The 57,671-nt window shown below is 42.9% G+C and carries 47 protein-coding genes (1 of these 47 running past the window's edge); 28 read left to right on the top strand and 19 right to left on the bottom strand.

What is annotated here, in order from left to right:
* On the bottom strand, positions 1-913 hold the 5' portion of the coding sequence (locus IM473_RS06375; protein WP_287659934.1) for a DNA methyltransferase. 356 nt of this gene lie to the left of the window's left edge; the window shows 913 of its 1,269 coding nt (coding positions 1-913); the start codon lies at positions 911-913; its stop codon lies off the left edge, out of view.
* 189 nt (positions 914-1,102) lie between these two features.
* On the opposite strand from IM473_RS06375, the gene IM473_RS06370 reads away from it, so the two are divergent.
* Positions 1,103-2,374: a dihydroorotase gene (locus IM473_RS06370; protein ID WP_287659935.1), complete on the top strand. Its 1,272-nt coding sequence runs from the start codon at positions 1,103-1,105 to the stop codon at positions 2,372-2,374.
* A gap of 84 nt (positions 2,375-2,458) precedes the next feature.
* Positions 2,459-3,610: a DNA-methyltransferase gene (locus tag IM473_RS06365; protein WP_287659936.1), complete on the top strand. Its 1,152-nt coding sequence runs from the start codon at positions 2,459-2,461 to the stop codon at positions 3,608-3,610.
* Between the two features lie 470 nt (positions 3,611-4,080).
* Here the strand turns inward: IM473_RS06365 and IM473_RS06360 are convergent, their stop codons facing one another.
* Positions 4,081-6,252 carry an EF-hand domain-containing protein gene (locus IM473_RS06360; protein ID WP_287659937.1) on the bottom strand — a complete coding sequence of 724 codons (2,172 nt, stop codon included), beginning with the start codon at positions 6,250-6,252 and terminating at the stop codon, positions 4,081-4,083.
* 294 nt (positions 6,253-6,546) lie between these two features.
* Between IM473_RS06360 and lepB the strand changes: the two genes are divergently transcribed.
* Positions 6,547-7,149 carry a signal peptidase I gene (gene lepB, locus IM473_RS06355; protein WP_287659938.1) on the top strand — a complete coding sequence of 201 codons (603 nt, stop codon included), beginning with the start codon at positions 6,547-6,549 and terminating at the stop codon, positions 7,147-7,149.
* Positions 7,150-7,202: 53 nt separating this feature from the next.
* On the opposite strand, the gene IM473_RS06350 is transcribed toward lepB, so the two are convergent.
* From IM473_RS06350 to IM473_RS06340, 3 genes are all read right to left on the bottom strand, one after another.
* Complete coding sequence (locus tag IM473_RS06350) at positions 7,203-8,174, bottom strand: ribose-phosphate pyrophosphokinase (protein ID WP_172456653.1); 972 nt, start codon at positions 8,172-8,174, stop codon at positions 7,203-7,205.
* A gap of 204 nt (positions 8,175-8,378) precedes the next feature.
* The gene (gene typA / locus IM473_RS06345) at positions 8,379-10,172 is read right to left on the bottom strand and encodes a translational GTPase TypA (protein WP_002796752.1); all 1,794 of its coding nucleotides are present in this window, start codon (positions 10,170-10,172) and stop codon (positions 8,379-8,381) included.
* A 152-nt stretch (positions 10,173-10,324) separates the two neighbouring features.
* On the bottom strand, positions 10,325-11,029 hold the full coding sequence (locus IM473_RS06340; RefSeq protein ID WP_287659939.1) for a DUF1997 domain-containing protein: 705 nt from the start codon (positions 11,027-11,029) through the stop codon (positions 10,325-10,327).
* A gap of 124 nt (positions 11,030-11,153) precedes the next feature.
* On the opposite strand from IM473_RS06340, the gene IM473_RS06335 reads away from it, so the two are divergent.
* Positions 11,154-11,813 (top strand): SDR family oxidoreductase, encoded by a 660-nt coding sequence (locus tag IM473_RS06335; protein ID WP_272076243.1) that lies wholly within the window; start codon positions 11,154-11,156, stop codon positions 11,811-11,813.
* 315 nt (positions 11,814-12,128) lie between these two features.
* Here the strand turns inward: IM473_RS06335 and IM473_RS06330 are convergent, their stop codons facing one another.
* Positions 12,129-12,692, bottom strand: a complete 564-nt coding sequence (locus IM473_RS06330; protein ID WP_287659940.1) for a Uma2 family endonuclease — start codon at positions 12,690-12,692, stop codon at positions 12,129-12,131.
* Between the two features lie 21 nt (positions 12,693-12,713).
* Here IM473_RS06330 and IM473_RS06325 point away from each other — a divergent pair, with 21 nt between their 5' ends.
* Both IM473_RS06325 and IM473_RS06320 read left to right on the top strand, forming a co-directional pair.
* On the top strand, positions 12,714-12,914 hold the full coding sequence (locus IM473_RS06325; protein ID WP_287659941.1) for an ATP-binding protein: 201 nt from the start codon (positions 12,714-12,716) through the stop codon (positions 12,912-12,914).
* A 162-nt stretch (positions 12,915-13,076) separates the two neighbouring features.
* The gene (locus IM473_RS06320) at positions 13,077-13,499 is read left to right on the top strand and encodes a L,D-transpeptidase (RefSeq protein ID WP_287685692.1); all 423 of its coding nucleotides are present in this window, start codon (positions 13,077-13,079) and stop codon (positions 13,497-13,499) included.
* A gap of 5 nt (positions 13,500-13,504) precedes the next feature.
* Here the strand turns inward: IM473_RS06320 and IM473_RS06315 are convergent, their stop codons facing one another.
* The 4 genes from IM473_RS06315 to IM473_RS06300 form a co-directional block, all read right to left on the bottom strand.
* Positions 13,505-14,170, bottom strand: coding sequence for a hypothetical protein (locus IM473_RS06315; protein ID WP_287659942.1), 666 nt, complete (start codon positions 14,168-14,170; stop codon positions 13,505-13,507).
* Positions 14,171-14,213: 43 nt separating this feature from the next.
* Complete coding sequence (locus tag IM473_RS06310) at positions 14,214-15,743, bottom strand: pentapeptide repeat-containing protein (protein ID WP_287659943.1); 1,530 nt, start codon at positions 15,741-15,743, stop codon at positions 14,214-14,216.
* Positions 15,744-16,185: 442 nt separating this feature from the next.
* A complete protein-coding gene (locus tag IM473_RS06305) occupies positions 16,186-16,488 on the bottom strand; it encodes a hypothetical protein (protein WP_002792231.1) in 303 nt (100 codons plus the stop codon).
* 171 nt (positions 16,489-16,659) lie between these two features.
* On the bottom strand, positions 16,660-17,352 hold the full coding sequence (locus tag IM473_RS06300) for a response regulator transcription factor (protein ID WP_287659944.1): 693 nt from the start codon (positions 17,350-17,352) through the stop codon (positions 16,660-16,662).
* Between the two features lie 45 nt (positions 17,353-17,397).
* On the opposite strand from IM473_RS06300, the gene IM473_RS06295 reads away from it, so the two are divergent.
* The 3 genes from IM473_RS06295 (at position 17,398) to IM473_RS06285 (ending at position 22,233) form a co-directional block, all read left to right on the top strand.
* Positions 17,398-18,762 carry a sensor histidine kinase gene (locus IM473_RS06295; protein ID WP_287659945.1) on the top strand — a complete coding sequence of 455 codons (1,365 nt, stop codon included), beginning with the start codon at positions 17,398-17,400 and terminating at the stop codon, positions 18,760-18,762.
* A 361-nt stretch (positions 18,763-19,123) separates the two neighbouring features.
* Positions 19,124-19,525 carry a photosystem II protein Psb27 gene (psb27, locus tag IM473_RS06290; protein ID WP_012265509.1) on the top strand — a complete coding sequence of 134 codons (402 nt, stop codon included), beginning with the start codon at positions 19,124-19,126 and terminating at the stop codon, positions 19,523-19,525.
* Between the two features lie 338 nt (positions 19,526-19,863).
* Positions 19,864-22,233, top strand: a complete 2,370-nt coding sequence (locus tag IM473_RS06285) for an endonuclease MutS2 (protein WP_287659946.1) — start codon at positions 19,864-19,866, stop codon at positions 22,231-22,233.
* 880 nt (positions 22,234-23,113) lie between these two features.
* Here the strand turns inward: IM473_RS06285 and IM473_RS06280 are convergent.
* Together IM473_RS06280 and IM473_RS06275 are read right to left on the bottom strand one after the other, a co-directional pair.
* The gene (locus IM473_RS06280) at positions 23,114-26,218 is read right to left on the bottom strand and encodes an efflux RND transporter permease subunit (RefSeq protein WP_287659947.1); all 3,105 of its coding nucleotides are present in this window, start codon (positions 26,216-26,218) and stop codon (positions 23,114-23,116) included.
* A 165-nt stretch (positions 26,219-26,383) separates the two neighbouring features.
* Entirely contained in the window at positions 26,384-27,061 is a 678-nt protein-coding gene (locus IM473_RS06275; RefSeq protein WP_287659948.1) for a C40 family peptidase, read from the bottom strand.
* 562 nt (positions 27,062-27,623) lie between these two features.
* On the opposite strand from IM473_RS06275, the gene IM473_RS06270 reads away from it, so the two are divergent.
* The 7 genes from IM473_RS06270 (at position 27,624) to trpE (ending at position 35,067) form a co-directional block, all read left to right on the top strand.
* Complete coding sequence (locus IM473_RS06270) at positions 27,624-29,012, top strand: LCP family protein (protein WP_287659949.1); 1,389 nt, start codon at positions 27,624-27,626, stop codon at positions 29,010-29,012.
* Between the two features lie 2 nt (positions 29,013-29,014).
* Complete coding sequence (locus tag IM473_RS06265) at positions 29,015-29,515, top strand: pentapeptide repeat-containing protein (RefSeq protein ID WP_287659950.1); 501 nt, start codon at positions 29,015-29,017, stop codon at positions 29,513-29,515.
* A gap of 127 nt (positions 29,516-29,642) precedes the next feature.
* Entirely contained in the window at positions 29,643-30,230 is a 588-nt protein-coding gene (locus IM473_RS06260) for an anthranilate synthase component II (RefSeq protein ID WP_287659951.1), read from the top strand.
* Between the two features lie 61 nt (positions 30,231-30,291).
* Complete coding sequence (locus IM473_RS06255; RefSeq protein WP_287659952.1) at positions 30,292-31,101, top strand: MBL fold metallo-hydrolase; 810 nt, start codon at positions 30,292-30,294, stop codon at positions 31,099-31,101.
* Positions 31,102-31,180: 79 nt separating this feature from the next.
* Positions 31,181-32,818: an ABC transporter permease gene (locus IM473_RS06250; RefSeq protein WP_287659953.1), complete on the top strand. Its 1,638-nt coding sequence runs from the start codon at positions 31,181-31,183 to the stop codon at positions 32,816-32,818.
* A gap of 168 nt (positions 32,819-32,986) precedes the next feature.
* On the top strand, positions 32,987-33,412 hold the full coding sequence (locus IM473_RS06245) for a photosystem I reaction center subunit II PsaD (protein ID WP_002740397.1): 426 nt from the start codon (positions 32,987-32,989) through the stop codon (positions 33,410-33,412).
* A gap of 134 nt (positions 33,413-33,546) precedes the next feature.
* On the top strand, positions 33,547-35,067 hold the full coding sequence (trpE, locus tag IM473_RS06240; RefSeq protein ID WP_287659954.1) for an anthranilate synthase component I: 1,521 nt from the start codon (positions 33,547-33,549) through the stop codon (positions 35,065-35,067).
* Between the two features lie 106 nt (positions 35,068-35,173).
* Here the strand turns inward: trpE and IM473_RS06235 are convergent, their stop codons facing one another.
* Positions 35,174-36,313, bottom strand: a complete 1,140-nt coding sequence (locus IM473_RS06235; protein ID WP_287659969.1) for a PulJ/GspJ family protein — start codon at positions 36,311-36,313, stop codon at positions 35,174-35,176.
* A 422-nt stretch (positions 36,314-36,735) separates the two neighbouring features.
* Here IM473_RS06235 and gloA point away from each other — a divergent pair, with 422 nt between their 5' ends.
* Positions 36,736-37,146 carry a lactoylglutathione lyase gene (gloA, locus tag IM473_RS06230; protein ID WP_287659955.1) on the top strand — a complete coding sequence of 137 codons (411 nt, stop codon included), beginning with the start codon at positions 36,736-36,738 and terminating at the stop codon, positions 37,144-37,146.
* A 21-nt stretch (positions 37,147-37,167) separates the two neighbouring features.
* Positions 37,168-37,641, top strand: a complete 474-nt coding sequence (locus IM473_RS06225) for a CYTH domain-containing protein (protein ID WP_287659956.1) — start codon at positions 37,168-37,170, stop codon at positions 37,639-37,641.
* 18 nt (positions 37,642-37,659) lie between these two features.
* Here IM473_RS06225 and nusB read toward each other — a convergent pair whose 3' ends face one another.
* From nusB to IM473_RS06200, 5 genes are all read right to left on the bottom strand, one after another.
* A complete protein-coding gene (gene nusB, locus IM473_RS06220) occupies positions 37,660-38,313 on the bottom strand; it encodes a transcription antitermination factor NusB (RefSeq protein WP_002768645.1) in 654 nt (217 codons plus the stop codon).
* A 137-nt stretch (positions 38,314-38,450) separates the two neighbouring features.
* On the bottom strand, positions 38,451-39,914 hold the full coding sequence (locus IM473_RS06215; protein ID WP_287659957.1) for a DNA phosphorothioation system restriction enzyme: 1,464 nt from the start codon (positions 39,912-39,914) through the stop codon (positions 38,451-38,453).
* A 239-nt stretch (positions 39,915-40,153) separates the two neighbouring features.
* Positions 40,154-40,741 carry a protoporphyrinogen oxidase HemJ gene (hemJ, locus tag IM473_RS06210; protein WP_046660950.1) on the bottom strand — a complete coding sequence of 196 codons (588 nt, stop codon included), beginning with the start codon at positions 40,739-40,741 and terminating at the stop codon, positions 40,154-40,156.
* Between the two features lie 665 nt (positions 40,742-41,406).
* Positions 41,407-42,357, bottom strand: coding sequence for a hypothetical protein (locus IM473_RS06205; protein ID WP_287659958.1), 951 nt, complete (start codon positions 42,355-42,357; stop codon positions 41,407-41,409).
* 7 nt (positions 42,358-42,364) lie between these two features.
* On the bottom strand, positions 42,365-43,729 hold the full coding sequence (locus IM473_RS06200) for a UDP-N-acetylmuramoyl-tripeptide--D-alanyl-D-alanine ligase (protein ID WP_287659959.1): 1,365 nt from the start codon (positions 43,727-43,729) through the stop codon (positions 42,365-42,367).
* Between the two features lie 449 nt (positions 43,730-44,178).
* Here IM473_RS06200 and purD point away from each other — a divergent pair, with 449 nt between their 5' ends.
* From purD to IM473_RS06180, 4 genes are all read left to right on the top strand, one after another.
* Positions 44,179-45,444: a phosphoribosylamine--glycine ligase gene (gene purD / locus IM473_RS06195; RefSeq protein WP_287659960.1), complete on the top strand. Its 1,266-nt coding sequence runs from the start codon at positions 44,179-44,181 to the stop codon at positions 45,442-45,444.
* A 210-nt stretch (positions 45,445-45,654) separates the two neighbouring features.
* Positions 45,655-46,881, top strand: coding sequence for a glycosyltransferase family 4 protein (locus tag IM473_RS06190; RefSeq protein WP_287659961.1), 1,227 nt, complete (start codon positions 45,655-45,657; stop codon positions 46,879-46,881).
* A 178-nt stretch (positions 46,882-47,059) separates the two neighbouring features.
* Positions 47,060-48,616, top strand: coding sequence for a type II CAAX endopeptidase family protein (locus IM473_RS06185; protein ID WP_287659962.1), 1,557 nt, complete (start codon positions 47,060-47,062; stop codon positions 48,614-48,616).
* Between the two features lie 85 nt (positions 48,617-48,701).
* Entirely contained in the window at positions 48,702-49,454 is a 753-nt protein-coding gene (locus tag IM473_RS06180; RefSeq protein WP_287659964.1) for a Uma2 family endonuclease, read from the top strand.
* A 10-nt stretch (positions 49,455-49,464) separates the two neighbouring features.
* On the opposite strand, the gene sufR is transcribed toward IM473_RS06180, so the two are convergent.
* Complete coding sequence (gene sufR / locus IM473_RS06175; protein ID WP_002804342.1) at positions 49,465-50,103, bottom strand: iron-sulfur cluster biosynthesis transcriptional regulator SufR; 639 nt, start codon at positions 50,101-50,103, stop codon at positions 49,465-49,467.
* Between the two features lie 223 nt (positions 50,104-50,326).
* Between sufR and sufB the strand changes: the two genes are divergently transcribed.
* From sufB to rpsU, 6 genes are all read left to right on the top strand, one after another.
* Positions 50,327-51,769 (top strand): Fe-S cluster assembly protein SufB, encoded by a 1,443-nt coding sequence (gene sufB / locus IM473_RS06170; protein ID WP_104396676.1) that lies wholly within the window; start codon positions 50,327-50,329, stop codon positions 51,767-51,769.
* Between the two features lie 95 nt (positions 51,770-51,864).
* Complete coding sequence (gene sufC / locus IM473_RS06165; protein ID WP_002778368.1) at positions 51,865-52,635, top strand: Fe-S cluster assembly ATPase SufC; 771 nt, start codon at positions 51,865-51,867, stop codon at positions 52,633-52,635.
* A 138-nt stretch (positions 52,636-52,773) separates the two neighbouring features.
* Positions 52,774-54,099 (top strand): Fe-S cluster assembly protein SufD, encoded by a 1,326-nt coding sequence (gene sufD, locus IM473_RS06160; RefSeq protein WP_287659965.1) that lies wholly within the window; start codon positions 52,774-52,776, stop codon positions 54,097-54,099.
* Positions 54,100-54,154: 55 nt separating this feature from the next.
* Complete coding sequence (locus IM473_RS06155) at positions 54,155-55,417, top strand: SufS family cysteine desulfurase (RefSeq protein ID WP_287659967.1); 1,263 nt, start codon at positions 54,155-54,157, stop codon at positions 55,415-55,417.
* 34 nt (positions 55,418-55,451) lie between these two features.
* Positions 55,452-56,957 (top strand): RluA family pseudouridine synthase, encoded by a 1,506-nt coding sequence (locus IM473_RS06150; RefSeq protein WP_287659968.1) that lies wholly within the window; start codon positions 55,452-55,454, stop codon positions 56,955-56,957.
* A gap of 172 nt (positions 56,958-57,129) precedes the next feature.
* Positions 57,130-57,312, top strand: a complete 183-nt coding sequence (rpsU, locus tag IM473_RS06145) for a 30S ribosomal protein S21 (protein WP_002738938.1) — start codon at positions 57,130-57,132, stop codon at positions 57,310-57,312.
* Positions 57,313-57,671: the final 359 nt, after the last annotated feature.

The following is a 57,671-nucleotide window of genomic DNA, read 5'->3' as shown; positions in this document are numbered from 1 at the left end:
GTCGGTAGGGAATTTCTAGCTTAGATATTTTTTGTACTTCTTTTTCTGTATATCCTAACCAATATAAATCTAGTTTTGCTGTTCTGATATATTCCTGTGCTTGCAGATAGGGGGGTGAACTAATTAAACAATCTAACTCTAGATTTTGCTCGATCTCAAAAGTGGCACTATCTACTCCTCCATAAAAAAGCACTTGATTACAATTATGCCAAGTTACGGTAATATATTGATTGACGCTGGTTAAAGTTTCAAAACTCATATCTTTAATCGTTCGTTTTAATTCCTCTTGCCAATCTCTTTGTAATAGTTCTTGTATATCTGATTTTTTGTATTTCGATTGAAATAATTTTGGTTTCGTATGTTCTGCATAGGAAAACTGTTTACTAACTTTCACTAAAACCGCTTGAATGATCTGGGAATACAAATCAGGTTCTAGATTTTTTTGACCTGCCCAAAGTTTCTGCAAAACTGCTAAAATATCCTCTGGATACCAATAGTTTAAATTTGACCACTGAGGGATAAATTTATCCTTGCTGGCAAAAACTTCTAAGATTTTTTTATCTAACTCTGAGTAACTCAATGGTTCTTGGTGTTCTGTAATCTTAATCGGTATAATATGGTTTAAAAGATAATTCAGGTCAGTTAAAACTGCATTTCTTTGACAAAGTTTAGCCTCTAAACCCACCGTACCTGAACCCGCAAAAGGATCGATAATCCAATCATCCTTTTTACTGTAATTATCAAGGCAAAATCTCACCACTTGGGGAATAAATTTGGCAGGATAATAATAGATGCTGTGGGTTAGATAACTGGTGCTGGTGATTTCTGGTACTAAATCTCGAAAGGAAACTAATCGCGGTGTCCCCCGATTAAATTCTTCTAAATTATTAAAATCGAAAAGTTCTAACTGCATGATTCGGCTATCAATTCTTCTTAGGGTAGGTCAGCCAATTAAAATAAAGATTAAAACCGTAGCTGATCAATATTCTAACTTATCCTCCCTTAACCTAACCGAGAACTCAACTTTTTTACTTTTTACTTTTTACTTTTTACTTAACGTGATATACTGCCAGAGGAAAAAATGACGTTTTAATTAGTCTGCGTGAATAGCCAATCCTCGACAATTATAGAACAGGTTAGAGTCCTTGACCCCCTGACAGAAACCGATCGCATTGCCGATGTCTGGATTGAGGAGGGGGTAATTAAAGCGATCGAATCTCAGCTTCCCCCAAGAGAAAATAGTAACTATATTTCCGGTCAAAACTGTATTTTTGCCCCCGGATTAGTCGATCTCTACAGTCATTCCGGGGAACCCGGCCACGAGGACAGAGAAACCCTCGCATCTTTGCTCAAAGCGGCCACGGCCGGAGGCTGCACCCGGGTGGCAATTCTCCCCAATACTCTCCCACCCCTCGATCACCCCGCACTCATTAGCACATTACAGCAAAAAAGTCAAGGGTTTTTTGACTCAAAATCGGCCCGTCTGCATTTTTGGGCAAGTCTCACCCTAGGAAGACAAGGGCAAAAAATGACGGAATTAGCTGATTTAATGCCTGTAGCGGTGGGTTTTACCGATAATCGCAGTTTGGAAGATTTGGGACTGTTGCGGCGCTTATTGGAATACCTAAAACCCTTCGGTAAAAATATCGCCCTTTCCCCGGTAAATCAGCAATTAAAGGGTAATGGAGTCATGCGTGAGGGAGAAACCTCGATTCGCTTAGGTTTACCCGGAGATCCTGCTATTTCCGAAACCACTGCTTTAGCCACAATTTTAGAAATCGTCGGCGAAATTAATACACCTGTTCACCTAATGCGAATTTCTACCCGTCGAGGAGTGGAATTAATTCGCGAGGCAAAAATGCGGGGATTGCCGATAACCGCTAGTGTGACGTGGTTGCATCTCCTCTTAAATACAGGATCGATCGCCAGCTATCATCCCAGTTTACACCTCGCTCCACCCTTGGGCAACGAAAGCGATCGCAAGGCGTTAATTGCGGCAATTAAGGAGGGAATTATCGATGCAATCGCGATCGATCATCGTCCCTATACCTACGAAGAAAAAACCGTCTCTTTTGCAGAAGCACCCCCCGGCGCGATCGGGTTAGAATTAGCTTTACCGCTACTCTGGGAAAAATTAGTAATAACCGGGCAATTATCAGCTTTACAATTATGGCAAGCGCTTAGTCTCAATCCCTGTCATTGTTTACAACAAAAACCGGCATCTCTCAACCCCGGCAATCGCGCAGAAGCAATTCTTTTTCATCCCCAAGCAAGCTGGAAAGTAACGGCAAATAATCTTCACTCCCTCAGTCATAATACTTTCTGGTTAAATCAAACAATTACGGGAAAAGTGTTAGAAATGTGGAATTTTTAAAGGGTGGTCAATTTCTATCTTGAGACTCTCCTAGTTTTTTGGATAATGATCAGCTAGAATTCTAGAGAGAACTAGAGTAATGCCATGGAAAAAGAACTGGTATCAGAAAAGCGCGGTTATCTGCTTCGCACGGTGGCAGAAGCTAAAGAAATTGTCCTTAATTGGTTGCGGGAAATAAATTTAGTTAATGCGATTAAATTAGGTTTACCAGAAGTGGATGACAGATATCATATTTGGCGAATTCCTTTATGTAATGAACAGAAAAAAACCGTTGGGGAAGTGGTGATCGATGCCTACACCACCGAAATTTTACTAGATAAAACAACTCGCACTGAAATTATTATCGCTCGTCTGTTAAAACAGGATGAATCTAAATTAGAAACCCGCAAGAAACCCAAAAAAGAATATAAGCTTTCCTCTCTGAGAAATACCATCGGATTTGGTGATTGTGGCGAACTTTTGGAGGAAATGCCCGCAGAAAGTGTTGATTTAATCTTTACTTCACCACCCTATTTTAATGCTCGTCCGGAATATTCAGAATTTGAAGAATACGAAAGCTATCTATTGAAGCTGCGACAGGTAATCAGAAAATGTCATCGAGTTTTGAGTGAAGGACGTTTTTTTGTCATTAATATTTCTCCCGTGCTGTTGCGTCGTGCTTCGCGTAATCAAGCTTCTAAACGTATTGCTGTCCCCTTTGATTTGCATCGAATTTTTGTTGAGGAAGGTTACGATTTTATTGATGATATTATTTGGCTAAAACCAGAGGGAGCAGGGTGGGCAACTGGTAGAGGGCGCAGATTTGCCGCCGATCGCAATCCTCTCCAATACAAAACTGTGCCGGTGACTGAATACGTTTTAGTCTATCGTAAACACACGGATTTACTCATCGATTGGCATATTCGTAATCATCCCGATCAAGAAGTAGTAAAAGCCTCAAAAATTGCCGATGGTTATGAACGCACTAATGTCTGGAAAATTAACCCAGTCACTAACTCAAAACATCCCGCCGCTTTTCCCGTAGAATTGGCAGAAAAAGTGATTAATTATTACTCTTTTAAAGGTGATGTGGTTTTAGACCCCTTTGCTGGTTCAGGAACCGTGGGACTAGCGGCCGCTTCTTTAGATAGACGTTTTGTTTTATTCGAGAGTAATTTTAATTATATTGAACTGATACGAAAGCTACTTACTGAAGGCAATCAGATTGATTTAGATTCAATTATTTGGCTTAAGTAGGTAGGCGTTAAAAATTATCAGATGCCCCCCTTATTAAGGGGGATCCCCCCGCCTATCGGCACCCCCCTTATCAAGGGGGGCAGGGGGGATCGGCACCCCCCTTATCAAGGGGGGACTCAGGGGGGATCGAACCTAAAATCCATTTTTAATTTAATTATAACCAGCTACTTAATCTTTCAGCCCAACTAATTAACCGTAACCTTTTAGGGGGGAACAGAAGCACTGTATTGGCTAAAAAAAGAAAAAGCTCCCACCATCAAGGTGACAGCTAACTTGATTCTCTATTTGCACTGAATACAATTTAATACCATTTCTCTAAATGAAAACTACACATCGAATTTAAGTCACCCTTTTTAAGGGGGATTTAGGGGGATTAAACTTCTGTAGTCAGACTTTGGAGAATTGGTATAATTTGCTATCAGAATCCTAATGTCTTGGAATTCATGACCGACGCAATAGTTGAAGACAGTTTATTTATGGAATTGGTGGAGTAGATCGCGAAATTCCGGAAAACTAATCTGATTATCGCGACTTGTATCGGCCTGTTGTAACATAGCTTCGATTTCCTTGTCTGTCACCCCCGGTTCGATCGCCTGAAGACAAGCTTTTAACTCCTCAAGACTAATTTGTCCCGAACCATCGCTATCGAATAGCTGGAATCTTTCCAATAAAATTTTTTCCTGTTGATCACGATCGCTCTCACTACTAAAAGATAGACGATCGAAGACCTGAAAAGCGCGGGCGATATTTTGCCATAATTGATGGGCCAGAGGACGATGGAGAATCGTTTCCTCTTCCTGACCAGTAACTCCGTACTGGCGACGCAAAGACTCGACAGTTTCCGTTTCTGCGGCCGGCAATTCCGTCAATAAATGCTCGATCGCCTCCCTGGAACTCTTACCAGTTAACACTTCCAGCAATTCCGATCCCACCCGGCGATCAGGGTCTTTTTTCCAAGTCACCAACAAACTTTCTAACAAAGCATCGCGATAACTCTGCAAACGTAACCAATCCTCGCGACTATACTGCTTGTCCGGATCGAGAAGTTCGGCCGATTCCACACCCAACTCCGTTAGAATTGCCTGATGTTCTGCCTCGGTAATCGTCAACTCTAAGCGCATTTGTTGCAGGATTTCGAGGCTGTGGCCGAAGTCAGTATATCCCTCCTCCAAAGCTTCTTTTAACACAGCCTTATAGGCTTTTAAACGCTTCTGGTGGGTGAAATCCGGCAGTATCTTGGCCAACACATACACCTCATCCGCGTCCAAAGCTTCCAGCGATCGCCCATCGAGATATTTAGCCGTATCGAGGTCTAGTTTACCCAACTGTTTACGCAATCTTCCCGCTAGTCCTTCCCGTTGGTAACGACTGGGATCCCTTGTCCAAGTGCGATATAGCCATAAACTACTCAAAACTGCCAGTAAAATACTAGCGAAATAATGCCAAAATTTTGGCAAAAGATTAATAAAAGGACGACCACCGAAAATAAAGAAGAAATTGAAAATCAGAAAAGTTCCGAAAGTAAAGACGCGGTGACGGATAATTTCTGCCGGTAAGGGCGACTTTTGGCGGATTCTATAGACTTTATAGACATTTTCAACTTTTTTACCGAGAAAGTAACCCAAAAAAGTGCAGATTGCCAAAGTTAAGGGGACAGCTACCAACTTCGGAATCGGAATCTGATTACCCGCAAGATAAAAACCCGGTCTAAAGAGGGATTCTAGCTGATTTTCGTCGTGCGCCCAAGCTCCAGAGAAATAATAGTCCCAATTGCCAGCATAAAGGTAATAATAGATAAAATAGCCAAAAACTAAGCCAAAATAACCGTAATAAAGCAACTGGCGATCGCTCTTAGTAATCCCATCCCAATAAGATCTTTCCGCATCGATATCGATACAGGGACTTTGACAGGCAACACAGGCACTTTGTTCACTACCATCTTCATGGACAATACGACACATAGATTGAGTAATCCCACCGCGACTGTCTTCGTGAGCGGTACTATTCAGTAAACCCCTTGGTTCACCGTAAATCCTTTGAACCGGACTCATGGGACAGAAATAATTACACCAAGATTTGCCCCCATACCAATAACCCACAAAGATCGCCGCTAGAATAGTAAACATTAAAAAGCTGCCTAAGACTAAGCGATCGGAATTATAAAAGAGAATCCGTCCGCATAAACCCAAAAATAACAGACTGAATTGTAGATAGAGATAATTCCGAGCTAACCAAGAGTTTTTCGGCACTTTATAGATTTCATAGCGGACTTTTCCCGATTTATCGGTCTGTTTTTTCTGTCTTTGTTTACCCAAAGCGCGTGGTATTTGAGAAAGAAAGGATAAAGGACAAATACGCCGCCAGAGTTCGTGACCGAATACTAATAAGATAAAAATGCCACTAGGAACCACTATTCCCCAAAAAATCGGCGCACCTAACTGATAGGAGGATTGGGGTAGGCAAACTCCCTGGACTTTAATGCACACATCGGGATCAACTCTCAGGGGACTAGCAAAATTCTTAGGATCGGTTAATTTTGCCGAAATAGGGTCAAAAAACAGAGAAAATATCAGAATTAACCAAGCGATGGTAACAACCCATCGCAGATAGTGCATTGATCGTTCGGGAATTTGTGCAAACATAGGTCTAAGTAGTGACGGAGAAGAGACTTTTAAGGGAGATAGGTGTCTAATTGTTGAATTCTAACGCTTTTCCTTTAATAGCGGCGAAAAACTGTCCTTTTTGATAGACTAATCTTACCGTTCTCCACCCCCGAGGAAATTCCCCTTTAGGTGGCATAATGATGCCTTGAAAAAGTAACAGTGATCCGGTAGATGTAGGGAGATTGTCTTAAAATATTATCTACGGTGTTAATATCACTAAACTAGAAAATTAAAGAGCGTATTAGCTTAATCCTTCTCAAAAGTTAAAATTCTATGGCTGAAAGCTTGAACCATAAATCCGAAAAACCTTCTCCCCCTCCCGTACCCCAAGAAAATCCTTGGCTAGAAGCAGTTAAAACCATTGTCACGGCTGGAATTTTGGCCTTTGGCATCCGCACTTTTGTGGCTGAGGCCCGTTATATTCCCTCTTCTTCCATGGAACCCACTCTCCAGATTAATGATCGCCTAATTATCGAGAAAGTTAGCTATCATTTTCAGAAGCCAGAACGGGGTGATATAGTGGTTTTTAGTCCGACAGCCGCTCTGAAAGCTCAAAATTTTCGGGATGCTTTTATTAAACGGGTGATTGGACTGCCGGGGGATAAGGTGGAAGTCAAAAACGGTCTAGTTCACGTCAACGGTAAAGTTTTAGCGGAAAAGTATATCGCCGAAGAACCTAATTATACTTACGGACCGGTGACAGTTCCCCCCGATCAATATCTGGTTTTGGGTGATAATCGCAATAATAGTTATGATTCCCACGCTTGGGGCTTTGTTCCCCGGGAAAACTTAATCGGTCGCGCCGTGGTGCGTTTTTGGCCCTTCAATCGTCTGGGAGGACTTGACAACCCCGACGCTGCCACAAATCAGAATTAATGTCAAGAAAATAAATATAAAAATTCCCCCTAGTTTTAGGGGGATTCGGCCGTCTATTTGAACATATTACTCACGGAATTGTCCTCATGGATGCGCCATATGGCCTCACCCAGAATCGGGGCAACTGGCAAGACTTTCAGTTGCGGGAAAAAATGTTCTTGGGGGACGGGAATCGTGTTAGTAACGATCACTTCCTCGACTATGCCACTGGATAAACGCTCGATCGCAGGACCAGAAAAAACCGGATGGGTGGCACAAGCATAAACCTGTCGCGCCCCCTTGGCTTTCAGTAACTGCGCCCCTTGAGCGATCGTACCAGCCGTATCGATCATATCATCGACTAAAACCGCCGTTTTATCCTTAACATCGCCGATCAAGTTCATCACTTCCGCCACATTATGGGTTTGCCGGCGTTTATCAATAATTGCTAGGGGAGCATCACTGAGTTTTTTGGCAAAAGCCCGCGCCCTGGCCACCCCACCTACATCGGGAGAGACGACGACGATATCGGGTAATTGTTTACTGAGAAGATAGTCCACCACCACTGGGGAACCGTAAACGTGATCGAAGGGAATATCGAAATAACCTTGAATTTGGGACGAATGCAAATCCATGGCCAACACGCGACTTGCCCCCGCTTCCGTGATCAGATTAGCCACCAGTTTAGCAGCGATCGATTCCCGGCCGGCGGTTTTGCGATCGGCGCGAGCATAACCATAATAGGGAATTACGGCGGTAATTTGTCGGGCAGAAGCACGACGACAGGCATCAATCATGATCAACAATTCCATCAAATGATCGTTGACGGGATTGCAACAGGGTTGAATTAAATAGACATCACAGCCGCGGATCGATTCCTGAATCTGGATGTACAATTCACCATCGGCGAAACGTTTACGAATCATCGGACCCACATCCATGCCCAGATAACGGGCCACCTCTTGGGCAAGAGATACATTAGCGGATCCCGAAAAGAGACGAAGACGATTGCTGTCCGACGCGGCGGGAAACATCGGATGTCGCATCAAAGTAGCAGAATAGCTCACAGCAGATTCTTTACCCTCAAACTCAAGGCACTTTTTTCTATCATCTCAGTTTTGTTGAAAATCTGAGTGGATTTCTTTGTTAGATCTCAATCATAACCAATTACCGATCATCTTCGAGCCATTGCTGCCCCTTTTAGCGGCAATGGCCATGGCCAAATTGCCGCTGGATTTTGTCAAAACCGATTAACGTTTGGCTAACTTTTTCACCGGTAATTTACGCAGACGGATCGATTTCGGGGTAATTTCCACCAACTCATCCGGTCCAATGTATTCGAGGGCGCGTTCGAGACTCATATCCACGGGGGATTGTAACTGAACCAATTCATCCCCAGTGGCGGAACGATGGTTAGTTAACTGTTTAGTTTTGCAGATATTGATCTCCACGTCCTGGGGCCGGTTGCTTTCGCCGATAATCATGTTTTTATACACTTTTGTCCCAGGAGTAATAAAGAATACCCCCCGGTCCTCGGCGTTTTTGAGGGCGTAGAAAGTGGCGACTCCTTCCTCAAAGGCAGTAATCACGCCATTGTAACGGGTGGCTAATTCCCCGGAGAAAGGACGATATTCGAGAAAACTATGGTTCATAATCCCCTCACCGCGACTGAGACGGATAAATTCGCCCCGGAAACCGATTAAACCCCGGGCCGGAATCACGAATTCCAATTGAGTGCGGCCATTGCTGCCCGTCTGCATATCCTGCATTTCCCCTTTCCGTTGGCCGAGACGTTCGATACTGGAACCCACCGCTTCTTCGGGTACATCTAAAACGAGGTATTCGTAGGGTTCACAGGGTTGACCGTTTATTTCTCGATAGATAACCTGCGGCTGCGATACTTGGAATTCGTAGCCTTCCCGACGCATAGTTTCGATGAGAATACCTAAATGCAGTTCTCCCCGTCCCGAAACTAGGAATTTTTCGGCAGAATCACTTTCTTCTACCCGCAGGGCGACGTTAGTTTCTAATTCTCGCATCAGACGATCGCGAATTTGCCGCGAGGTGACAAAAGTGCCTTCCTGACCGGCAAAGGGAGAATCGTTCACCGAGAAGGTCATTTGTAGGGTCGGTTCATCGACTTTAATTAGGGGTAAAGCTTGCGGGTCATCGGCTAAAGTTACCGTTTCCCCGATGTTAGCGTCGGCAAAACCGGCCACAGCAACGATATTACCGGCGCTGGCCTCGTTTAGTTCCACCCGTTTGAGGCCTTCAAAACCAAGAAGTTTTGTTATTTTACCCTTGACAACCGCGCCCGTATCCTTTACTAAAGCAGCCTGTTGACCGGCTTTAATTACGCCGTTATGGATGCGGCCGATAACGATGCGTCCTAAGTATTCCGAGTAATCGAGGGTGGTTACTTGCAGCTGTAGGGGTTTGTTAACGTCCCCGGCCGGCGGTGGAACGTGGTGTAAAATCGCCTCAAACAGGGGCTGCATATCTTTGTCTTCATCTTCGAGGCTTTCTTTGGCGAATCCTTGCATCCCGGAAGCGAACAGAGTAGTAAAATCACACTGGTCGTCATCAGCACCCAGTTCCACAAACAGATCGAAAACTTTGTCCACGGCTAGGTTAGGATCGACGTTAGGGCGATCGATTTTATTGACCACGACAATCGGTCTTAATCCCTTTTCTAGGGCTTTTTTCAGCACAAAACGCGTCTGGGGCATCGGCCCCTCGTTAGCATCGACAATCAGGATACAACCGTCCACCATACCTAAAACCCGTTCCACTTCGCCACCAAAGTCGGCGTGACCAGGAGTATCGACGATGTTAATCAGGGTGTCTTGGTAACGAACGGCGGTGTTTTTGGCCAGAATGGTGATACCGCGTTCTCTTTCGAGGTCATTGGAATCCATGACGCAGGTGGGTACATCTTCCCCTTCTCGAAAGATTCCCGACTGTTTGAGGAGTGCATCGACGAGGGTGGTTTTCCCGTGGTCAACGTGAGCAATGATAGCAACGTTACGGATAGGCAGAGACATAAAATATTGAAGTAGTCTTAGGTTTATTTTTACAAGTAAACATTTCTTAATAATTCTAGCTTAGACTGACCAGCACCGTTAGCAAATCTTTATTTTTGCTTGGTTTCCCATCAGCAAGCTCTACTGCTTACTGTTGACAGACTCCCCAAACCCTAGGCAAGTAACCCACCCTCGCAGGAGTCGAGACGATAGAAAAGACGACTGGAGGCAGGGGGTAGGGGTAAATTGAAGCTAGAGTGAAAATCCTCTTGAACTTTGTAGGTTAAGCGGGGGGAAACTTGGCGAACAATTTGCGTCAATAGTTTATCGCCGGTTTTTTGAAGAATGGGACGGGGAATCTTATAAATAAACTTGGGAAACTTAACCATAACATCCATATGCAGTTCCCAGGTGACTTGGGTGATAACCTCTGGAATATCCCGTCCCTGTTGCCGAAAAATTGCCTCAATTTCCTGACTAGGAGAAGATAGGGGCATTTCCTCTAGTTTCATAATTGCCTGATAATCCACTAGATAGCCCAAAAAAGGTTGATCGGGAATGGGGACACTGCGAGTATGATAGACTCCATTGACGGGCAGCTCCAGAACCACAGCGATTTTCGGCTCCACTTCATAGCCAAAAGCACCATATTTACCGATGGTGATGATATAACCATTGTCACCGAAGGGCAGCGTTTTCATCGGTTCGGCACAACGACAAAACCAACCTTCGTGAGCGCCCAGATAATCGGCAACCGTCTCCTGATTGCTATACATATCCATAGATCCGGCAAAACGGGTTTGAAAACCGAGAAATTGATTGTCTTCTTTGACTTCTACAGATTCGCGAGCTAGGGAGTTAATGGGGGGACACTGCATGACTTATAAACCTGGCAAATGATAGTGTTAGAAAAATTTGGGGATTAACCGCCAAAGGATCGGGGAAATTTGTAGAATTGAGATTAGTGTAACGTATTGTTAAAAACTATTTGGTTAAGAAGCGATGAAAGCATTTGTAGCAGGAGCCACAGGGGAAACGGGACGGAGAATCGTTGCCCAATTAGTCGAACGTCAGATTCCCGTGCGTGCTTTGGTGAGAAACCGCGAGAAAGCGGCGGAAATTTTGCCAGCAGGGGTGGAAATCGTCGTCGGAGATGTCCAACAGGCCGATAAGTTAGAGGCACTCATCGCTGATTGTAGCGTTTTGTTATGCGCCACGGGAGCCAGACCGAGTTTTAATCCCACGGAACCTTTGTTAGTAGATTACTTGGGAACTAAAAATCTCATCGATGCGGCCAAAAAGAAAGGAATCGAACATTTTGTTCTCGTTACTTCCCTCTGTGTGTCGAACTTTTTCCATCCCCTCAATCTCTTTTGGTTAATTTTATTCTGGAAAAAACAAGCGGAGGACTATTTAATCAATAGTGGACTAACCTACACGATCGTGCGACCCGGGGGCCTTAAAAACGATGATAATCTTAATGCCATTAAAATGTCATCCGCCGATACCCTTTCTGAGGGCAGTATTCCCCGCACGAAAGTGGCCTCGGTTTGCGTAGAATCCCTATTTTATCCCGCCGCTAACAATAAAATTCTCGAAATTGTTGCTCCCTCAGATGCTCCCAATCTCGATTGGACTCAATTGTTTCAAAGTGTCGGCTAAACAGTAATCAGTAATCAGTAATCAGTGAACAGTAATCAGTGAACTGATAACTCAAATCTGGAAACTAAAAACTCATATCTGATAATTGATAATCAGTTAAGTGGTCGGACATAAATTCTGTTGTCTATCTTAAGAAATGTATAGCAGTTTTCATCAGAATGAGGTATGGGCAAGGAACTTAAACCCTTTGTTTGCAAAACTTGTCGATACCTCCCTAACGTGAAAAGCGCTATAAATTGCCGCAATTCTTACTGACGACCGACGACCGGCTACTGACTCCTTACCCCACAGTTAACTTTACTTTTGTCCAACTACTTAACCTCTTAACCAGTCAAATAATTGACCGAGGGTGATTTGAAAATTCGTCGCAAAAGCGGGGACGGGTAAAAGAGCATTTTCTGATTCAAAAATAGCGATAGTTCTATCACTAGAATAAACAAAGATAATTTCTTCTTCAGGATCGATTAACCAACCCATTTGAGTGCCGTGATCTAGACAATAAAGGATATTTTTAACAACTTTAGTCTGATTTTGATCGGGAGAGAGAATTTCAATCAACCAGTCAGGAGCGATCGCAAAATTATTTAATACTTTTCCCTCCGCATCGCGGGGAATATTTTCCCAGAGAAAAACTGAAACATCAGGAACTAGAGAAAGACTGCCAAAAGTACAACGCAATTCAGGATAGGCGCGGGCAATTCGTTGGGGTTTTAGACTGGCGTTAATAGCCGGAACTAAATCACCTTGAATAGTGCTATGTTTACCTTGGGGCATTGGTTTAGGAATAATTTGACCATCAATAAATTCCTGGGAGGGTTTAGTTTCTGGTAATTGCAGAAATTCCCTTAGTGTCAGGGAATTATTAACAGTTATAACCATAAAAAATTTTTATTTATCGCTATGATCCTTAATCTTATCGCAATTTCTCCAAGCAGAGAAGATCAAAAACAGTTATATAAAAATGTCCGTCATATCGCCGGGACAGGGTTGGGTTTGGTGGTAGTACAAAAATGCGTGGAACTACACGGAGACTCGATCGAAATTGCTATTATCCCTAGTAATGGAACCACTGTCACGATTTTATTACCGAAAGTGGCCTGAAAATAAAATCATTATATGCTAAAAGTTTTGAACGATATGGCGGAATTTTTCAAGCGTTGTCGCGGCCCAAATCGGCTTAAGCAATTAGCGCTGCTTTTTCTCCTGTGTCTAGCTTTCGTTGTCTGTAGTCCTAAAACGGCCTCAACTACGCCGGACAATTACATGACACTAACCCCCACAGCATTGACCAATAAGCTAGGCAATCCACTTTACCAACTCAGCCTTTACGGTAACGGGCAGTTAATCGCCGCTTACATGACCGTCGCCGGACGGGCGCATACTCAAAATTATAATCGCCATCAAGCCGGGACAGAAGCACCCTTGCCAGACGGGAAATATCGGGTAGCCAGAGAGCCTGTTCCAGGAACAATTCCAGAAGCAGGAGATCGTTTCCTCCCCATACAGCCTTTGTTTCGGACTCGTCGTTCAGCTTTGGGCATTCACTACGATCCGTCCTTTGAAAAACCCAATGGCGAAGACGGCACATCAGGGTGTATCGCCCTCACCAACCGAGCGGATCTCGACCAGGTGTTGAATTACGTTCGTACCTATCGACCTCAATATCTCGAAGTTAACATTCAGTAATTCACTCACTTACATTCTATGTAATCATCTTTTGAAAGCTCACCAGGCTGGGGACAAAACTGATTGATATCGACAGCATAACCCCCTCTAAGGTTCTGACTAGCCTCCTCTTTATTAGCGTAATTAATCACGGCTGTAAAATAAGAATCTCCGCGCTTAAAAATTGTTAAATTGTGCTGTTGTTTTTGAAAGGGATTTTTTTTGAGCTTTTCTAGATCGGATTTAGCATCCTTGATCGTACTAAATTTATTAGTTATAATTGCTCCAGTTCTACCCGGTATAATTTCTCCTCTCTTACAGTCATAATAATTGACATCTTCTAAATATTTAGTCCAGTCGGGACGACACCACTCTTGAAGATTAACGACAAAAGAGCCTCGAGAATATTCACTATCAATTATATTTCTCGCTCTCTCGGTATCTGATTTATTATTAAATACGACAACACTTACATACCAGTTTCTACGTTTAAATAAAGAATTCTGTCTTTGATATTGTGGTAATAGTCTAGGAAGTTGGTCTCTTTCCGATAGTGCGGCTTTAATGTCTTTATCCGAACTATAAACAACTCCATAATAGTCAACACCTGATTGATATTGAGAAGATGCTAAGTCAGCAAAACTTATGCTCAAAATTAAAACAGTCGGGATTAAACAGTAGTAATGCTTCATATAACTCTCAACTTGTATTGTTTAAATGTTTATTCAGTTTCATCTATAGGTTTTCTAGGGGTTTTTTATCTAGATCTTTTTCAGGTGATTTGCAACTTTTAGCGGATTGGATAAGTAGGATATTAATGGTAGGTTCAAAATATTCTTTAACTTTTTTATTGTTTATTTTCTGATTTTCACGAAAACAGACCATAGTGAAATCAGAGTCTTCTGAACGTGTGATATTTTTAAGATCGGCATCGTAGAAATTTGAATTGCCCAATTTAGATCCTGAAAAATCTACAGTGTCTAGAGTCGCATTAATAAATTTGGATGATACTAAGTTTGAATTTGTTAATATTACCTCAGTCAGCTTAGCTTCTGTCATATCAGCCCCAGTAATACTCAGACCATCTAAAGATACATCTTCTAATACTATTTCTTTGAGATTAGCTTTTCTTAAGTAAATTACTGGTTTGGATTTTTGATCTTTGATGTTCGCAGTTATTAATTTTGAATCAGCTAGATAACTGATGACCTTACCCTTACGTTTTCCATCTAATTCATCTAAAACAGCTAGTGTTAAAGCTTGGGCAATAGGGATAAACTCTGGTAACAATGGCGATCCATCTGGATTTGGTTGAGAATCTTTTGATTTTGTTGTCTCTACTGATTTTTTTGTCTCTACAATTTTTGGTTGAGAATCTTTTGATTTTTTTGTCTCTACAATTAAAGTTTGCATCTTGGAGAAATAATCTTTTAAAAGTTCTTGCTGTTTTCCCTCTTCAGCTATTTGCTTGTCTCTAGTTTCAAAAGCATAATTGACATATAAACCACCAAAAGCTAACATCAAAGGGACAATCAATAATTGTAACCAATCCCAGAAACTTTTCTTCTGGAAGCCAGACCATTTAAAATTTGATATCCAGTTTGATATGATGATTACAAGCAGCGAGATTAACGCCCCTGAAAGCAACCAGTTTATCCAGGTCTGTTGATCAATTCCAGATTCACCGCTTGTCAAAGCAATGGCAACGACTATCCAAAACCCAAATATACCCAAGAATATATATACCCAATTTTTTCCTTTCTCGAAGATATCTCTAATTATATTATGTTTAAGTTGCGGTGATTGCTGCTTCAGATAGCTGGCAAAATCTATATCAATTGGTTCTCTATCTTTGTCTGTTCCAGCTTCGTCATCAGTGAATATCAGAAAAGCCAGAGCTTTGCCATTTATTTTTTTTTTCGATGAATTTTCTGGCAAATCATTCAACCATCTTAAGGAATACTTTAGTCGTTCAATAATCTCATCACTTTCGAAGGGCGAATAAATCCCAGGAACTCCTCTGATATCAAGATTGCGATGTTCGATAATATCATGTTCGATAATATCATGTCGTTTTAGTATTTGCAGTTCCTTAGCTTCTATCGTTCCTATGTTAAAGAAGTGTGTATTTGATAAGCCGATTCCGTAATGCCAAAGTTCCTTCTCTTGTTCCCACCATTTGACAAGCTTGCCGTAATATTCACTATCTGGATTAACGGTTTCTTCAATGCGTATAATTAATCGTGCGATTTCTGAAGCTGTCATAAATATCCTCAGTGGTGCAGAAAACCCATGAAAGACTTGCTGTACAAGGAGTCCGAATTAGAGCGGGTTGACAGGAGGAGCAACTTTATGAGATGCTTAAGTTCCGCAACTAAAAGACATCGCTAGGTCAGCCTTTATCTTTGTATCTTAAACTATTTGAACAACTAAGTCAATCAGGGTAAGCGCTTCTTAACAATCCTTGACAAAATGAACTTTATATGAGTTGCTCATCCCATTTTTCTTTATTTGTGGCAGGCATCCTACACGCTTTTCCCTTTCTGGGAGAGGGGTTGGTTGTGAGGGTAATTAACCATCTCTGCCATTACTTTAGAAAAATGGTATTATAGCCTTTTGTCAACGGGGAAGTCCAGATATTCAGCCAACCCTCAATAAATCGGAGCGAGAATCATTCTCAATGAGGGAAAAACTTCCGGGGAAGAAATTAGGAAACACCACCCAGACGGGCATATTCTAAAATTGACCGGCTGAGAGCATCGCGATCATCGCGGGTGAGATAATAATTCTGGCCGCCGATATCATTGAGAAATCGCAGTAGGGCAAGACAAGCGGACTCTAGATCCGCCCGGTGTCGGGCAGCCGCTAAAGCTTGTTCCGAGGTGGCATAAACTAGGCAATCGCTAATTCCTTCCCTGCCATCCACTCGCCAACATTGAAAAGAATAACCCTGCATTTCTGCGCTCAATTCAATCTGCCAACCGTGATAGTCAAATCGCGTGTAAATCATGTCAAGCAGCCCCGTTTAGGAGAGGAAAGTCACAGGTTTGACTGCTCTGATTGTCTTAGAAGTCCCGCACCTGTCTAACTTTCTAATTTAACGGGTGATTATGGAAACCCTCTGCAAACTTCGTGCAGATTTCGTGCAGAAATGATTTTGTCCACTGTCTAAAGGCAGATATTACTTTAAGCGATAACCGAGACCGTGAACAGTTTCAATAAAGTCTTCCGGCGCGCCAAGGGATTTTAGCTTGTGACGAAGACCGCGAATATGGGAAGTAACGGTTTCCTCGGCCGGAGAATCGTCCAAAGACCAAACTCGCTCAATAATACCCGATCGACTTAAGACCCGGCGCCCATGGCTAACAAGTAATTCTAAGAGCGCGAATTCCTTGGGGGTGAGGGAAAGAAGTTGACCGTTATAACTAGCCTCGTGGGTACTGGGATTTAACTGCAAACCCCCCCAAGATAATAAAACACTGCTGGTGCTGCTGCCGCGTCGGATCAAGGCCCGAATCCGCGCCATTAATTCCCCCAAATCGAAGGGTTTAGTGACATAATCATCGGCCCCTGCGTCTAATCCGTCAATTTTATCGATTACCGTATCCCTTGCGGTTAATAATAGGACGGGAACGGTGGCATTAGCAGAGACGGGATGATGGGATTCCGCTCGTCGCAGACGTTGACAGAGCAAAGTTCCGCTTAATTTGGGCAGGGTGACATCGAGAACTAAAAGGTCATATTTGCCTAATTCTAGCCAATTCCAGCCTTCTTCTCCGTCTCTAGCCACATCGACAACGTATTGTCGCTCGCTCAAGGCCTCTCGCAAAATCTCGGCTAGTTGCATATCATCTTCTACTACTAAAATTCGCATGGTCTAGAGATAGAGTAAGCTGGAAATAGCGTCGGTTAACTCCTGATGAATTGGCTCAAACAAGGAAAATGGATCGCGGGAGGTTTCGGGCTAACTGTCTTATTGATGGGAACTATTAGCCTAGTTTCCTATCGCAATACCCTCGTCCTGCGTCAGCGCGCTGCTGAGGTGGAAGTTACCTACGAGATCATCGATAATCTCGCTAATCTTTACGCTAACATGGCGGTGGCCGAATCGGGAAGACGGGATTATATCAAAACTGGCAGCCCTAGGGAATTAAGCCGTCATCGTCGGGCGATCGCTTTGATGAAATCTAACTGGCAACTCCTGGCTAAACAATTAGAAAACGGCACAGATTTCGAGCAGGAAATGGTGACTGAGATCGGGGATTTAATGTATCGGCGAATTGCTCTATTTAATCAATCGATCGCCACCTATAAATCCGATCGATCCGATGATATTTCTCAAAATGCAATCACGGTTAAAAGTGTCGATATCCGGGATAAGTTTCAAAATCTTCTTACCTATTTACAAGCTAGTCAGAAAAGGAATTTAAGAAGTAGCATCGCTAGTTCTAGGGATAGTATCCGCGAAAATTCTCTGTTGGGGTTACTGGGAACTTTTATCAGTTTTGGGATTATTTGCGGAGTTTATTTTTTAGTTTTTTGGCAAGAGAAACGGCGACAAAAAAGTGATGAAATTCACCGATTATTACTACAGGAAAAAGAACTTTTTGATCTAAAAATTCAGCTTTTTTCCATGATATCCCATGAGTTTAGAACCCCTTTAACCGTTATTTTTTCTGCCTCGCAGTTATTAGAAAATGGTTTAAAAGATGCAGATAAGTCGAGCAGAAAAAACCTATATAGAATCCAGTCTTCTGTCAAGCTAATGAATCAATTCTTAACAGATATTTTGATTTTAACAAGGGCAGAGTCTGGAAATCTCAGTTGTCAACTAGAGCCGCTCGATATTGAAGCTTTTTGTTTAAATTTGGTCGAAGATTTTCAATTTATCAATAAAAATAATACCCCGATTAAATTTGTCAGTCAGGGATTGATGATCCGTCCTTATCTAGATGAGAAACTGCTCTACTCGATTTTAAGTAATTTACTCTTAAATGCGATTAAATATTCCCCCACGGGAGCAGGGATTAGTTTGATTTTGTGGAAAGATAGCGATCGCATTGTTTTTCAAGTCCAGGATCACGGGATCGGCATTGCCGAGGAAGATAGAGGTAAGATCTATGAACCCTTTTATCGGGGTCAGAATGTGGAAAATATTATCGGCACGGGATTGGGGTTAGCAGTGGTTAAAAAATGCGTCGAACTCCACCGCGGCGAAATCGCCCTAGACAGCCAAGTGGATAAGGGAACAAGCTTTACCGTCAAACTGCCCATTTCACCCTAGTTCCAGCTTGAGCAGCCCAAAGATTACAAAATGTAACTTTCTTTCTTTCAAAACAGGACGAAAGCAACGAAGAATTTTTATCTTCTAGATTAATCGATCGCAAAGTCCAATCTCGATCGACCCTAAAACCACCACCAGTGCCTTATCGCGGCCCGAATTAGTCCAAAATCAACTCACTTCGGGTTGATGGCATCTAAGTTTTGGGCAAAAATAGGGCTTTTGCCGTCAAAAAAGCCTACATTTTGGCTATTTACCCCCCGGTTGACCCCTGATTTTTGCAGTCGGTTGACTGCCCTGGGGAACTGGTAACAGTTTCCTGATAGGATAAGGTGACTTGGGATTAACTTATGGTGTTGAAAATATGTCTCTAAAACCTTACATTTCTCGCTTATTAGCTTTGGTTCTCGTCCTGGTCATCGGATTGATGGGTTGTTCTAGTAGTTCCGGGTTAACGGGCAATTATGGAAAAGATACCCTGACGGTGATTGAAAGTTTAACCACAGCCCTTGATTTGGTCAAAGATGACCCGAATAAAGCGGCAGTTGAGTCGCAAGCAAAGGAACAAATCAACGATTACATCTCCCTCTACCGACGAGATAAAAAATCCGGGGGTTTGCGTTCTTTCACTACTATGCAAACAGCCTTAAACTCTCTAGCTGGTTATTATACCGCCTACGGTTCCCGTCCCATCCCCGACAAACTCAAACAACGTTTAAAACAAGAATTTAAACAGGTGCAATTCTCTCTCCAGAAAGGAATTTAGATACAGTTATCAGTGATCAGTTATCAGTTATCAGTAGAACTCGACCGAATATTATAAGCTGTACTGAATTTAAACTGCGTATTAAAAATTTTAGTACAAATGCTCGAACTTCCTCTCCCTGCTTCCAACTCCGGCACTCCAGTGCAGTCTTAACGAGTAATTTAGATGGTCAACAGATTGGTGGGATTGTTAAGTGACAGGTATTAGGTGCGAGTAACAGTGCTGTCTTTTCCCTGATTACTGATGACTGATTACTGTTGACTGAAATGACTCCTGTAAAAATCGGGCCAAATCCGGTTAGACTAGAAATACAAAGCGTATTATAAAAAACTACAAAATTGATTCAAGACGAAACCCTAGAATTATTGGAATGGCCGCGGCTATGTCAACACCTAGCTACTTTTGCAGCGACTAAACTAGGTGCGATCGCGATTCGTCAATTGCCGTTACCAGAAAGCAAAGAGGAAAGTTTAAACCTACTCTGCCAAACCAAAGAAGTTTATAGTTTAGAACAAAAATTAGATAGTCGTCTTTCCTTTGATGGGATTACCGACATCGGAGATGCCCTAGAAAGGGCGCATCTGGGGGGGTTATTATCGGGACAGGAACTTTTAAATATTGCCACGACTTTGGCCGGAGTGCGACGTTTACGGCGTTTAATTGACGAACAGGAAGATATACCGGTTTTAAAAGAGTTAGTAGCCGAAATTCGCACCTATCCAGAGATAGAACAGGAAATACACCGTTGTATCGATGAAGATGGCCGGATATCCGATCGCGCTAGTCCCCAATTACGCGAAATTCGGGGACAAATGAAGGTGATTAGAGAGCGAATTTACCGCAAATTACAGGATATCATGCAAAAACAGGGCGGTGCCATCCAAGAAGCGGTCATTACCCAAAGAAGCGAGCGCTGGGTGATTCCCGTCAAAGCAGCGCAAAAAGAGCAAATACCGGGGATAATTCACGATACTTCCAGCACAGGGGCGACTTTTTACATTGAACCTCACTCTATCGTTGACCAAGGCAATCAACTGCGGCAATATCGTCGTCAGGAACAAATCGAAGAAGAAAAAATCCTCCGGCAGTTAAGTAATCTGATCGCCGAAGCCTTTGAGGACTTAGAATATTTACTAGCGATCGCTACTAGGCTCGATCTGGCCACCGCTAGGGCCCGTTACAGTTTATGGTTAGAGGGTAATCCCCCCCACTTTATCGATGGTTCAGAAACGATTACTTTACGGAATTTGCGTCATCCTTTGCTCTGGTGGCAAAAACACCACGAACAGGGGGGGGAGGTCGTACCGATAAATGTGCAGATTAGCCCAGAAATTCGCGTTGTTGCCATCACCGGACCAAATACCGGCGGAAAAACCGTTACTTTAAAAACCCTCGGATTAGCGGCTTTAATGGCGAAAGCGGGCCTGTTTATTCCAGCGCGGGAACCGGTAGAGATACCCTGGTTCGATCAGGTTTTAGCCGATATCGGGGATGAACAGTCTTTGCAACAGAGTTTATCGACTTTTTCGGGTCACATTCGCCGGATTGTCCGCATTTTAGCGGCTTTAAATTCTCGTTCCTTGGTTTTACTCGATGAGGTGGGAGCAGGTACGGATCCGGCCGAGGGAAGTCCTTTAGCGATCGCTATTTTACAATACCTCGCTGATCATAGTTTACTGACGGTGGCTACCACTCACTACGGGGAATTAAAAGCGTTAAAGTATCGAGATTCTCGCTTTGAAAATGCCTCGGTAGAGTTTGATGATCGCACTCTTTCCCCCACTTATCGACTATTATGGGGCATTCCGGGGCGTTCTAATGCTTTAACTATTGCCCAGCGTTTGGGATTAAGTCCCGAAATTGTGGCCGAAGCGAGAAATCATCTGGGGGGGTTATCGGAGGAGATAAATCAAGTAATTGCCGGTTTGGAAGCGCAAAGACGGGAACAGGAGTCAAAAGCTCAAGAAGCTAGTCAATTACTCCAACAAACGGAGAAATTTTATACAGAGGTGTCCACGCGGGCCAATTCTCTACAGGAGAGAGAGCGAGAATTAAAGCGTTATCAGGAGCAGGAGATACAAAAAGCTTTATTATCGGCAAAAGCAGAGATTAATGATGTTATTCGTCGATTGCAAGCGGGAACAAAAACCGGTAAAGATGCCCAAAAAGCCACAGAGGAATTAACTGCGATCGCAGAAAGGTTATTACCAAAAACGGAAAAAACTAAGGTTAATTATCGTCCGCAAGTGGGGGAAAGGGTACGCTTGCCCAATTTGGGACAAACTGCCGAAGTTTTAGCAATTTCACCGGAATCAGAGGAGATTTCCCTGCGTTTCGGTATGATGAAGATGACCCTACCCTTAGACCAGATTGAGTCTTTGGATGGTCAAAAAGTGGAAACTGCGCCAAAACCTGCCAAAAATTTGCCCCAAACTCCCACAAAACCCCAGGAGACTCCTTTAATTCGTACTGCTAATAATACTGTCGATATTCGCGGTTCCAGGGTGGCAGAGTCAGAAACGGATATCGAACAGGCGATCACCCGCGCCACCCCATCGGGCATATTATGGATTATTCACGGTAAAGGTACGGGGAAATTGCGTCAAGGTGTTCACGATTTTTTATCCCGTCATCCCCAGGTAAAACGCTTTCAATTAGCACCCCAAAATGAGGGCGGTTCGGGGGTAACTATCGCTTATTTAACTTAGGGTCTGCGGCAAAAAGTTTTTTGTCGGGTTAGGAGTCAGCCTTGAATCAGTTATCAGTTATCAGATGTGAGTTTTCAGTTTACTGTTTACTGATCACTGAAAATACTCCCCACTTCCCCACTTCCCCATTCCCCAGGGAGCATCTCATTTTTATACAAGTGAGTAATTATACTTGTCCCTCAAACTGGTTTCTAGTAAGGCTTTCAAAATAGTTTGACATAAAACCTGATTTAGGGGTTACAAAGGTGAGATGCTCCCCTTCCCCACTTCCCCACTTCCCCACTTCTCCACTTCTCCACTTCCCACTCTGCAATAACTACTGGCAGCCAGAAATACGTTGGTTTCCTATCATACTTTGTGTTTTTTGTCAAAAAAACTTTTTTTTTGCAATAAAACTACACAAAAAAAAGATCATCGTTAGGGGTGAAATTGACTGATTTACCCGTCTTAATTAGGATCACCTTGTAGGTGTGGCAAGGGTTTCAACCATTGCTGCCCAAAAAAGCACAAAATAACCCATTATGAAATTCTATCAAATCGCTGTAACCTTCATAACATCGTCGTTAAATAAAAATTTTTCTCAATTAATTCTTAAGAATTTATAAATATTGCGAAATGTTAATTTAAATATTCTCAAGTTTTTGGAGTCAGTCAATAATTTTTGCTTATCTTTGACCAACATTGGGTTAGAAGTCAGGAGACAGTATTCTCCGAGTCAGGAGTCCGGAGTCCGGAGATAGGAGTCCGGAGATAGGAGATAGGAGATAGGAGACTTTTTTTATTTATTCTCCCCACTTCCCCACACCCTACACCCCACACCCTACACCCCACACCCCACACCCCACTTCCCCACTTCCCCACTTCCCACTGTGCAGGGGGATTATTTTCTGGAGAATAAAACGTAAAAACAGGGAATAATAAACAGAGTTAACAGAGTTGCTAAAGACAAACCCGAAAAAACGACAATTCCTAAAGGTTGCAGGAATTCTCCCCCCTCTCCCAATCCTAAAGCGAGGGGAAATAAACCTAAAACCGTGGTCACGGTAGTCATTAAAATCGGTCGTAAACGTTGGGGAGCGGCCTTTAAAATGGCTTGTAGTCGAGTAAAACCGAATTCTTGCCGCAATTGATTCGCTAATTCCACCATAATAATCCCGTTATTAACCACAATCCCCACCAATAACACCACCCCGACGATGACAATGGCATTAATCGGGGTTTTGGTCAAATATAGTCCGAAAATTCCCCCCGCTAGGGCCAAAGGAACGGTTAACATAATCACCAAAGGGTCTATGAGCGAGTTATACTGCACGGCCATGACCACAAAGACTAAAAATACCGATAAACCCGCTAATAAACCCAAAGAACCCTGAATTTCTTGATTAGACGTGGCGGCAGCACTGGGTAAAATGCTGATACCATCGGGTAAGGGAGTGGAATTTAAAACCGATTGTACTCCCGCGAGTGCGTCACTTAATTTCGCCCCTTCGACTAAACTGCCGATAATAATAAAAACTTGACGCTGATTAATTCTCTGGATGACCCCGGGGGTTTTTCCCGCTTCAATCCGGGCTATATCTGCTAATTTTAAGTCTTCTTGTCTATTGACAAAAATAGGTATTTGTGATATGTCACTAATTTTTTGCCGCGAGTTGGGGTCTAATTGCACCCGGATATCGATTAATCTTTCTCCCCGTTGCAGTTGGGTGGGGATTGATCCTTGAATAGCGGTCCGTAGCGTTTGTCCCACTTCCAGGGTACTCAATCCCAAACTATTTAAGCGTGTCCAATCGGGTTTAATCTGAATTTCTGGTTGTCTGGGGTCAGCATCGGCACGAAAACGCGCACTAGGGACTTTTTCATCGAGAATACTGAGGATTTCTTCACCAGCTTGCTCTAAAGTTTTCCCATCGCGTCCCTGTAACATCACATCCACATCGGCACCAACGGAGGGAGAGTTATTAAGAATAATACCGCGCACTTGACCGGGGGTGAGACGCAAACGCACGTTAACGAGGTTTAATTGCTCTAGTGCTTTGCTCATGCGTTCGATATAGGCTTCCGTATTAGTGCCTTTTTTGAGACTAATCGTACTAGAAGCGCGCAAAATATTTTCATTGGTAGTTGTGCCAAAAAGAGAACCGCCACTGGTAGTAAAAACATACTCAGTTTCCGGCTGTGATAATAGAATCTTTTCTACTTCCCGCATCACCTGACGGTTAGTATTTAAATTGGTACCAGGGGGAAATTGAGCAAAAACGTTGACCTGTCCGGTTTGAATACGACTAAAGACTTCCTGGGGGATATATTGCCAGAGATAAAAACTACTTCCCCCTAAAATTAAAAAGGCCAGTAGGATAACAGGTATTCTGTAGCGGATGATTTTAGCTAAAAAACGACCGTAGAGGATGGTTAAACCTTCTAGACGTTGACTAAAGACTTTTAAGAGCCAAAACCGATGGATACCACTAGAAACCCGCATATTTAACAAACGACTGGCCAACATGGGAACAACGGTTAACGCACAGAGGAGAGAAGCGGCCACAGCAAAACTGATAGTGAGGATAATCTCGTTAAACAGCAGGGAAATAAAACCACCCAGTAGTAAAAATGGCAGGATAGAAACGAGATTAGTCGCAGTGGAGGCCACTAAAGCAGATTCTACCTCTTGGCTGCTATTCCGGGCAATTTCTAAAAAATCTCGCTTATTTTGGTTTTGATTAACTTTAAGGGCAATATTTTCCAGCATGACAATGGAATTATCCACCACGATGCCCACCCCTAGGGCCAATCCTCCCAAACTAAACACATTTATCGATAACCCAAATAACTTCATAAAGATAATTGCGACGAGGGTAGAAAGAGGAATCGCTAGGGTAATGATAAAAGTCTGTCGCAGGGAACCGAGAAAGACGAATACAGTCAATGCTGCTAGAATTGTCCCCGCTAGTCCCGACGAAACCACGTTATTGACCGCGTTTTGGATAAATACAGACTCATCGGTAGTGGTGACTACTTGTATTCCCCCGGTCATTAACCCGGATTTTTTTAATTCTGTAATGCGTTTTTTGACCCCTTCTACCACAGCAATCGTGTTCGCATTCGGTTGTTTTTGGACGCTAACCCTCACGGCATTTTTTCCATTTAGGGTGACAAAAATTCTTTGTTCTTCTATCCCATCGATAACTCTGGCCACATCCCGCAGATAGATTTTTTCTTCGGGATTATTACTATCGGTCAGTGCTAAATCTTGGATATCCGCTACGTTTTTAAATTTCCCCACCGCGCGGGTTAAAGGTTCCCCGGTTTCTCCCTCTAGTCGGCCCCCAGAGATGTCCTGATTGCGTCTTTTTAGGGTGTCTAAAACCTGATTTAATCCCACTCCTAAAGATTGTAATCGCTGCAGGTCAATATTAACTTGAATTTCTTCTCTAACTCCCCCAATCACGTCCACCACTGCCACTCCTTCCACAAACCCCAATTCTCTCCCTAATTCTTCATCAGCAAATAATCTTAAATCTTTTAGGGGTAGGGTATCGGAAACGAGAGCGAATTCATAGACGGGTAAACGAGAGGGTTCAAATTTGTTTAAGCGCGGTTCCTCAATAATATCGGGTAAATTTTGTCGGACACGATTAAAACTTTCGGTAGCTTCGTTTAAAGCGACATTTAAATCTCCCCCCGGTTGAAAAAATAAATCTACTCGCATCCTCCCCTCGCGAGTTTCTGAATAAACTTGCACTACTCCCTCGGTGGCACTCATTCCTTCTTCTAGGGGTTTAGTTACTTCTTCGAGAATGACTTCCGGGGACACTCCAGGGACATTCATCCTTAAACTAATGCGGGGATAAGTGATAGAAGGAAGCAAATCTACTTGTAAACGATTTAGAAAAAAAAGACCGATGATGATAACTGCTATAGTTAACGTCAATACTCCTATGTGACGACGAATTGATAGACCGCTTAGGGAGATGTTTTCTAACATGATTATCTATGGGGGAGAGTGAGGAGACAGGAGACAGGAGACAGGAGTTAGGAGTCAGGAGTTAGGAGTTAGGAGTCAGGAGTCAGGAGATTATTTTTATCTATTCTTCCCACTTCATAATTCATAATTCATAATTCATAATTCATAATTACCACTGATAACTGATTAATTGTGCATAACTCGACCGAAACTCCATAATTTTTGATAATAATGACGACTAACGCTATCCTGATCATCGGTGAGGAGATTTATAGCGATACCATTGTTACCTGTTTCTTTTCCTGAACTGTGGATATATTGATTATTCCCTAGATATAAAGCCACATGATTAACTCTTTTATCACCAAAGAAAATTAAATCTCCCGGTAGTAATTCCTCTCGGTTTATTTTTTGACAAAAAGCCTCCTGTTGATAGGAATCCCTCGGCAACCAAATGCCAAAAGTGGCAAAAGCAGCCTGGATTAATCCTGAACAATCGTAATTAGGTGCAAGGGTTCCACCCCAGAGATAATGATTGGTACGGTTCCTTGCTTCCTGAGTAAAAGTGATAATCTCAGGAATATGTTTTTCTATGTCTGAACGAGTTAGAGGAATTTTTTGATAAGCTGTGGTGGCCACCGCAATTGCATCTAAATCTTCTCCGCATAACCAAGCTAAATAATTATCTTCCCTTAGCTGAATTTGTAGCCCTTTTTCGGTAATTTCTAGGGAAATAAATTTTAATTGTCTTCCCCGTTGTGCTTGGGTAGCTAACTCTTGACAACTGGGAGAATTGTAGAGATTTAAGTCTCTTATACAGAGATATTCCTGGGTAGATGATGGGGGAAGGGAGATGATTTTCATAAAAAATAGATCAGAATTTATTGACAAAAAAACTGTCAGACTAGCCAAAAGCTAAGGAATAAAAACAAGGAGAATAACCTTAGTTCTGTTATCTTCAAGTTTCCACCTCTCTTAATTCTTGGTTACAGATATAATCTATAACCGAACTGAATCCCTCAAATTCCTCTTGCCTAATTAACTTTTCAGGGTTCAAAAACCGCAAAAATAAGGATTAAATGGCATAAAATCGGTAAATAGAGTATTTAATTGACTATTAAGTAGGTAGGTGTTAAAAATTGTCAGATACCCCCCTTATCAAGGGGGGATTAAGGGGGGATCGAAGGCAAAATCTATCTTCTATCTTAACTCTCCTGACTACTGGCTACTGGCTACTGATCCCTAACCCTAACAACAATTTTTAATTTTTACAACAGGTCTAGGATAGCCAGTTCCTTAACAATATGTTACAATAGCCGGCGAGAGGGGGGTGGCCAATATCTGGAACTTTTGGGCTAGAGATAGATTCTAGGGATCAGCAGTCACCTCCTAGAGTAAGCTTTTAATCAGATGTTGAGGTTAGTCTATGGCCAATGTTTCCGGGCGGTTTGAAAAGCAAGAATACAGCCAAAACTCAGAAAATACCGTCACGGTGGTCAGTTCAGTCATGTCCGGTTTTAAAAAAGCATCTCCCCTGCAAAAGGGCTTATTTTGGGGAATAACCCTCAGTTTTACCGCCCTAGTTTCCGCTACTCTCGGGGCTGCCGTCGCTTTAATTAGTCCCTTACCCGCACCAATTGGAGCCATCTTCCAAAAAACATCTTTTCCCAACCAAACAGACATCCTTGAGGCTCAAGCTTGGAATAGCTTAATCAATCAGCAGCTTTCTCGTCCTGTTAATATTTTAGTTATGGGCATCGATCGAGTTTTAGATGCCAAAAACAGCGACGATGTATTTAAAGGTCGCAGCGATACCATGCTCCTAGTGCGCTTCGATCCTAGCGATAAAACCGTGAGAATGCTGTCTATCCCTCGCGATAGCCGTGTCAGAATCCCCGGCCACGGTTTCACTAAAATTAACGATGCCAATGTTCACGGTGGACCGACTCTAGCGGCGGAAGTGGTCAGTAATACTTTAGGGGATGTCACCGTTGATCGCTATGTGCGGGTGACTACCGATGCCTTTAAGGAATTAGTCGATTTAGTCGGGGGTGTAGAGGTTTATGTACCCGAACGAATGTATCATAAAGATGTCACCCAAAAATTAGAAATTGATTTACAAGAGGGTTGGCAAAATCTCAACGGCGACCAAGCCGAACAATTTGCCCGTTTTCGTAACCCCCAATACGGCGATGTCGGTCGCGTACAAAGACAACAAATTTTATTAAAAGCACTACAACAAAAGATTTTTAGTCCGACAATTCTCCCCAGTCTCCCGAAAGCAGTACAGGTTTTACAACAACATATCGATACGAATTTAACCGTCGAGGAAATGCTGGCTATCGCTAATTTTGGCCGGGAAATTAAACAGGATGACTTGAGAATGATCCTACTCCCCGGCCGGTTTAATAGCCTTGAGGAATACGATGGTCGCAGTTATTGGATTTTGAACCGTCGCGAAATCAGAACCATTGTGGCTAACAATTTTACCGATAACTATGCGGGGGGAGAAACCTCCGTTTATAGTCTGCGGATTGCCATTCAAAATGCCACCCATACCAAAGGTTTAGCCCGTCGTACTCGTGATTATCTGGCCAAACGGGGCTATACAAATGTTTATATTAGCGATGACTCCTCCCAAAAGCTAGAAACCACGGCAATTATTGCCCAAAAAGGTGATATTCAGTCCGCTAACCTCTTGAAAAATCAATTGGGAATCGGTAAAGTAGAATCATCCTCCACTGGTGCTTTAGACTCAGACCTAACTATTCGGGTGGGTGATGATGTGGCCCAGTTTCTCGACGCTCAACAGTAACAATGTTGAAAAATTTTTTCAGTCTGGTTTTAATTATTTTGCTGGCGATTCTTTGGCTACTTTTCGCGGCCCGTCCGGTGGCTTTGGCCCAAGATAAAACGATTAACTATAGTTTTGCCCAGCTGCAAGACCGGGATTTCTCCCATCAGGATTTGCGCGGAGGGGTTTTCGCAGCTGCCGCAATGCGGGGAGTTAACCTAGAAGAGGCCGATTTATCCTATAGTATTCTCACCGAGGCTGTCCTCTTAAAAGCTAACTTAAAAGGGGCCGATTTAACCGCCTCTTTGGTAGATAGAGTTACCCTCGATTTTGCCGATTTAACTAATACTATTTTTACTGATGCGATCGCTACTCGCAGCCGTTTTTATGACACAATTATTACCGGGGCCGATTTCACTAACGCGGTCATTGATAACTATCAGGTCAAGTTAATGTGTGAACGGGCCGATGGGATTAATCCGGTCACGGGAGTGGCCACCAGAGATAGTTTAGGCTGTGATTAGCAATTCCGGGCAGATTCTAGCTGACTGCTCAAAAATAGCCTACCCCCTACACTCCGGCTATCTCGATCGAGACAGCCAGGATGTAGAATGAAAATACTGAGCGAGGCTAGAGAAAGGAGAGGGACTCTTGATAATCGTCATCGATAACTATGATAGTTTTACCTACAATTTAGTCCAGTATTTGGGAGAATTAGCCTCCGAGTTCCCGATCGCCGTGCCGATCGAGGTCTATCGTAATGATAAAATAGACTTGGCCACAATCGAACAAATGCGGCCGGATGGAATTGTCATTTCCCCCGGTCCAGGTCGTCCGGTCGATGCGGGCATATCTCTGGAATTAATCGCTAAATTTGGCCCCCATTTGCCGATTTTGGGAGTCTGTCTCGGTCATCAAAGTATCGGTCAGGTATTCGGAGGGGATGTGGTCTCGGCCCCGGTCTTGATGCACGGCAAAACTTCGCCAATCTATCACAACAATGAAGGGGTATTTCAAGGGTTAGAAAATCCTTTTACTGCCACCCGTTACCATAGTTTAGTGATCGAGCGCTCAACTATGCCGGATAATTTAGAGATCACGGCCTGGGTGGAAGATGGCACGGTCATGGGGGTTCGTCATCGGGATTACCCCCACATTCAAGGAGTACAATTTCATCCCGAAAGTATTTTAACCACTGCCGGCAAGGAACTTTTAAGAAACTTTCTCCGATCCCTCTAGTGTTTGCTAATCCCCAACCCCTGAAATTAACCTTAACTTGATTAATTCTGCATCTACATTTATGAAAAGGCGAGATTTTATCTTATCGGCGGGGGCAAGTTTCTTAACCGTGGCAGTAAGCTCAGTTTTAGCGGAAACTAAACCGAAACCCACTAACCCCACTTCCCCCAAAAAACCCGATAATTCCCTCTTAGTTCAATGGTTGGGTCATAGTTGCTTTTTATTCACCGGAGGAGGGCAAAGAGTCCTCGTTAATCCCTTCCGGGCAATTGGTTGTACGGCGGGTTTTCCTTTGCCAAAAGTAGAAGCAGATATCGTTTTAATTAGTAGTCAACTCTGGGATGAAGGGGCGGCCGAGAATTTACCAGGTAATCCGAAAATTTTGTTTGAGCCGGGGGCCTATGATCTGGGTAAATTAAAATTCCAGGGCATTAGTATCGCCCATGATCGCATGGGGGGGCAACGTTTCGGCATGAATGTGGCCTGGCGTTGGGCCCAAGCGGGGATTAGTATTGTCCATTTAGGGGGGGCAGCGGCCGCAATCGAATTAGAACAAAGAATTCTCCTAGGTTCGCCGGATTTAGCTTTTATTCCCGTGGGGGGTGGTCCAAAAAATTATAATCCCCAAGAAGCAAAACAGGCGATCGAAGTTTTACAACCGCGAATAGCTGTCCCGACGCAATACTTCACCAGTGCCGCCGATAAAAATGCCTGTGAATTGGTCTCTGTAGATGAGTTTCTCAAGTTAGTCAAAGATAAAAATATCCGTTTAATCGGGGACAATAAATTACGGATTCGTGCCGCCGATTTACCGAAAAAAGGGACGCTCATTCGCGTGTTTGACTACCGCAAGCTGTTACAGAAATCCTAATTTTTAGGAGCCAATAACCTAGTACTGCTGTAGATCATCTCCTAGTTCTCTAAAAATTGCTTTAACAATCTTATTAAAAATGTTTTTGCTGAAAGAATCTCGCTCTTTTTTTAGACAGGGATGGACGATGGCAGTTTTACTAATTGCCCTGCTTGTTTCCCTGCCGATTTTATCGGTGGCCAGTAGTTTATTAACTAATTCTAGTCAAGTCTGGCAACATCTGATCGAAACTGTTCTCGGGGATTATCTAGTTAATTCTTTTTGGTTAATGTGCGGGGTGGGCAGCGGCGTTTTAATCATCGGTGTCGGGACCGCTTGGTTAACAACGATGTGTCAATTTCCCGGTTGTCAACAATTTCAATGGTTATTATTACTACCCCTGGCTGCTCCTGCCTATCTCTTGGCCTATACTTATACCAATATGATGGACTATTTTGGTCCGGTGCAGACCTTCTTAAGAAGTGTTTTCGGTTGGGATAGTGTCGAGGATTATTGGTTTCCTAATATTCGTTCTCTTTGGGGGGGGATTCTTATGTTAATACTGGTGCTTTATCCCTACGTTTATCTGTTAGCAAGGGTGGGTTTTTTAGAACAATCTGTCTGCACAGTGGAGGCAAGTCGCTCCTTGGGATGTAATCCTTGGCGCAGTTTTTTTACTGTCGCTTTACCCCTAACAAGACCGGCAATTATGGCGGGATTAGCCCTAGCTTTAATGGAAACTCTGAACGATTTTGGTACGGTGCAGTATTTCGGAATTAATGCTTTTACCACGGGGATTTATAATACTTGGTTCGGTATGGGCGATCGCATAGCGGCGGGGCAGTTATCCACAGTTTTAATGGTATTTATCCTCGTTTTAGTTTTCCTTGAACAATCCTCCCGTCGTCAAGCTCGTTACTATGAAATGACCAATCGTTTCCAGTCACCGACTAAGTATGAACTAGGATTTGTTCGCAGTTTTTTGGCAATAATCTCCTGTTTTTTGCCAGTATTTCTGGGGTTTATTGCCCCCGCTTTCTATTTGGCATATCTAGCCTTTAATCACGCCCAAGAAACTTTTAATAATGACTTTTTTAGTTTATCGGTAAACAGTTTTTTTCTGGCTAGTTTAAGCGCAATTATTGCGGTAGTTTTAGCTTTAATTCTCGCCTACGGGGAAAGACTTAATCCGAATAAAACTCTTAAGCTTTCCGTGCGGATTGCGGCCGCTGGTTACGCTATCCCCGGCATTGTTATCGCCGTGGGGGTTTTAATTCCTCTCGGGAAATTAGATAACTTTTTCAATCAAGGATTAAATATCAATTTAATTCTGAGCGGCACGATTTTCTGTCTGATTTTTGCCTATATTGTCCGGTTTTTAGCCGTAGCTTTTTCCACATTAGAATCGAGTTTAAGTAAAATTAAACCTAGTTTAGATGATGCTTCCCGCAGTCTTGGCTATGGCACTGGTGCCACTTTAATTAAAGTGCATATTCCTCTTTTGTCGGGGGGATTATTGACGGCGGCTATGTTAGTTTTTGTCGATGTGATGAAGGAATTACCGGCTACTTTGGTCTTAAGACCTTTTAATTTTGATACCCTAGCGGTGCGCGTTTATCAATACGCCAGCGATGAACGTTTGGTGGAAGCGGCGGCACCAGCCCTGGCCATTGTCCTAGTGGGATTAATTCCGGTAATTTTTTTAAGTTGGCAAATTTCCCGACGGGCGATCGATTAAAGTGGTGGCCGATTCCTAGACAAGTTGGCGATCGGCCAGCAGCTTAGTTCTATAGTCTAGTACAAAATAATGTTACAGTTCTTGACAAGACTACTAGAGAGGGGGGGTGTCAGTGATAGGATTCCCTAAAACCCCTTTTCTTTATTTGTGTAGAGAGAACAAAATCCTATGACAGAACTTTCTGGAAAAGCTCCTAAGTTCGGTGGCAGCACGGGCGGTTTACTCGCCAAAGCCGATCTGGAAGAAAAGTACGCCATCACCTGGACAAGCAGCAAAGAACAAGTCTTTGAAATGCCCACCGGTGGCGCCGCTATCATGAACGAAGGCGAAAATCTCCTCTATTTGGCCCGCAAAGAACACGCGCTCGCTCTTGGTACCCAATTCCGGACGAAATTTAAGCCCAAAATCGAAGATTACAAAATCTATCGGATTTACCCCAGTGGTGAAGTGCAGTATCTCCACCCCGCTGATGGTGTCTTCCCCGAAAAAGTTAACGCTGGTCGTGAATTTTTCGGCAAAAAAGACCGCAATATCGGCAAAAACCCGGAACCGGCGACAATTAAGTTCTCTGGTGTCACTCCCTACGAAGCATAAATAAACCCTAAAATCGAGAGGGGGGAGTTAGATTTAGAAGCTATTTAGCCCTAGGATTTAACTTCTGACTCTCGATTTCTCTGATCGCAATCGGCTACAAGTGTTGTGCTATCCGTTTCCTGAACCATCAAAATATGATCTTCCCCGACTTCGATCGCTTTCGTCAACTCGCCGGCCAAGGTAACTTTATTCCTGTCTATCAAGAATGGATCGCTGACCTAGAAACGCCCGTTTCGGCCTGGTATAAAATTTGTGCCGATCAAGCCTACAATTTTTTATTAGAGTCGGTGGAAGGGGGCGAAACCTTGGGACGCTACAGCTTTTTAGGCGGCGATCCCGTCTGGGTATTGGAAGCGCGGGGAAACACCACCACCCAAACTTTTCGCGATGGTTCTCAAGAGATTTTTTCCGGGGATCCTTTCGAGATTTTAACCCGATGTTTAGCCCCGATCGTGCCAGTTAAATTGCCGCAATTACCCGCCGGAATAGGGGGTTTATTTGGTTTTTGGGGTTATGAATTAATTAATTGGATCGAACCGCGAGTGCCTATTTATCCCGCTACCGATGCCGATCTACCGGATGGTATTTGGATGCAGGTGGATAATCTAATTATTTTCGATCAAGTTAAACGGAAAATCTGGGCGATCGCTTATGCCGATATCCGGGGTAAAAATCCCGATTTAGCGGCCGCTTATCAAGCGGCCTGCGATCGAGTGACACAGTTAGTTCTCAAGTTACGATTACCCCTACCAACTAATGCCAAAACCCTGGAATTATTACCGGTTGGTCACGGGAAAGAATTGGTCTATGAAAGCAATACAACTCAGGAAAAATTCTGTCAAAATGTCCTGAAAGCCAAGGATTACATCAAAGCGGGGGATATTTTTCAGGTGGTTATTTCCCAGCGTTTAAATGCCAATTATCAGGGTCATCCCTTCGATTTATATCGTTCCCTGCGTCTGATTAATCCTTCTCCCTACATGGCTTTTTATAACTTTAAGGATTGGCAGATTATTGGCTCTAGTCCTGAAGTGATGGTTAAGGCAGAACGGGACGAATTAGGTAAAATAAGGGCTACTGTCAGACCAATTGCTGGCACCCGTCGCCGGGGACAAAACTTGAGTGAAGATCAAGCTTTAGCCACGGATTTATTGCAAGATCCCAAAGAAATTGCCGAGCATATTATGTTAGTGGATTTGGGGAGAAATGATCTAGGCCGGGTGTGCGATCGAGGTACGGTCAAAGTAGACGAATTAATGATAATTGAACGTTATTCCCACGTTATGCACATTGTCAGTAATGTGGTCGGGGATTTAGCAACCAATAAAAGTGCTTGGGATTTATTAAAAGCTTGTTTTCCGGCGGGAACCGTCAGTGGGGCCCCGAAAATTCGCGCCATGGAAATTATTCATGAATTAGAACCCTGTCGTCGTGGTCCCTATTCAGGGGTTTATGGTTACTACGATTTCGAGGGACAGTTAAATAGTGCCATCACAATTCGTACTATGATTGTTCGTCCCCAAGGTAATCAAAATTATCTGGTTTCCGTGCAAGCGGGAGCAGGGTTAGTAGCTGATTCTGAGCCGGAGAAAGAGTATGAAGAAACCCTCAACAAAGCGAGGGGTTTATTGGAGGCAATTCGCTGTTTAAGTTAGGCTTTTTAGCCTAGGATCTAGTTAAGGGGATTTGGCGATGATTTCCGAGAAGGAATCGGGTTAACTAAGGAGGATAACATCAAGGTTCCAGCTTATTGCCATAAGTTTAGCGAGGGGTAATAGTTACTAAAACCTGATAGGAGTTTGGCGGACTCGTAAACACGAATAAAACTTGGTTATTATCAAGATTTCTGGGTGAATCGCTGCTATCAGAGGTATATACATCTACTTGATCTGGAGGGGTCGAAGAGCGATTAGTCAGTGTCGGATTGACGGCGACTACAATAGCGTCTCCAGAAATTCCCTGAATAGTTGTTCCCTGATCAGTTGAAGGTATAGCTACTCCTGGCGGAATATTATTCAGGCGACCGGCAGCAACAGTACAGGATGCACAATTTCCTTGAATAACTTTAGCTGTAACATTTGCCGGCATGGTAACAATGGGTAGAGTTGGGTTGGTACTCCCTGAGGGGGATTCGAGGACAAATATTTCATTGGTAGCTCTGGTGGCAACTCTGGTGCTGACAGAGTAGTCAACTTTATCCCTATTTCCATTAGTCACAGTAGTCATCTCTACCTGAGCTTTGGCATTCAAAATCACTTGATTACCACCCGCGCGAACACAGGTATAAAAATCGTCCACATTGCCAAGGACGGGGATTCGGGTAAAACTCGTGGGACAATTGGGGTTATTAGCAGCCGCTGCTAACATATCGGTGACAGGGGAATGTTGCCAAGTAGCAACATCTGCGGGGGTGATGTAGTTGCCATTAGCGTCCAAGTTTGGACCATAACGCCACAAGACTCGCGGACCGGTTAAGCTATTTTCAGGGCCTTTGGTATAGTAAACGATCTGGTTGGGGAGCAGCAGACCTGGACTGCTGGGGTCGGGAATTCGGAAAGCTAGAACTGCTCGCGCTCCTTCGGGTACTTGATCCGTCATGATCGCAGCTTGAGTCTCAGCGATAATTCTTGCTCGTCTCACTTCATCTGAAACAAACTCTAGAGTACGATTAAGATTATTTTGGATTTCACTATCGGCATTAGCTCGATAGTTACTTCTGAGCAAGTTAATCACACCAATTCCCGCCACCGAGATGACAATCAGCATCATGGAACTTGCCAGTAAAACTTCTGTAATCGTGAAACCTGCTTGTCGAACTGGTTGGTGAGCTTGTCGAACCAACCGGGCGGATTTTTTCCGTAAACTGCCTAGGTGATTGATGCACCCTAAATAAAAACGCATAGCTTTAACCCGTGCCAATTTTTCTGTTCTGTACTCCCCTAAATATTTGACATTTATTGCAGTCACGCAGATTTTATTAAACTATCGGTCAGTCAAGTCAAAAGGTGTTTTCGGAAACCACTGAAAATTTACTACTACCTACTGCCTTGACAATTCCCCTAGAAAACTCCTGAACGAGACTGTTTTAACTTAATCAACTTCACCACTAAATACACGATAGACCGAGAAAATCTTCTAGATAGTGATTTCGGTGTTGCCAGAAAGTTGATTTTTTTCACAGCGATTATGGGAGTAAGTGGTTTTACAGGAAATTTCGTACACTTGTATTAGTATAATTGTTGAGCCTCAAGGAGATAAGAAGGCCCAAGGACTGGTTACAATCAAGGATGAGTAATTTTTCGATCGATGTCATCTAAATAATCATGCGTCTCTTACACACCATGCTCCGGGTCAATAACTTGCAGGAATCTCTACAATTTTACTGCGATGTGCTAGGAATGAAGTTATTGCGCCAGAAAGACTATCCCAATGGTCAATTTACCCTCGCTTTCGTCGGTTATGGCGATGAGGCTAATCATGCTGTCATCGAACTGACCTATAATTGGGGAGTTGATCGCTATGAAGTCGGTAATGCTTACGGTCATATTGCCCTAGGCGTGGATGATATCTATAGCACCTGTGAGAAAATTAAAGTTCTTGGTGGCAATGTCACCAGGGAGCCGGGCCCGATGAAACACGGTTCTACGGTGATTGCTTTTGTGGAAGATCCTAATGGCTACAAGATCGAGTTAATTCAACTAGGAACCCAAGCTGCTGCCGTGGCTAGGGCTTAAATTTATTGCCATCAAGAGCTTATGACTGTTGAAATTGAACGGAAGTTTCTGGTTAAAGGGGATCACTGGCGATCGCTGGCTGCTGGCAAGTTGTATCGTCAGGGATATATTCCCACCCAAGATGGATTGACAACCGTGCGAGTTCGCGTAGTTGGAGATCGGGGTTATTTAACCATTAAAGGCAAGACTGAGGGCATTAGTCGGCTGGAATTCGAGTATGCAATTCCCCTAGAAGATGCGGCGCTCATGTTAGAAAACCTCTGTAAAAAACCTTTAATTGAAAAGATTCGTCATCGCATTTCTTTGGATAATTTAACTTGGGAAGTTGATGAATTTTTGGGAGATAATCAAGGTTTGATTATGGCTGAAATTGAGTTAGAACAAGAGGATCAAGTCATTACTATTCCTGATTGGATCGGCGAAGAAGTCACGGGAGATGAGCGATACTACAATATCAATTTACAGAAATTTCCCTATAAAATGTGGCCATTGTAGTATTAATTTCTTTCGAGTTTAACTCTGGGTGGATACGGCTTTTTCTGCTTCGTTTAGCTTATTCGTTACCCGTCGGAGAACGCCATTAATAAAGCGATAACCTTCATCATCAGAATAACGTTTTGCTAATTCGATCGCCTCATTAATTGCTACTTTTTGAGGTATATCGAGATAGAGCATTTCTGCCACGGCAATTTGCAGGATATCTCGATCGATTCTTGGTAAACGATGTAGTTGCCAATCCACTAAAGCGCTGGTTAATTCCTGTTCGATTTCCGCACGACGACGATAGACTGTACCGATTAATTCTAGGGCATATTCCCGCACTTCGTACTGACTGGATAACTGGACAATTTCGGGAAAATCTATCACGGTTCCTAAACGATTAATGGCATTGTGGGTAAGAGAAATTGCCTCTTTTACCATAGTTTGGGCGCTTTTTAGATTTGTTGCCTTAGTATCACTAGCGAGAATCCGTTCATTACCACGACTAATTTCAGCAGCGGCAGTTTCTAAGGTTTCTTGAATTTCGACGGTTAAGGTTCTAACTGCGACTAAAATTAAATCGTTTAAAGTTTGCTGTTCCAGGTTTTCAGGATTACCTTTAATCTGACTTAAACTCAAAAGGGCAAGTTCTCGAGCAATGCGGCGGGGTTGTTGACGGGGAGGCATAGAAGTTTAGAAGTAGAGGAAGGAAAATTATACAACTTTATTGATCGCTATCCAGTTGGGTTAATTTTTCTCGGCGATCAATTCTTGACTAACCTCTATTCTAGCATAAAAGCTGCCAAGATTTAACTTTTCAAGTTTTAATTAGACAAAAGACAATATCTATCTTGAATCTCCCCTAATTTAGTCTCAGCTTCTTCAGCATTAATAGCTAATTGAGCAAACTCTAGAAAGCGTTTTAATTCCTTGCGTAATAAATTCCTTTCTACTTCCCAGGTTTCTCGATCTAAGGTGGGTGGCATAACAATCATATCAAATAAAGTGGCCTGTTTTTTATCGGGATGGGGGCGCAATATTCGCCCGCGACGCTGAATAAATTGTCGAGGATTACCACTACTAGCCAGAATCACCGCGTTTTGAATTGATGGCAGATCTACTCCCTCATCTAAACATCTAATTGCCACTAATCCTTGTAGATAACCCTCCTCAAATTGTTGGCGAATTTTTTCTCGTTCTTCTAGAGAAGTTTCTGCGGTGTAGGTAGCAACTCGATAACCTAATTGATTGCCCAATAAATGAGTAACTGCCTCTACTTGACGACGATAATTAGCAGTATAATTTTCCACATAACCATCCCCACAATAAAATAAAGTATGATCCGTGTCTAAACGTTCTTGCATCAGTTGTTGTAAAGCCTGTAATTTATTACTTGCTGAACCAACTAATCGTGACCTTTGCATTAGCAATGCTGTTAAATTTTCATTGCCGTTTAAATTACTATTTTTCTGCAAAGTCCAGCCGATTCTTTGGGTTAATTTTGCGTATAATAAAGCCTCAGCATCGGTTAATTCAACCAAGACTGGATAATAAAAATAATTAACTAAAGCTCCTTTACTAATAGCATCAGCTAGGGTAAATTCTGGTTGTAGAATTTGTCCAAAATATTCAAGAATAGCGTCAGTTCCTTCCTCATCAAAATATCTTTCAGGAGTGGCGGATAAAGCCAATCTTAGACCTAAAGAACGGGGTAATAATTCCTCTAATCGGGGGGAACCTAAATTATGTGCTTCATCACCAACGATTAAAGTTTTATCGGGAAAAAATTTTATTTGTGATTGAAACCCCTCGCTAATAAAAGTTGAGTTAGTAGTTAAAATAGTGACAAATTTTTGATTACCCGCTTGCACATTATATAATTCTGTGGCTAGTTGACTTTGCCATGTATGGACACTTTCGTAGGCTAAAATCGGTTTAAGATTAAATTTTTCCGCTTCTCGTTGCCATTGATTGACTAGGTGACGATAGGGGCAAATTACTAATAATACTTGCAGTTCTATCGCTTGGTAAAGTTCCATAGCAATAGCTAAAGCAGTAATAGTTTTACCACTGCCGGTGGCCATTTTTAAAGTTCCTCGTCCCCGATTACGAAACCAACTGATAATCGCCGTATTTTGGTAGTCTCTCAATTCCAAATCGGGAGGAATCCTAGGAATACCAGAGGGATTAACTCGATAGAATCCTCGCAATTCAGCCACTTGCTTGAGCTTGCGAGAACTCAGAAAATCTCTAGTTATTTTTTCCCAATCTATCCAGCAACTATTCATAATAGATAAGTAAAAATTGTTATCGGCTAAAAACTGGTATCTAATTAAATTTGGGTAATTAATCAATCTCCCTTGCTGATTATAGCCTTGAGATTTAAGCTCAAAAATAGCAGAAAGCTAAAAATATAAAGACTAAAGGTTGCTACCTATACAATTGGGATGGACTAAAAAGACCATCCCACAGCTGTCAAACCACTTTTAACTGTTATCCTAGAAACCTAGGCAAGGATTAGGATAATTTACATGGTCGCTACTTCTTCTTTTTGGAGAGTATTTTGCTGAAGTTTTTCTTGATCTTTGCGACGTTTTTTAGCATAAAGTTGTATTGTCACTGCCATTAATACCACTAAAGCTACAATTAACCAGGTGGTCAAATCGAGGGGCAATTGATTCTTAAATACTGCCAAAAGGACAATAACTACCAATAACAGGGTTGGTGCTTCATTTAATGCCCGAAATTGCTGTCCCGTCCAATTACATTCTCCTTTTTCTAGCTTTTTCATGATGCGACCACAGTAGAAATGATAGAGCAGTAAAAGAGCCACAAAGGATAATTTAATATGTAACCATCCCGATTTTAAAATTTCCGGTTCTGTGGAGATTAAACCGATCGCCATAGCCACGGTGACAATCATCCCCGGTGTGGTGATGATATTGTAGAGTCGCTTCTCCATGATCTCGTATTGTGCTTTCAGAATAGCTTGTGCGGGTTCGGTTTGTGTTGCTGCCTCCGCATGATAGACAAACAAACGTACTAAATAAAATAGTCCCGCAAACCAAACAACTACCCCAATCAGGTGAAATGCTTTAAACCAATAGTAAGCCATAGTCTATATTGTGATGTGAGTCCCGAATTAATTAGTCTAAGAGTTATCCATGCTTTCCCAGACCATCCCTATACAAAAGTTTAGACGGAAAATAGGGGTTGCGGGGAGTGGGAATTATGAATTATGAATTATGAAGTGGGGTAGTGGGGTAGTGGGGGAGTGGGGGAGTGGGGAGTGGACCCCCCTAGCTCCTGAATACTGTCTCCTAACCCAATGTTGGACAAAGATAAGCAAAAACTATTGATTGAATCCCAAAACTTGAGAATATTTAAATTAATATTCCGCAATATTTACAAATTCTTAAGAATTAATTGAGAAAGATTTTTATTTAACAACGATGTTATGCTAGTTACAGCGATTTTACTGAATTTCATAATGGGTTTTTCTGTGCTTTTTTGGGCAGCAACGGTTGAAACCCTTGCCACACCTAGAAGGTGATCCTAATTAAGATAGCTAAATGAGTCAATTTCACCCACAACGATGATCTTTTTTTTGTGTAGTTTTATTGCAAAAAAAAAGTTTTTTTGACAAAAAGCACAAATTATGCTGCGGTCTAGCGGATTTCTAGCTGCGAGTAATTATGGGAGAGAAGGGAGCAAGGAGAGAAAGTTCGAGCATTTGTACTAAAAATTCTCATAGGCAGTTTAAATTCACTACAGCAAACCCTAATTATCTAAGAGCAAAGGTCGCAGAAAACCGCCATAATTCTCGTCATCTGTGCCGATAAAGACTTCTATTTTACCTCTGGGAGATTCTCTGGTGGTCAGCGCCTCCACTTTAGCACCGTCGATTTCCGCAATTTTTTGGGGATTAGGGGCAAGAATTAGGCTATTATCGGCTGTAACTTGACCAATACGGTAAACAGCACTTCTAAACACTCCCGCACTATCTGGATCGTAAGCAGAAGCTATGTAGATATTACCTTGCTTATCTACGGCTAAATCGGAGATGGGGCGAATATTTTTACCGCTACCAAAAGGACTCCGAAAAGTTACCGACTGAAATTCCCCGAATTTTAAGGGATTGAAGGAGATATCCGTCCAGCGAATCTTTGTACTCTCTTGACTATCGGCCCGTTCTGCGTAGATAAATAGATAACGATCGCCTTGTTTGCTAACAGCGATCGCCTCTACATTTTTCACTGGAATTGGCCAATTTATTTGCTCAACTATCTTGACTTTTTGCTGGTTATATGCTAGTAAAAATAGTCTTTGAAAAGGTTTTTTCTCGCCACTTTCAGCCAACAAAAATAAATCAGTTTCTGGGATAGAAGTAATACTTTCGAGATCGTTACTCAATCCCTCTGGATTTGGCCAATCTACCCTTAAAACCTGCCATAATAGCGGTTTTTCCTGCGTAGGTAGCTGTAAAAGACTGAGTCTTGCTTGAGATGGATCACTTTTTTTGCCCTTATTTTTGGCATCGTGAACCCCTAGAAAAATATCTGCTTCCACCCAAGCTAAACCACTGAGATCTGGGAGATAAGTCTCCAGTCGTCTCGATTCTTGAGCAAAAGAGACTTGCACTGCCGAAAAAAAGAAAATTAGCGTTAAAATAACCGAAAAAACAGTTTTTAGTCGGCTATTCTTGCTAAAAAAAGCTCTCTTCTCTAACATCTCTTCCCTAACTCCCAATATCACTGATTAACTCCTCCACCACCCGATTTAAACCGACGGAATGGGAAGCCTTGCATAAAATGCGATCGCCTGAATCAATCACTTCCTTTAAACGATTAATTAAATCTGCGTGAGTTTGAAAACATTCGCAATCGACCCCAGTAGCGGACTCAGCAATAAACTTAGCTTCGGGGTCATCCACCAAGACAAACAAGCGATCTATGCCTAGTTTTTGCACCCTCTCACCCACTTGGCGATGTAATTGCTCCGAAAAAGACCCTAACTCCTTCATCGTGCCTAAAACAGCAAGATGACGCTGACCGGGAGTAGCTTTCAGTAAATCCAAGGCCGCTAACATTGATTCTAGACCGGCGTTATAGGTTTCATCGAGGAGTAGGATATCGGGTGTTAATTGGTAACGTTTGGCCCGACCACTGGGTAAATTAACCTTAATTCCCTCTTGCAAAGAAGTCCAATCGATGCCTAAAATTTTCGCTACAGCCAAGGCCGCCATAAAATTTAAAGCATGATGACGACCGGATAAAGGTAAGTTAAAATCTAGTCCATTGACTCGTAAAGTAGTTAAATCCAGTAATTCTCCGACTATATCGCCGCCAGAGAAGCCATAGGTAATTGTTTCCCCCTGCCATACCCGTTTAGCTGTTTCGGTAAGTAAAGGGTGATCGTAGTTAAGAACAGCTATACTACCAGAAGGAGACTCGGCCAATAACTCGCATTTCGCCTCTGCGATCGCTGCTTCCGACCCTAAACGACCGATGTGAGCGGTTCCCACATTAGTAATCACTGCGATCGTCGGTTGGGCGATTTGAGCGAGCAGGGCAATTTCTCCCCGTCCCCGCATTCCCATCTCGATTACAGCACTATCGTGAGTTTCGTCCAGTTCGAGGAGAGTTTTCGGCACTCCGATCTCATTGTTATAATTAGCCAGGGTTTTATGTACTTTTCCCTGGGTTGCTAGTACGGAAGCGATTAATTCTTTAGTGGTAGTTTTTCCCACCGATCCCGTAATAGCAATCACGGGTATAGTAAATTGATTCCGCCACCAATGGCCTAATTGCTGATAGGTTTCTAGGGTATTCTGGACTAGGAATACAGGAATATTACTAGAGTAATTTACCGAAACTGGCTGATCAACAATCAAGGTCGCCGCTCCTTTTTCGATAGCCATATCGATAAAATCATGACCATTAAAATTATCACCTTTTAAGGCTAAAAATGCTTGTCCTGGCTCAATACTACGGCTATCAGTATTAATGCCAGATACTAAACTATCTTGGCTCAAACTTATGTTGCCATTATTTTGTAAGGATAATAATTGAGCTAGTTGATTGAGGGATAAATGACAGGGCATAGACAATAAAAATACTTAGAGTAAATTCCGAATAATCTAGAAGATAGATTGATGTTTAACGGGGACTTAGATCAGATAAAATCGATTTTTCTTGGACCTCTCAATCAGAGCTGGTGTCATGTAGGGGCGCAACGTGGTCAGGGAGTTTATCGAACTGCTTGCACCCATAATGTGAGATAGTGAATATTTTTCAGCCAATGTCCGAGAGAGCCAACTCGATGGCGTAGAATGACCCAAAATAGGGACAGCCTAAGAAGGGAGCATCTACTATCTAATCACAATTGACTCCTTTACAGCAGTTATCTGATCACCTCCGTAGGACTAGGGCAAGGGTTTTGCTCAACAGGTGGGGAGCGGGGATTAAAAAGTTAAGTAATCTCAACTTCTGGGCAATGACACCCCGGAGCTAGGGGATAATTAAACCATCGTCATTTAGGCTGCGTTTATCCGTGAAAATTATCGTTATCGGCAGTGGTGGTCGAGAACACGCCTTGGCTTGGAAACTGCTGCAATCACCCGAAGTTGAACAACTGTTCTGTATTCCGGGTAATGGGGGAACGGCAATTTTACCTCAATGTGAAAATATCCCCCTAGCAATGGAGGATTTTGCCGAAATTAGCCGCTTTGCCCGAGAAAATTGCGTCGATCTGGTGGTTGTCGGGCCAGAATATCCCCTCTCCCTCGGTATTACCGATCATCTTCTGTCCCAAGAAATTGCCGTTTTTGGTCCCACACAAACCGGGGCCTTAATTGAATCGAGCAAATCCTGGGCCAAAGAATTAATGAGCGAAGCCGGAGTGATCACCGCCGCCTCGGAAACCTTTACCGATGCAGAATTAGCAAAAACTTATATCCGAGAGCAAGGAGCGCCCATCGTGGTGAAAGCGGACGGATTAGCCGCAGGAAAAGGGGTAATTGTCGCCGAAACCGTAGATACAGCCCTAGAAGCGATCGATGATCTGTTTACCAGTGGCTTTACTAAAGTCGTGGTGGAAGAATTCCTAGAAGGGGAAGAAGTGTCTATCCTCACCCTCACCGATGGGATCAGTTTTCGTTCCCTGCTACCCGCCCAAGATCACAAGCGCATCGGTGAAGGTGATACCGGCAAAAATACCGGCGGTATGGGAGTTTATGCCCCCGCACCCATAGCCACCGCCGCCATTATCGAAGCGGTGGACCGAGACATCCTCGCCCCCATTGTCGCCACCCTACAAAAACGCGGCATTGACTATCGGGGAGTCCTCTACGCCGGTTTAATGATTTCCCCCGCCGGAGAGCCAAAAGTTCTCGAATTTAACTGTCGTTTTGGCGATCCCGAAACCCAAGCGGTTTTACCCCTACTGGAAACTCCCCTGGCACCGCTGCTGCTGGCTTGCGCTCAACAAAAATTAACTGATTTTCCCTCTTTACAATGGCGCTCCGGTAGTGCCGTTTGTGTAGTGGCTGCGTCTGCCGGTTATCCCGACCACTACGAAAAGGGCCAGTTAATCACTGGAATTAAGGCCGCTGAAACCGCAGGAGCGATCGTTTTCCACGCCGGCACGGTTTTAAAACACGGCGATATCTTCACCGATGGCGGCCGGGTTTTGGGTGTCACGGCGATGGGAGCCAATTTTAATCAGGCGATCGAACTTGCCTATCAATCGGTGAAAAGGATACACTTTGAGGGTATCTATTATCGTCGTGATATCGGCCACCGGGTACGCGAAAAATAAGGGTCAGTATTTAGGCCGGAGTAAAGGGTAATAGTTATGGGTTTTGAGGATTAATTTATTAGCCAATTTCCCTTTTTTTCCGCATCTCTCACCGCTAATCCTCACCTCTTTCTAGGGTAATCCCTGACAAAAGCGCATCCGATTTGTCAAAAAACCAGTAACTATTGATAAAATCATGAAACTGAATCGCCCAACCAAATTGCCCTCCCTATGCGAATTTTGCTCTATTCTTATAACTATTATCCCGAACCGATCGGCATCGCTCCCCTAATGACAGAATTAGCGGAAGGATTGGTTAAAAGAGGTCATCAAGTCAGGGTTTTGACGGCTTTTCCTTGGTATCCTAATAGTGAAATCGATCCCGAATACCGAGGAAAAATCTATCTGGAAGAAGAACGAAATGGTGTTAAAATTCAACGTTCCTACGTTTGGGCGCGCCCCCAAAGAAGTTTAAAAAATCGAATTTTCTTTGAATTGAGCTTTGTTTTTTTGAGTTTCTTTCAGGCTCTCAAAGGTGAAAAACCCGATCTAATTTTCTTAACTGTCCCCGGATTACCCGTTTGCGTTCCCGCCGCTTTATTGAGTAAATTATATGGGGTGCCGATTATTCTAAACTTACAGGATATTCTGCCCGATGCGGCAGTTCATGTGGGATTATTAACTAATCAGAAAATGATTAAGGTTTTTAGTAGTCTAGAAAAATTTGCCTACAAAACTGCCAGCAAAATCTCAGTTATTGCCGATGGTTTTACCAAAAATCTCCTCACTAAAAATGTGCCGAGTGAGAAAATTATTGAAATTCCTAATTGGGTAGATGTAAGCTTTATTAAACCTCTGCCGAAAAACCATAATTATTTCCACCAAGAAAATCATCTTGAGGGCAAGTTTGTTGTTTTATATTCTGGCAATATTGCCCTAACCCAACCCTTAGAAACCCTGATTGATGCTGCAGTTCACTTAGTTAGTATCCCTGAGATTCAAGTGGTAATTGTTGGTAAAAAAGAGGCCCTTGAGCGCCTAGAAAAGTATCGCCAACAACAGGGGGCCAGTAATGTGCTTTTATTACCCTTTCAACCCCGGGAAAAATTACCAGAAATGTTGGCAGCCGCCGATGTGGGTATGGTGATGCAAAAACATAACGTTATTTCCTTTAATATGCCGTCCAAAATTCAGCTATTATTAGCTAGTGGTCGTGCTATTATTGCTTCTGTTCCCGCCGATGGAACTGCTGCTAGGGCGATCGAGCGCAGTGGTGGTGGTTTGCTGGTTACTCCTGAAGATCCAGAGGCATTAGCTACGGCTATTTTAAAGCTATATAAAAACCCAGATTTAGCAACTATACTAGGAGAAAAGGGACGACAATACGCGGAGGAAAATTATGCCTTTGAAAAGACTTTGGATCAATACGAAAATCTTTTTTCTCAAGTAGTTAGTTAATAATTAGGGTAAGTAGTTATAATTAAATTGAAGATAGATCCCCCCTTAATCCCCCCTTGATAAGGGGGGTATCTGACAATTTTTAATACCTACCTATAGGGAATAGGGGAATTTCAACTAAAACCCTAACACCCTAAAACCCCAACACCTAACCCCTAACTCCCACTTAACTATTTTCATGTTCGATAATTTCTCAAAAAAACTCCCCTGGCAAAGTCTCAAACAAGCGATCGCTTTTTTCTTAACAATTATTGCCTTAACTCCAGTAGTTACAGCTTTAATTTCTAGTGTTAATCAGCCCCAAATCCAATCGAATATTCAACTATATCAAACCAATCTCAATCTACAAGCCACGACTCTAAGCAGCGATGCTGATCCTAATAGCGAAGAATTTGCTAATCTTAAATTAATTCAAACTTCCCTGATTGGTGAAGATCCCTACAGCACCGCCGAGGAACAGTATTTATCAGCCCAGAAAAGTGCCAAAAAAACAATCACCGAACTAGAAAAATCAGCAGTTAATCCCGAACAAAAAAAATCCCTTGAGCGCGACATCAACTCCTTAAAAGATTTAGAATTGAAATTAAGTCTCATTCAAGCTAGTCAAGGTGACTTGGATTCGGCACGGAAAATCTGGCAAGACATCAAGGAAAAATCAGAATTTGAGAACTATAAACCTGCTATTTTACAAAATGCGCTGCTGTTAGAGGGATTGTACAGTGAACCCCCCGAAATTGCTGCCGATGCTGAAGCGAGAATCGAGCGCAATTTTCAAGGATGGTTTCGTTATACCATTCTGGAAAAATTATATAGTCTCGAAAATCGTCAAGAGGATTTACTCGCTTTAGAGGAAGAACAGAGTGAAGTGGCGGCTAATGCCTTAATTAAACTAATTTTATTGGCTTTTTTGCCTCTTATCGGCGGTTTAATCGGTGTTGTGCTGTTGGTCTTTTTATTAGTGCAGTGGCTGCTCCGCCAACAGCGAGCGCTGCTCTTTCTAGATGATAGTCTCGCTTGGCAAACTAAGTGGGGAGGAGAAACCCTCTGGTGGGGAATAATTATCGGTTTCTTTTTCGTCGGACAAATTGTTTTACCGGTAATTTTCGGGATTTTATCGAGTTTCTTGAGTCTCAATCCCGAAAAATTTAACCTAGAAGCTAAAGCAATATACGTTGTAGTTAGTTATTTAGCCTTAACAGTGAGCAGTTTATCGGTTTTATACCTAGCAATCAAGCCTTTTCGCCCTTTACCTCCCGATTGGTTTCGTTTTAACCTCTTTAGTCCTTGGCTTCTCTGGGGATTAGCCGGCTATTTCGTCGCTTTACCCCTGGTTATTATCGTTTCTTTGCTCAATCAACTAATTTGGCAAGGACAAGGAGGCAGTAACCCGCTGCTGACTTTAGCCCTAGAATCCCAGAATACCTTCGCTTTAATCTGTTTTGGCTTTACTGCTTCCCTTGCCGCTCCTTTTTTCGAGGAAATTGTCTTTCGCGGCTTTTTACTAGCTTCTTTGACTCGTTATCTGCCTGTCTGGGGTGCTATTGCTCTTAGTAGTTTGATTTTCGCCCTTGCTCACCAAAATTTGTCAGAAGTGCTGCCTTTAACCGTCCTAGGTTGTGTTCTTGGCTTTGTTTACACCCGCTCGAAAAATTTATTATCCTCGATGTTGGTTCATAGTCTCTGGAATGGTGGCACCCTGTTAAGTTTATTTTTATTGGGCAGCGGTGCGGGTTAGGTGAGGTCTCTGGTTTTCGGGGTAGCCTAGAGATGATGACAAATACCGTCTAATTAATTATCAACCTATCTCTGTTGGACAAACCATGACTATCGCTGAAAGCTTACCCCTAGTGGAGTCTCATGTCAACCCTGAGATAATCTTCCCAGAAGGCCAATTTTGGAGTGATGAACCACCCTTGGAAAGTAACCTACATCTACAACAAATTATTTTATTAATTCAGTGTTTAGAATGGTGGTGGCGCGAGCGAGAAGATTATTTTGCCGCCGGCAATTTAACCATTTATTACAGTCCCAACCAGAAAAAGTCAGAATTCTTCCGTGGTACTGATTTTTTCGTCGTTTTGAGGACAAATCCCAATCCTAACCGCAGAAGTTGGGTAGTTTGGCGAGAAGAGGGTAAATATCCCAATTTAATTGTGGAAATTCTCTCCGATAGTACCGCCCAAGTTGACCGAGAGGAGAAAAAACAAATTTATCAAGATATATTTCGCACTCCCGATTATTTTTGGTTTGACCCAGAAAGCCTAGAATTTGAAGGATTTACTCTAATTAGCGGTCAATATCAACCGATTACCCCCAATTCTCAGGGATGGCTCTGGAGTCAACAATTAGGCTTATATTTGGGTTTATCTGCCAATAAATTGCGCTATTTTACCCCCGAAGGTGAATTAGTACCCACTCCCGCAGAAGCGGCACAACAGGCAGAAAATCGGGCTGTAGAGGCAGAAAATCGGGCTGTAGAGGCAGAAACCCAAGTTGAACAGGAAAGGCAGAAATCCGCAAAATTAGCGGCTAAACTGCGGGAATTGGGCATAAATCCCGATGAAAATCTCTAATCTCCCCCTTTCAACCCTTGCACTTAATTAGATAACCACATCGTTGCTCACCTTGATTGATCCAGTGAGTCCGTTCGATCGTACAATCGGGAAGCAGCATGGCAAACATTTCTAATTCATGGCCACAGATACTGGGATAGGAACCGGCGACCTCAGCAATAGCGCAATGATGCTCGGCCAGGATATAACTATTTTCTGCTTCCAGTGCCACTAATTCTGCCATATAACCCTCCTCTTGGCGAATTTCTAGCAATTTTCTCATTCTTTCCCCTAAAGACCCCTTGCCGAGGCGTAATTGATATTCTGCCGCTTTGCGTTGCCACTGTTTTTTGAGAATTTCCCCCACCTGTTGCTCTCCCACCGTCTCCACGAGAGTATTGAGGAAAGAAACGGCGAAATTATCGTAATTATGGGGAAAACGGCCACGACCTTGACGACTGAGACGATAAATGTGCTGGGGCCGTCCTATCTTATTTTGTACGGCAAAATATTCTATCAGTCCTTCCTCCTCCAAATCCTTAAGATGGCGGCGCGTCGCTTGCGGACTAATACTTAACTCCTCAGCCAAGTCTTGGGCAGTAGATTGACCGTTTTTGAGCAAATATTGCAGAATATCGTCTTTCGTCGAGGCGGGTTGAGTCGTGGTCATGATACCAAAAACAGAGGCTTTAGCGTACAATTGCTGAGGGTCAAGGAGCGGCCAACTACCCTTCCAGAGTAACCTGAATAACAGAGGTTTACCAGCATCCTCTCAAATTTTCCGTGACTTTGACAACAGCTTTGTTGTTAATCTATTATATAATCAATTTAAACAACAATAAAGTTGTTTAACTGCCTCCCCTGCCTACCGCGTAGAGAGAACACTAACCCCCATGAGTGCAACCACCGTTAAAAACCTCGTTAACCAACCCTACAAGTACGGTTTCATCACCGATATCGAATCGGAAACCATCCCTCGCGGTTTGAATGAGGAGATTATTCGCTTAATTTCGGCGAAAAAGAAGGAACCGGAATTCATGCTCGATTTTCGTCTCCGGGCCTACCATCAATGGCAAAAGATGACCGAACCCAGTTGGCCGCACGTTTCCTATCCTGCCATTGATTATCAAAATATTATCTACTACTCTGCACCCAAACAGAAAAAAGAAAAACTCAACAGTCTTGAAGAAGTTGACCCCACTTTAATCGAAACCTTTGAAAAATTAGGCATTCCCCTTTCGGAACAAAAACGCCTTTCTAACGTGGCCGTCGATGCTATCTTTGACAGCGTTTCTATCGCCACAACTTTTAAAGAAAAACTAGCAGAACAGGGGGTTATTTTCTGTTCTATTTCAGAAGCTTTACAGGAACATCCCGACTTGGTGCAGAAATATCTCGGTACTGTGGTTCCCGTGGGTGATAATTATTTTGCCGCTCTTAATTCTGCTGTTTTTAGCGATGGTTCCTTTGTTTTTATCCCCAAAGGTGTTGCCTGTCCGATGGAATTGTCCACCTATTTTCGGATTAATAACGGTGAGACAGGACAATTTGAAAGAACTTTAATTGTCGCTGAAGAAGGGGCGTCGGTAAGTTATTTAGAAGGTTGCACCGCTCCGATGTACGATAGTAATCAACTTCATGCCGCCGTCGTGGAATTAGTCGCCCTCGATAATGCGGATATTAAATATTCGACGGTGCAAAATTGGTACGCTGGCGATGCCAATGGGAAGGGAGGTATTTACAATTTCGTCACTAAACGGGGTCTGTGTAAAGGAGTTAATTCTAAAATTTCTTGGACGCAGGTGGAAACTGGTTCGGCAATTACTTGGAAGTATCCCAGTTGTGTCTTAGTCGGCGATAATTCCGTCGGGGAATTCTACTCAATTGCCCTAACTAATAACAAACAACAGGCCGATACAGGTACGAAAATGATTCACATTGGCCGCAACACCAAGAGTACGATTATTTCTAAGGGAATTTCGGCGGGTAATTCCCAAAATAGTTATCGCGGTTTAGTGAAAATGGGACCGAAAGCCAAGGGAGCAAGAAATTACTCTCAGTGTGATTCTATGCTGATTGGAGATAATGCCGAAGCTAACACTTTTCCCTATATTCAGGTGGATAACAACAGTGCTAAAGTAGAACACGAAGCTTCTACCTCTAAAATCGGTGAAGACCAATTATTCTACTTCGCACAACGGGGCATTTCCGAAGAAGATGCTGTCTCTATGTTAGTCAGTGGTTTCTGTAAGGATGTCCTCAGTAAATTACCGATGGAATTCGCCGCCGAAGCTGATAAACTCCTCAGTCTCAAGCTAGAAGGAACCGTCGGATAACAGTTATCAGTTATCAGTTATCAGTTATCAGTTATCAGTGTTCGCTGAAATATAATTAGTCTCTAGAAATATTTGCACCTGCCAACAAAAAAAACATGAGTGAAGTAATTTTATCGGTAAAAAATCTGACCGCTAGTATTGATGGAAACCAGATTCTCAAAGGAGTTAACCTCGAAATTAAAGCGGGTGAAACCCACGCAATTATGGGACGCAATGGCTCAGGAAAAAGCACCTTTTCCAAAGTAATCGCTGGACATCCCGATTATGAAGTAACTGGGGGAGAAATAATTTATAAAGGTGAAAACCTTTTAGACAAAGAACCCGATGAACGAGCGCTTATGGGTATCTTTCTCGCTTTCCAATATCCCTTAGAAATCCCCGGCGTTAGTAACCTCGATTTTCTTCGCGTTGCCTATAATGCCAGACAAAAATATTTAGGCTCGGAAGAATTAGATAGTTTTGACTTTGAGGAATTAGTCGAGAAAAAACTAGAAGTTGTCCAGATGAATCCTAGCTTTCTTGGCAGAAGTTTAAACGAAGGTTTCTCCGGTGGTGAGAAAAAACGTAATGAAATCCTACAAATGGCTTTATTAGAACCCACTTTAGGAATTCTCGATGAAATTGACTCCGGTTTAGACATCGATGCTTTGCGAATTGTTGCTCAGGGAGTCAATCACTTAGCTACTCCCGATAACGCTTTTTTACTTATCACTCACTATCAGCGTCTGCTCAACTACATTGAACCCGATGTTATTCATGTTATGTACGATGGGCGCATTGTCACCAGTGGCGGTAAAGAATTAGCTCTTGAATTAGAAAGAACTGGCTACGATTTCCTCGACGAACAATTATTAGCCGTTAAATAATCTAGCTATCAGTTATCAGTAGTCAGGAGATTATTTTTACTTATTCTCCCCCTCTCCTCTCTACCCTCTCCCCAATTCATAATTCATAATTCATAATTCATAATTCCCACACCCCAACCCTCCAACCCCCTCTTACCAATGACAGCCATAATCACGAAACCTGAACAATCAGGAGAATTATTGTTAAAATTGTCGCGAGAAACGGTTCCCACTATCGATAACGGTAAAATTCTCGAATTAAGAGAATCGGGAGCCAGTAAAGCTCAAGAATTAGCCATCCCAGGCAGAAAAGACGAAGAATGGCAATTCACCGATTTAAGTCAACTCTGGGCGATCGATTTTCGCGCCCCCCAACCCGTTACAATCGATAAAAATGCTCTGGCTGTTTTTTTACTGCCCGAAGCCAAAAACAGCCGTATAGTCTTCGTTAACGGCATTTATCAGCCTGAATTGTCCGATATCTCCGCTTTACCCCCCGGTGTCAGCGTCAGCAATCTCGCCAATGCACAAAAAGATGTTCTTGTCAACTATCTAGGGAAAGAAAAAACCCCCGAATTTTTTACCGCACTCAACCAAGCTGGACTAAGCGATGGGGCAGTAATTCACGTCACCGCTAACACCGTTGTCACAACCCCGATACATCTCCTATTTATCACCGTTGTGGAGGAAATTCCCCGCTTTTATCAGCCCCATAGCCTCATCGTGGCGGAAACGGGAGCCAGTGTCAATATTATCGAGAATTACGGAGCTTTAGCCGAACATTGCTCCGATTTACCTGTAAATTACTCTTATTTTACCAACGCTGTCACGGAAATTTACCTCGAAGCCAACGCCGAGGTCATCCATACCAGAGTACAACGGGAATCGGGAGATGGTTTTCACATCGGACGCACGATAATTGAACAAGGGCGCGATAGCCGTTACACTCTCAACGAGATAAATCTAGGAGCTAAACTCTGCCGTCATAACCTCGATATCCTGCAAAAAGGAGAACAAACCGAGACAAATCTGCACGGATTAGCCATGATTACCGGACAACAAACCGCCGATACCCACAGCGCCATCTATCTCAACCATCCCCACGGCATCGCCAACCAACTGCATAAATGTATCGTTGATGGTAGCGCTCACGCCATCTTTAATGGTAAAGTGTTTGTTCCCAAACCCGCCCAATTAACCAACGCCTCCCAGTTAAATCGGAATTTGTTAATTTCTAACAAGGCACGAGTCAACACCAAACCCGAATTACAAATTACCGCCGATAACGTCAAATGTTCCCACGGGGCAACCGTTAGCCAACTGGAAGCCGATGATTTATTCTATCTGCAAAGCCGGGGCTTAAGTGCCGACACCGCCCGCAGTTTGTTAATTGATGCTTTCTCGGCCGAGATTTTAGCTAAAATTCCTCTAGAATCCCTCCGCCAAAGATTGGGGCAATGTGTCGCCTGTCGCAGTGTGGAATAACTCTACCGGGGTGGGTGCCAACCTGCCCAAAGTACCCCTCTGACTCCTGACTAAAATGACAATTATCCAAGAAAAAACCCTCGCCCAAAAAGTCCGCGCCGATTTCCCTATCCTCCATCAAACCGTACACGATAAACCCCTTATCTATCTCGATAGTGCCGCCACTTCCCAAAAACCCATTCAAGTATTAGAAACCCTGCGAAACTATTACGAAAAAGATAACGCCAATGTGCATCGGGGGGCGCATACTTTAAGTGTCCGGGCAACGGAAGCCTACGAAGGGGCCAGAGATAAGGTGGCTAGGTTTATTAACGCCGCTTCTCGTCAGGAAATTGTCTATACTCGCAACGCCACGGAAGCGATTAATTTAGTCGCCTACAGTTGGGCATTAAATACCCTGAAAGCAGGGGATGAAATTATTCTCTCGGTCATGGAACACCACAGTAATTTAATCCCCTGGCAAATTGTCTGCCAAAAGACGGGAGCAGTGATTAAATATGTGCAATTAACTGGCGGAGAAAGCTTTGATTTAGAACAATATAAATCCTTGTTATCTGACAAAACTAAATTAGTTGCTGTCCTCCATGTTTCTAATACATTAGGCTGTATTAATCCCGTTGCCGAAATAGTCAGCCTTGCCCATCAAGTCGGGGCGAAAGTATTAATTGATGCCTGTCAAAGTGTCCCCCATTTAGCCATTGATGTGCAGTCCATAGATTGTGATTGGTTGGTGGCTAGTGGTCATAAAATGTGCGCCCCCACCGGTATTGGATTTTTGTATGGCAAAGAGGCGATTTTAGAGGCAATGCCGCCCTTTTTTGGTGGTGGCGAAATGATTGCAGAAGTCTATTTAGACCATTTTACCTGTGCGGAACTGCCCCACAAATTTGAAGCGGGAACCCCCGCTATTGGCGAAGCGATTGCCCTCGGTGCTGCGGTAGAATATTTAATGGGTTTAGGGATGGATAATATTCATGCCTACGAAGAAGAGTTAACCGCCTATTTGTTCAAAAAATTAGGAGAAATTGAGGGTTTAAGAATTTACGGACCATCACCTAGTTTAACGGGCCAAGGTCGGGCTAGTTTAGCCGCCTTTAATGTGGAAGGGATTCATGCTAGTGATTTAGCCACTTTATTAGACCACGAAGGAATTGCTATTCGTTCCGGTCATCACTGTACCCAACCTCTACACCGCCTTTTTGATGCTTCCGGCAGCGCGCGGGCAAGTCTATATTTTTATAATACCCGCGAAGAAATTGATAGCTTTATTGTCGCTTTACAGGAAACTATCGATTTCTTTGCCAATTGTTTTTCTTAGGGGTATCTCTGGCCCCTTTTCCTGTTCTTAAAGAGTGAAAGAAGTTACCTATTATTATCAAGGAATTTGTCCCGAAACGGGCGAGTTATTGCGCTTGCCCCGCACTCTTTTGGCTGAAAAAATTGCCCAAGATTTGATGACAACTATCACCAATCCTCAAGGTAAAATGTATGGCATTTTGTTAGGAGAAAATGCTGCTGGCGAAATAGAAATTTTAAAAGCTTTTTCTGGACAGGGAGAAGCTGCTGGCTGGGTTCCGTCTCTATTGGGGAGAGAAAAAATTATGCTGGAAGAAAAGCGAGTTTTGCAACTTTTGCAGACAATTAAACAGGAAATTATCACTTTAAAATCAATTCCCGAACATAATTTATATCGACTCAATCAAGCAAATTTTGAGCGCAAAATACAAGCTTTACAGCAACAACATCAAAACCATAAACAGGAACGAGATAGACTAAGAAACTTAGGAAATTTAAACTCAGAAGAATTAGAAAATTTAAATAATCTCAGTCGTCAGGAAAAAAGAGCAAGAAAGCAATTAAAACAGGAACAAAAACAAGTTTTAGAACCACTAATTGAGAAAATAAACTTAGCCAATCAGAGAATTATTGAACTTAAGCAACAGCGTAGGAACCTCTCCAAACAGTTACAGGAATTGCTGTATCAATCCTACTGTTTAAACAACTTTTCTGGACAATCTCTCTCCTTAGCTAAATTGATGGGCAGTAATTTGTTACCGACGGGAACAGGGGAATGTTGCGCCCCGAAATTATTAAATTATGCCGCCATGAAAGGATTAAAACCTGTCGCCATGGCCGAATTTTGGTGGGGAGAATCGAATCGAGATAGAAAACAGGGAGAATTTTATGGCGCTTGTCAAGAAAGATGTCAACCTCTCATGGGTTTTTTACTTTCTGGTTTACGTCCATCCCTAGAAATTATCTATGAAGACGAGGGAATAATTGCTATTAATAAACCCGCGGGATTATTATCGGTAGCAGGACGTTATCAAGATAGTCAAGATGCTGTGGTCAATCGTTTTCGTCGTCAGGGAAAAAATGTCATTCCAGTTCATCGTTTAGACCGAGAAACTTCTGGTATATTATTACTAGCTAAAAGTTTAGATATTTATCGTTGTTTATCCCAACAATTTCAACGGCGAGAAGTGGAGAAAATCTACGAAGCTATATTATCAGAAATTATTGAGCGAGAATCAGGTATAATTGACCTACCTCTCTGGGGAAATCCGCAAAATCGACCCTATCAAACTGTGGATTGGCAAAGGGGAAAAGCTAGTCAAACCTATTTTAAAGTTGTCGGTAAAGAAGGCAATTATTCTCGGCTAGAATTTATTCCCTACACGGGAAGAACCCATCAAATTCGCGTTCATAGTCAAGCGGGATTAGGGATAGGAATTTTAGGTGATCGCTTGTACAATGGTAAGCAGTCCGACCGTTTACACCTACACGCTAAACAATTATCTTTTCGTCATCCTCAGACCAAAACTAAACTTGATCTAATCATTCCCACCCCCTTTTGAGAGCTATAATTGCTAACAGCAACAAATTAGCTATCTAAATGGAGCAAGAGGACTCCCGTTAAATTTCTCCTTAATTAAAGGCCGCCTTGATCGATTTTTACCCTAGATTGTGCTATAGTTAGGAGTTGGCATTTTTTAGGCAGAGAGCAATTACAGGAGGTGAATTAGGTTAATGACCCAAGTGGTAGTTGGTCAGAACGAGGCGATCGAATCAGCCCTACGTCGTTTTAAGCGACAGGTAGCGAAAGCGGGAATTTATGCGGATATCAAAAAGCATCAATTTTTTGAAACCCCTCAAGAAAAGAGAAAGCGTAAAGCAGTAGCCCGAAGACGACAAAGAACCCGTCGTCGTTAAATTCCACCAGTCAGAAGCTGAATAAAGGCTTCTGGCTGTCTTTTATTTTGATCGGGTTTTGGGGGCTGGGAAACAGATTAGGGAGCAGGGGAGTAGGGATAAAACAGCTGATGGCTGTCTCTTGCCAGAGTGCCTATCTCTACTGGGAAATTAATTCTGCACGACTACTTAGGGTTTGCGGCAAAAAGTTTGTTGGTGGGGGCAGGGTGTGGGGTGTAGGGTTTTACCCATTTTCAGGCGGTCAATTACCTAATTTTCAGGGAAAAAGTGCCTAAATTTCCCCCCGATCACTCCCATATCCGGTACTTTTTGATTGACAAAAGGTCTAAAAGTCTTATCCAACAAGGTTTTTAGATTTA

Origin of the sequence: Microcystis sp. M015S2, from assembly GCF_020245945.1 — a bacterium.
Classification (GTDB): domain Bacteria; phylum Cyanobacteriota; class Cyanobacteriia; order Cyanobacteriales; family Microcystaceae; genus Microcystis.
The sequence above is the reverse complement of the archived record's forward strand: the minus strand, read 5'-3'. Positions and strand labels throughout refer to the sequence as shown.

Bases quoted from the DNA above. Each gene is read 5' to 3' on its own strand.
- IM473_RS06275 (WP_287659948.1), bottom strand. From the start codon at position 27,061: ATGAAAATCATCTCCCTTCCCCCATCATCTACCCAGGAATATCTCTGT.
- IM473_RS06335 (WP_272076243.1), top strand. From the start codon at position 11,154: ATGAAAGCATTTGTAGCAGGAGCCACAGGGGAAACGGGACGGAGAATC.
- typA (WP_002796752.1), bottom strand. From the start codon at position 10,172: ATGTCTCTGCCTATCCGTAACGTTGCTATCATTGCTCACGTTGACCAC.
- IM473_RS06340 (WP_287659939.1), bottom strand. From the start codon at position 11,029: ATGCAGTGTCCCCCCATTAACTCCCTAGCTCGCGAATCTGTAGAAGTC.
- IM473_RS06360 (WP_287659937.1), bottom strand. From the start codon at position 6,252: ATGTTTGCACAAATTCCCGAACGATCAATGCACTATCTGCGATGGGTT.
- IM473_RS06215 (WP_287659957.1), bottom strand. From the start codon at position 39,914: ATGAATAGTTGCTGGATAGATTGGGAAAAAATAACTAGAGATTTTCTG.
- psb27 (WP_012265509.1), top strand. From the start codon at position 19,124: ATGTCTCTAAAACCTTACATTTCTCGCTTATTAGCTTTGGTTCTCGTC.
- rpsU (WP_002738938.1), top strand. From the start codon at position 57,130: ATGACCCAAGTGGTAGTTGGTCAGAACGAGGCGATCGAATCAGCCCTA.
- IM473_RS06205 (WP_287659958.1), bottom strand. From the start codon at position 42,357: ATGTTAGAGAAGAGAGCTTTTTTTAGCAAGAATAGCCGACTAAAAACT.
- IM473_RS06190 (WP_287659961.1), top strand. From the start codon at position 45,655: ATGCGAATTTTGCTCTATTCTTATAACTATTATCCCGAACCGATCGGC.
- IM473_RS06155 (WP_287659967.1), top strand. From the start codon at position 54,155: ATGACAATTATCCAAGAAAAAACCCTCGCCCAAAAAGTCCGCGCCGAT.
- IM473_RS06295 (WP_287659945.1), top strand. From the start codon at position 17,398: ATGAATTGGCTCAAACAAGGAAAATGGATCGCGGGAGGTTTCGGGCTA.
- IM473_RS06180 (WP_287659964.1), top strand. From the start codon at position 48,702: ATGACTATCGCTGAAAGCTTACCCCTAGTGGAGTCTCATGTCAACCCT.
- IM473_RS06250 (WP_287659953.1), top strand. From the start codon at position 31,181: ATGTTTTTGCTGAAAGAATCTCGCTCTTTTTTTAGACAGGGATGGACG.
- IM473_RS06305 (WP_002792231.1), bottom strand. From the start codon at position 16,488: ATGATTTACACGCGATTTGACTATCACGGTTGGCAGATTGAATTGAGC.
- sufD (WP_287659965.1), top strand. From the start codon at position 52,774: ATGACAGCCATAATCACGAAACCTGAACAATCAGGAGAATTATTGTTA.
- IM473_RS06310 (WP_287659943.1), bottom strand. From the start codon at position 15,743: ATGACAGCTTCAGAAATCGCACGATTAATTATACGCATTGAAGAAACC.
- IM473_RS06325 (WP_287659941.1), top strand. From the start codon at position 12,714: ATGATCCTTAATCTTATCGCAATTTCTCCAAGCAGAGAAGATCAAAAA.
- IM473_RS06245 (WP_002740397.1), top strand. From the start codon at position 32,987: ATGACAGAACTTTCTGGAAAAGCTCCTAAGTTCGGTGGCAGCACGGGC.
- IM473_RS06265 (WP_287659950.1), top strand. From the start codon at position 29,015: ATGTTGAAAAATTTTTTCAGTCTGGTTTTAATTATTTTGCTGGCGATT.
- IM473_RS06365 (WP_287659936.1), top strand. From the start codon at position 2,459: ATGGAAAAAGAACTGGTATCAGAAAAGCGCGGTTATCTGCTTCGCACG.
- IM473_RS06225 (WP_287659956.1), top strand. From the start codon at position 37,168: ATGACTGTTGAAATTGAACGGAAGTTTCTGGTTAAAGGGGATCACTGG.
- sufB (WP_104396676.1), top strand. From the start codon at position 50,327: ATGAGTGCAACCACCGTTAAAAACCTCGTTAACCAACCCTACAAGTAC.
- IM473_RS06200 (WP_287659959.1), bottom strand. From the start codon at position 43,729: ATGCCCTGTCATTTATCCCTCAATCAACTAGCTCAATTATTATCCTTA.
- IM473_RS06350 (WP_172456653.1), bottom strand. From the start codon at position 8,174: ATGCGACATCCGATGTTTCCCGCCGCGTCGGACAGCAATCGTCTTCGT.
- sufC (WP_002778368.1), top strand. From the start codon at position 51,865: ATGAGTGAAGTAATTTTATCGGTAAAAAATCTGACCGCTAGTATTGAT.
- trpE (WP_287659954.1), top strand. From the start codon at position 33,547: ATGATCTTCCCCGACTTCGATCGCTTTCGTCAACTCGCCGGCCAAGGT.
- sufR (WP_002804342.1), bottom strand. From the start codon at position 50,103: ATGACCACGACTCAACCCGCCTCGACGAAAGACGATATTCTGCAATAT.
- IM473_RS06235 (WP_287659969.1), bottom strand. From the start codon at position 36,313: ATGCGTTTTTATTTAGGGTGCATCAATCACCTAGGCAGTTTACGGAAA.
- IM473_RS06315 (WP_287659942.1), bottom strand. From the start codon at position 14,170: ATGAAGCATTACTACTGTTTAATCCCGACTGTTTTAATTTTGAGCATA.
- hemJ (WP_046660950.1), bottom strand. From the start codon at position 40,741: ATGGCTTACTATTGGTTTAAAGCATTTCACCTGATTGGGGTAGTTGTT.
- IM473_RS06185 (WP_287659962.1), top strand. From the start codon at position 47,060: ATGTTCGATAATTTCTCAAAAAAACTCCCCTGGCAAAGTCTCAAACAA.
- gloA (WP_287659955.1), top strand. From the start codon at position 36,736: ATGCGTCTCTTACACACCATGCTCCGGGTCAATAACTTGCAGGAATCT.
- lepB (WP_287659938.1), top strand. From the start codon at position 6,547: ATGGCTGAAAGCTTGAACCATAAATCCGAAAAACCTTCTCCCCCTCCC.
- IM473_RS06300 (WP_287659944.1), bottom strand. From the start codon at position 17,352: ATGCGAATTTTAGTAGTAGAAGATGATATGCAACTAGCCGAGATTTTG.
- IM473_RS06280 (WP_287659947.1), bottom strand. From the start codon at position 26,218: ATGTTAGAAAACATCTCCCTAAGCGGTCTATCAATTCGTCGTCACATA.
- nusB (WP_002768645.1), bottom strand. From the start codon at position 38,313: ATGCCTCCCCGTCAACAACCCCGCCGCATTGCTCGAGAACTTGCCCTT.
- IM473_RS06330 (WP_287659940.1), bottom strand. From the start codon at position 12,692: ATGGTTATAACTGTTAATAATTCCCTGACACTAAGGGAATTTCTGCAA.
- IM473_RS06270 (WP_287659949.1), top strand. From the start codon at position 27,624: ATGGCCAATGTTTCCGGGCGGTTTGAAAAGCAAGAATACAGCCAAAAC.
- IM473_RS06255 (WP_287659952.1), top strand. From the start codon at position 30,292: ATGAAAAGGCGAGATTTTATCTTATCGGCGGGGGCAAGTTTCTTAACC.
- IM473_RS06320 (WP_287685692.1), top strand. From the start codon at position 13,077: ATGACACTAACCCCCACAGCATTGACCAATAAGCTAGGCAATCCACTT.